A 57,671-nucleotide genomic window follows, 5' to 3' on the forward strand; every position below is an offset into this window, starting at 1 on the left:
ATACAAGGGAGTGCAATGAAAAGTCGGTAAGAACTACCGGAACATCTTTTGATACGGAGTCGAGATCCCAACGGTTCATAAACCGGTTTTCTGCAGCAAGCTCTTTAAGGTTTCCGTCGACAAATCCACATCCAAATACCCACTCTCCGGGACCTGCTTTTGAAGCCGCCTCAAAAACCTTGTCCTGAATATCCTTAAGCGATGTAAAGGCAGGACCATTAAAGTCAAGAAATGTAGGAGACAGCGTGAGACCTGTATGTGCAGCATGCATGTGGGAGTCGTTACAACCAGGAAGCACAAGCCTGCCGCCTGCATCGATGATCTTGGTACCAGGTCCTACGGAGCCTTCAATTTCAGCATTTGAGCCCACATCTATGATCCAACCGTCTCTGACAGCAACTGCTTCGACATAGCCGAAATTCTTATCTATGGTTGCTACTTTGCCATTTTTGATAACTACGTCTGCCTTAATCATTGAGTTGCACCTCCATATTATTTAAAGAACTTTAGTTCTTTGCACACATTTTTATCTCTTTTATAAAACCGTACAGCTTATCCCCAAATCTCTTCTTGGGTTGCAGGCTTTGCCCCCGGCTTGCGGTATGCAATTCGTGAGATATTTATCAGGTGCTTATAGGTAAGGTTCTCTGAAATAGAATTATTGCCCCATGAGCCGCACCCAAGACTTGTCGTTGCATTAAGGCCATTTATGAATACTGGATTTGTACCTGCCGCAGCGATACCGGGCTGATTAACAAGCAAACGTGATACCGGCAGGTGTGTACCCATGTACTCAACCTTTGCATCATCGTTTGTATGGATAACAGCTGAATGCCCTGCACCCTGATAGAGCAGGTTGGTCTTTGCAATCTCAACAGCCTCTTCAAATGTATGGTATGGCAGAATAACGAGCACCGGACACATCTTTTCCCCGCAAAGCGCATCCTCCGCACCTATTTTGCTTCCACGTACTGCTATTGCGCGAGTTCCATCGGGTATTGCCATGCCTGCCATTTCTGCAAGCTTGACTGCACTTTGTCCTACAGCTTTGCTATTGATATGCTTTCCATCCGGGAATAAGAATTCCCTGAATTTATCTGCCTCTACAGGATCGTCCATGTAATATGCATTGTTTTTCTTGAGTCCGGCAACTATCCTTTCTTCGTCCTCGGCAGGGAAAATGATTGACTGGTTGCCTGCACAAATCAGACCATTGTCAAAGCTGCGGCTTTCCACTATCTGTGCGCATGCCTCGTCATAATCAAATCCACGGTCGACAACGGTCTGAACGTTTCCGGCGCCTACACCAAAAGCAGGCTTTCCGCTTGAATAAGCAGACTTAACCATTGCCATGCCGCCCGTAGCAACTACAACATCTCCTGCTTTCATAAGCTCCTGTGTAAGCTCAACAGACGGCTCGGTAGCCATTTGAATGATATCCTCGGGAGCGCCCATTTTCTTGAATGTTTCACGAATCAAATCAATTGTATGCTTAGTAGTTTTCTTTGCTCTTGGGTGAGGTGATACGACTACTGTGTTGCGTCCCTTGATTGCAAACACTGCATTGCACAGTGCTGTGATATTAGGATTTGTTGTCGGTGCTACCGAAATAATGACACCTTTTGGACTTGCTACATAGATCAAACCGTTCTCTTCGTCCCGGTCGATAATACCTACAGACTTCTTGCCTTTAAGGTTCTGCCACATGGTATCTGCTGTTCCAAAATTTTTAATGCGCTTATCTTCAACATTTCCAAGTCCTGTTTCCTCCACGACCTCCGTGGAAAGCTCGTCTGCATGCTCACGGAATGTCAGACAGGCAGCATAGACAAGCTCATCTACTTGCTCCTGCGTATAGCTCTCAATTTGCTTGAGTGCTACCTTGGCTTTTTCTACCAATTCTTGAGCAATTGCTTGATTATCCATAACATTACCTCCTTTTGCTTTGTGCCACAAATGTATCACTATTTTCTCGCCCGCTATTGTACAAAACGGAACAAGAAATTTGTTCTTTAAAAGCTTTAACAGCTGGATTATTCATCCAGCTGTTAAAATCAATCTACCTGCTTAAATATTCACGTCTATAGCTTAATGGAGGCTCACCGGAATATCGGCGAAACTCGCGGTTAAGATGAGACTGATCAAAATATCCATTGTCAAATACTACGTCTGATAAACAGTCATCATTTTGTGCATTAAATAGCCCTCGCACCGCATTTTGAAAACGCATTATATTGGCATAGCTTTTGATTGATATACCCAGAGCTTCCTTAAATTTCTCACGGCAATAACGTCCCGTATAGCCTGTATATTCATTGAGCGTGTCCATTTTTACATTTCCTTTTTCATTGCATATGTATAGTTCAGACAACTCTACAAAGTCTGGCGTATATCCGGCATTAATCATAGCATCAAGCGCAAATGACTGAATTGCTTCAACACGATCCTCAAAAGTGTTTAGTGACGCAAGCGCTTCTATAATTCGTGTGTTACCAAATTGTTCACTAAATGAAATTTTGTTATCTAATATTTCATGCCATGCTATAGGTAACTGTTTCATACCCATTAAGCTGTATGGCTTAAATCCGAAATACACCGAATTTGGCTCAAGTTCCAAATCATATGGTATTGTCTGTATTCCGCTTATTATTGCGCTCGGATTATCCTCGTTGCAATGGAACAAAAAATCCAGACATGCATCAGGAATCAGTCGGATAGGCTTTCCGCTTTCACCCGTCTTAAATTGATAGCACAATGCAAGGTTCTTTTTGGAAAATGGATTCCACTTCAGCAGCCTTTCACTGTATTGAAGCTGACACCGCAGCGATGGCTGCAAAGGGGTGATATTCTGGTGTGCAGATCGGCCTGCAGAATTCATTATTTTCCCTCCTTACCCTTTGAACATAGGATATACATTCGTTGTTATCCTCCTTTTTTTACAATACATAATTATATTGATTGTTATTGTTAATATAAGTGCATAAAAATTGTGCTTAACTCAAAATGAAAACAGGGAGGTAATTCACTATGTTTAACGCAGAAGTCGAAAACGTCCGGGAGGTAATTCACCGCTATATAAATGGAACATACAAGGCAGACATTCCTGTGCTTGAAAGCGTGTTCCACAAAGATGCCCGTATGGCCGGCTATCTCGGCGATATGCTTTTAATTGGTACCCCCGCTCCTTTTATTGAGGATATGGCATCTGCTCCCTCAATGGAATCTATGGGTAACCCGTACAAAGCAGAGATACGTTCACTGTCCGTTACTGGTCTTATCGCAAACGTCATAGTCTACGAAACTGGGTTCCGTGGCAATGTTAGTTTGGAAGACCATTTTCACTTGATTTGTGATGGCGGAGAGTGGAAGATTATTTCTAAGACCTTTACTACAATCGGATAAACCAATTGGGCCTCTGCCCTTTTGAAAAGCCACCATCCGCCTGCATTAATATCCAAACAGGCGGAGGCATTTTTTGATATTTTTGTATAGCATGAAAGGTATTGCTCCCCTTTCATGTCCTATATTACAATATGGAATCACAAAAAAACACTATCAGATGTGATAGTATTTCACTATATAATCAATAAGGTCGGCACATTTATATCCAATCTTTATGCATAGATGCTATACTAATATATAGCTGTTAATGAAAAGAGGTGCAGTGGATGAACATACCTACATTTCGTGTTTTAAGCCGCAAGCGGGTTAACCGTGAGCTTAACAACATCTTTTCTTTTCCCCTCACCGTAATCCGAGCCCCGATGGGCTTTGGAAAAACAACCGCTTTGCATGAATTTGTGCGAATAAAAAAAATTAAACCAATATGGCTTTCACTCATGGGTTCAGGCGGATCACTTGCATATTTCTGGGGACGTCTCACTTCTAAAATTGCAAAAGTAAATCCTGCTTTAGGAATGAGATTCGAAAATTTAGGATTTCCGTCTGATATATCCCAAATGGTTCACATATTTAATATCATATATGAGATTGAATATGAAAGACCTGTTATGGTAGTTATTGATGACTATCACCTGATTGACTGTCCACAAATAGCGTCTTTAATAACTCTGATTTCAAACGAGCATATTCCTAATCTTCATATAGTACTTGTAGCACAATATATTTCCAGTCTTCAAATCACCGACTTGTCACAAAAGAGAGTATGCTTTCTTGTTGAACAGGATGTACTTCAATTTCAGCCGGACGAAATCTATGCCTATTTTAAACTTATGGAATGCCCTATGAATAATGAAACACTCACTAAGGTACATAGATGGACAGGGGGCTGGATATCAGGTATATATCTGATTCAGCAAAGCTTGCGACAAGGTCTTCCTATTGTGCGCGGAGAAAGCATTGATCGATTGCTTGAACGTAATCTGTATAATACTCATGATGAAGAGACAAAGCTTTTCTTGCAAAAGCTATCATTTCTAGACATATTTACACCGGAGCAGGCAACCTATGCCATGAATGACCTGACCGCGCCTCAGCGTATTCTTTTTCTTGCACAAGGAAACGCATTTATATCTTACAACAAAGCATATTCCGCATACCAGATGACCAGCCTTTTACAGGAATTCCTGCAGGAAAAAGCGCGTAATAATAATATTGATCCCAGAACCATATACCAGCGTATGGGACAATGGTTTTTAAGAGAGAAGAAACGTAGTCTTGCCTATGACTATCTGCTGCGCGCAGGAGATATCGTGACCATACTTCATGACCTTAACCGCGAGCAAGCACAAGACATACATTTTGCGCAATTTCCACAGATACATATGACCTTTGAAGGGCTGTCCGTGGAAGCCTCATTCCGCTACCCGATTGCATCGCTGCGCAATGTCAGAGTCAAGGCGTTGACTTGTAATCCATATGAAAACTGGAAGCTCGAACAACAGCTCGCAAAAATGGAGCACCACTTTATAATGCAAGAACTGTCCGAAAGTGAACGCAGCCGGATTCTTGGAGAAATACATAATACCTGGATCTTTGTAGCCTTCAATAGCGCCCAGGCTGTTGTAGGCCATGCAACAAAAGCAGTTGAATACTTTAGAGGACGCTATTCCTGCATTGTCAGCAACGCTACAGAATTTACCTTTGGTGCTCCGCATCTGCTCTATTGCTACTACACAAAAAAAGGCTCACTGAAACAGACAGCCTCCTTTATCTCTGCACATTTTCATATACTTGCAGAAGCAGTAGAGGGCTGCGGCTCTGGCAGTGAACCTTTGACGCTTGCTGAATATTCATTGGAAACAGGTGATTTTGATAATGTGGCTATAAATGCTAGAAAAGCAATCTATCAAGCACAAAGCTATAATCAAAATGCTATTATAATATGCGCTACCTTTACCCTGGCAAGACTTAAATTGTTTCAAGGCAAGTTTAATGAGTGTCAAGAATTGATTACAAGACTTACAGACATAATGGAAAGGCTGGACAGCAGTGTTCTTAATACCACTTGTGAATTTTGTATTGCATATCTCAACGGCTGTTTGGGATTAGGAGAGCGTATCCCGGAATGGATACAAAACAATGATATGGCACCTGCTAATTTTATGTTCCAAGGTATTGCATTCAACTACATTGTTTGTGCAAAATCCATACTGCTGTCCGGTGATTACATAAGACTTGAGGTGTTATGTGAAGAAGCGCAGGAAAAATTGAGCATATATAACAATCAGCTTGGCTATATTTCCAATTATATTTTTTCAGCTATAGCCAAAAACGCCCTATATGGTGAAAAAGCAGGCCAGGATGCCTTAAGGAAAGCACTGGAGATTGCTGCAGATGATCATATCGTTCTACCATTTGCAGAAAACGGTGTATACATTCAGTCTATGCTTGCTGCCTTGAGAGACACAGAAGAATTTCCTCAGGAATATATGGATTATGTCATTTACTGTTGCAAGCAGTATCAAGAATATGTAAGCACAATAGATCATGGAGATGTTATTCTTAGTGAAAGAGAACAGGAGGTTATTCATTTACTTGCCGATGGATATAAGCACAAGGAAATAGCAGAAAAACTTTTTATCTCCGTTGCCACTGTAAGATATCATGTAAGAAACGTGTACAAAAAGTTAAATGTGAATAATACAGTGAGCGCTTTGCGCAAAGCCTCTGATCTGAAGCTCGTATAAAATATTTTACTATCTAACCATGACCGCTGTATTTGGTATAGCTTTTCACTTTAATATTTCGTAAACTATAAGAAGAAATGCAATTATACAATAAAAGAGAAATATCTTAGGAAGGCATGATTTTTATGCAGATTGATCGGATGCTGCAGATAATTTATATCCTGCTGAATAGAAAAACCATTACGGCAAGCGAGCTTGCAGAACGGTTTGAAGTTTCCCAAAGAACGATTTACCGTGACATAGATGCTTTATGCCAGGCCGGGATACCTGTTTATACAAGCAAAGGTAAAAACGGAGGCATAAGTATTCTCGACAACTTTGTTCTGAATAAATCTATTTTTTCAAAAGGCGAGCAGAATGAAATGATCGCTGCTTTGCAAAGCTTAAGCGCAATAAATTACCCTGAAGCCGACCGTATTCTTTCAAAATTGAGCAATATTTTCGACAGCAAATCAAATGACTGGATCGAGATCGATTTCTCAGGCTGGGGAAATCTAAAACAGGAAATGCTGGCCTCGATTAAAAGTGCTGTAATAAATAAAAAAGTTATTTCTTTTGAGTACTATAATGCCTATAGAGAAAAAAACATCCGTACCGTTGAGCCTTTGCAGCTATTGTTTAAAGGAAAAGCCTGGTATTTGAAGGCATTTTGCAGGGTCAAACGATCCATGCGCCTTTTCAAGCTTAGCCGCATTAAAAATATACAAATCCTGGATGAGCATTTTGACAGACAATTGGAAAGCGAAGCTCTGGCTGCATTTGATATAGGGACTGACATAAACATAGTGGATATTATCATGAAAATCCACTCCTCACAAGCGTACCGCGTATATGACGAATTTGATGATGCACAGATATCGTTGAATGACGATGGGAGCTTTACGATTTGCGTATCCTATCCCGAGGATGAGTGGGTATACGGCTATATATTATCTTTCGGAATGTATGCAGAGGTCATTGAACCAGCCCGCATCAAAAAAATTATAAAAGAACAGCTTGAAAAAGCTTTGGACTTTTATAAATAATATGACATGCTGTTGTCAAATTATCGGGTGTATACTGCAAATATCAAAATAAAATGCGAGGAGAGATGTTCATGAACATACAAAATTTCTGTCAAAGCTGCGCAATGCCTATGACTGAAGAAAGTCATTTCGGCACAAATACTAATGGGACAAAGAATGTGGATTACTGTTGCTACTGCTATCAAAACGGAAGCTTTACCAAGGAAGAAACCATGGAAGAAATGATTGAAAATTGCATTCCCTTCACACTTGAAGCCGGGGTGTATCCCGATGAAAACGCGGCAAGAGCTGCTATGCTTGAATATTTTCCTAATTTAAAACGCTGGAAAAAGATTTAACTAATAGGACGGCCCTTTAAAACTGAATATTGCTTCTCAGTTTTAAAGGACCGTCCATACTGCCATAGATATATTGTATCATGATATTCCTTGTTCTTTTCCATCTGTGCTTTTGCATAAGGGCAAAGAGGGATTATCTTTTTGTTTTCCTTTCTTATCCAATCGACAAGTTCTTTTAGCAGCAGCTTTCCCACACCTTGACCGGCGAGTTCATCGGATACATATGTGTGATCAATTATAATAAGCTTATCACCCGATTATTTCTTCATTTCAACAATAAGAAAATGTGAAGATTCCAATGCTTTTATTTTTATATCTTCTTCTGTTATTTCCAATGCATCCCTCATATTCAGGGAGATGCCGTTTATATCGGAAGCTCCTTCTAAACGTTCAGATATTGGAAAACTCGGTGCTGCATTTATTGCCCGACAATGAGCTGATCATTGAAGATAATGTAATCATCGGTCCCGGCTGCATAATTCATGGCACTACTATCGGCTCGAACAGTGTAATAGAATCCGGTTCAATAGTTTGCGACTACAGCAGATTAGGCAAAAATACCTTGCTCAAATCCGGCAGCCTGGTCAAGCAAAGGAGCATCTTTAATGATAATCAAATCATAGAAGGCTTCCCTGCCAAGAATGTTGGAGAAAATACAGAAATACAGGGGAAGCCCGCTTGGGCATTGTAACATATGCCCTTTTTTCATTTTCCATATACATCCATCTTGAATATATATTTTTTTATAAAAAAAATAATCAGCAGCAACGCCGGCAAAATCAGTCCGAATGAAGCAATATACGGGAACCAGACTTCAGTATCCCATTTGCTTTCATATATGACATCCTTATAAACAAAGCCTGAAAATACGCTCATGATTAATCCCAGCGGCAAGACAATGCTTTTATAATCCTTTAGCTTTAAAAGCTGTGCTAATCCTAAAGCTCCTGCATGAAAATAAAACACAGTATTATTAAAAATAGTAAACAGCCAAACAATGACTATCAAAGCTTCCAATCTTGTAAATATAACGCCTACATTGATTTCTTTCGTGAGTAAAAAAACCGGGAACCGCGAGCTTGCTGTAATCGTACTTCCCATGACTAAATTGCACATCAGAACTGAAATGAATGAAATGGACATTCCTATCATATATCCCACGAATATTGACTTCTTTGCATTTCTTATGTCTTTTACATTCACCGGATATACCATATTCAAAATGATTGTGGGCAGAACCGTAAACGCAAGCATCGGTAGTGAACCCCTTAATACCGGCGTAATACCCCTTTCCAGGACAGGCAATATATTATTAATATCTATATTAGGGCTGACCAAGAGCATGGATAATATAAACATGATAACTATTCCATAAAAAAATATTTCAGAAGCGCGGGCTATTGTTTCTATCCCGTATAATAATGCAATAACAACTACGCTTGAAAATAATATATTTATAATATACAAAGATGTTTCCTGCATATATTGTGTCGTAAAAAAATCACCAACATACCATATAAATTGCGGCGCGCCAATAAAGCACATCATAATAAAACATGCGGCAATAAAACCGCCAATCCATTTTCCCAATAACAATTGAATGACCTCAACATATGTTTTGCCAGGATATAATCCTCCCAGATAGGTATTCATCCAAATTATGAGCAATCCAAATAGCATTGCGCCTATTGCAGATATCCACGCATCATGCCTGGCAATCGTCGTAACTCTTGAAGAAATAATAATAGTGGACACTCCGCACACAAAGGCTGTGGTTATGGCTATCAATTGGTGATCTGTTATTTTTATTTTATCCATATTTCATGCCTCATTTTAATAACATTTCTACAGTATCAGCAACAGGAGAATATATCCATGCTATAAAGTCCGAAGGGTTTGGTATATCTACCTCAAAACTTTTTAGTATCGCAAGTGCCGTACCTAATGCAAGCAAAATCGAAAATGTCCATAGCTCTTTATAAAGTTTGCCTTGCAGCATTTTCGGTATTTCTATATAACATGTTGCGATGTCAAACACTAATACTGCTAGAATAGATACTATAATCATCCTACTCTTTCTCCTTTATAAAGAAAGGTTTTGTTATTTGCCCCAACTTGTCTGTCTCAAATTTTACAGTGATATTTACTGGGAGCCTTACAAATTCATCGTCCCAATCATCCTTTATTTTTTCCCATAGCCTGGGGTACCTCCTGTGTATCGCCTCTCCGAAACCAAAAATATCAGTCTTTAATTCGTTCTGTGCCATATTGACCGCTTTCATGCACATCAGTTTGATTTCTTTCTCGGATATCTCATTTAATATTTTTTTGTTTTCTTCACTGGAAACATCAAAGTCTCCTTCCACTGCTCCAATATTTTGCTTTGCGTTGATCTGTACATCAATGGCCGGCTTACCGTTTACTAAATGAGCTTTAATAGTTGATTTAGCTTTTGTAACCTGAAATGTAAGCTTTACATCATCTCCATAATTGGCATACCCCACTGTACTCTTCACATTCCCAACAATATAATTATACCCCTTGGCTTCGTCTTCATTTAGCCAACCTACAAGCTTATCCTCCTTAAAGGCTCCCAGGCTTGTATATTTTAACCTTTCGATATCATTTGTTTTCTTTAAAGCATCCGTGGAATTCGAATTAACTATGCTTGGAACAATCTCGACTCCTGCAAGTACGGGGTTTTTCCCATCAGCAATAATGGCGTTTACCAGTTCTATAATTCTTATGGTATTTGTAGGGGCCCATGCAGCCATAGAGGCTCGCAGAGAATCGTACAATGCGATCCCGGGTATTGTTTCCAGAGGAGTCAAGAGGCTTAGGACTTTATTCGCAGTTGTATCTTTAGCTATTATAAAATAAAAATCAGTACGAAATTCATGATCACGCGCCAAAAAATCGATGATGCCTTGCAAGCCTTCTTTTGCAACAGCTTCTCCAAATACGACCATTCTCAAATGGGAAGCATATATTTTCCTGGGACATTGTACGGTTAATTTTCTGAATGCTTCAAATAAATCCTCTCCTGTATCAGAATATAATATGACAGGAGCTTCATTGGTTGCTTTTTTAGAAGCTATTGCCTTCGGATTAACAATTTGCTGAGTCAACAAATAACCGTTTTCAACTTTATCGATACCAATGCATACAGTGATCGCAAGCGTATTTAATTCGCGGCTGTCCACACACCCGTTCAAGCATATGATTGGCAGTATAATAAAAATGGCCGATATTCTTTTTAACTTCATATTATGTTAACCTCCATGTGCCCTATGAATAGTCTCATTATAAAGCCTCCCAAGCCATATCACCTTAATTCCGGCTTTGATTTTTGGCTTGAGCTTACAGGATTCTTTTCTTCTACCCTTGATGCATCAGTCCCGCTGATACCCATAGGTCTGCGTTTCATCTTCCACAACGGAAGTCTTAAAATAGTATCTCTGTTCATGCCCTTTATTCTTGGCGCAATCGGCGTTAAATATGGAACCGTGACGGATTTTATTTTGCACAAATGAAGCACCATAACCATTAAGCCCATGAATACGCCATATAGGCCGAGCACCCCCGCCAGAAACATTAAAGCAAATCTTATTAGCCTTACAGCATTTGACATTTCATAGTTAGGTATAGCAAAGCTTGATATGGCAGTGATTGAAACAATGATGACCATAGCTGCCGATATGATGCCGGCTTCCACCGCTGCCTGCCCGAGCACCAAAGCTCCTACTATGGAAATGGCAGGTCCGATGGCTCTGGGCATTCTTATGCCGGCCTCTCTCAATATTTCAAATGTGGCTTCCATAAGCAGCGCTTCAAAAAAGGCGGGAAAAGGAACGCCTTCACGCTGAGCTGCCAAGCTGACAAGCAATAAAGTAGGAATCATCTCCTGGTGAAATGTTGTCAATGCTATGTATGTTGCCGGTACTAAAAGCGTGAGAAAAAAAGCAGCAAACCTAAAAAAACGCATAACAGAAGATACGACATAGTGATGATAATAATCTTCACTGACTTGAAGAAAGTCAACCATAAGCGCAGGGACAGTCAATACATAAGATGTTCCATCAACTAAAATCGCTACCTTGCCTTCAAGCAAGGCAGCAACGACCGAATCAGGCTTTTCGGAGCTTAAAAAAGTAGGAAAAAATGAATACCTGTCATCTTTAATCAATTCTTCGATATACCCGCCTTCAAGAATGCCGTCAATTTCTATTCTATCAAGACGGTTTCTTATTTCCTGCACAATTTCCTCTTTTGCAATTTTGTCAATGTACATTAAACTTACTGTTGTTTTTGTTATGCTGCCTATAGTCATATTTTCCACTCTTAAAGCTATGTTTTTAATCCTTTTTCTGATAAGCAAAATATTGATATTGATATTCTCGGTAAATCCTTCTTTTGGCCCTCTTATTACAGTCTGGGAAGTAGGTTCTTCAATAGACCTGCTCTCATCGGTCTCCGAGGCCACTATTAAAAACTTGTCGCAGCCATCAAATAAAAAAACAGTATCGCCAGATAATAAAGCAGCATAAAGACTTTCAAAATCAAACCCTCCCTTTGAATCTCTCAAGCCGGGAAGGTAATTCATCAATATATCAAAGTTTATATCAGGTTCTGTGCTACAATCTTTGAAGTTTAATTCAGCCAGTTCCGATGATAAATTGTTTATAGTATTCCTATCCACCAGGCTTTTAATATATATGTTTGCCCATATTAAATCCTTATTATTATCAGATTTGATACAGTTAATAATAATATCGCTGCTATGCCCAAAATCATCTTTAAGCCTGGTTATATTTTCATTTATATCTTTGCTTATATAAGTGGCGGAATCTGTTTTACTGCTTTTCTTCATCGCTTTCAACAATCTCCCAATTGGTAAAATCCTTTGTTTATAAAGTATTATTACCAATTTAATCAAATAAATTACTGCGGTCAAATCAATTATTGCTGCCGGCTTCCGATTTTGTAAAAAAATAAGCCGGTCAAAAGACAGGCGTATTAATTGTAAGATATATTTAGTTATATTTACTTTATCTCGAAATCTTTAGCTTCAAGCTGCGCATAGGCATCCCTTCAACTTTATCTGTAGGATATTGCAAATTTCGCCTTGTCTTCAATTGCTTCAGCCGCATGCCGCATCCCCTCTCCCAATATGACATTTTCGAGATATGCCAACGAGAGCAGCGGCGTAAGGTCTCCATCGATGACGTTTGTAACCTCAATAAATCTAAGCTGTGCCAGCTTTTCAATCCCGTCAAGGGTGTCTATCGTTGTTTCATAGAGATTGAGCCTTTGCAGGTTGCTGAATATTTCAAACGCTGCGGGAGAGCGAACCGGCAGCTTGCCTGCGTCAATGTCATTGAGCATGGAACAATTTGCAAGCGGTGATAAATCAGTAACACGAGTGTCAAACAGGCAGGCGCGTTTCAAAAACTTCAATTTCCCCAAGGGCGAAATATCTGTAACAGGATTATTCTTTATATCCACAGCCTCAAGATTATTTAAAACAGCTAATGGAGAAATATCACTGATCTCCTGCATGGAAATGGAAATTTGTTTTAGATTGGGCATTTTTGCAAGGTCAGCAAGAGATCGGATAGGACCTTCCTTCATTTTGTTGCTTTTGATAAGACGATCAGCTGCGCTGTGCAGCTCCTCTCCGGTTTTTGCAATCAAAGCATCTCCGAAAATATACAACTCGGTGACCGAAAGCAGATCGCCTTCAGTGATGATTTCATCTGCCGCTTTGTCCAGCTGAAACCGAACAGCCTTTTCAATCATAGGCTCTTCAAAAGCGACCCTCACAGAAGGCTCTAAGACGGAAGACAAAAAATCGGTATAACGCCCGATGGAAAAACCTGCACAAAGAAACGCCATGCAGGACAGTATCGCAGCCATCCATCCCAGGGCAGATTTTTTACACCTGTCACCCGTATGAAGCAAAGCAGATTTTAGCTTTGCTGCCGAAGAAAATCTGTTCTCCGGTGAAAAAGCCGTGCATTTTTTATATACGCTTGCAAGCCGGTCGTGACCCAGTTTACGGATGACCTCTTTAGCGTTGGTCTCTCCGGTGAGCAGCCATCCCAACACCACGCCTATGGAATAAATATCGGTACGGCAATCAGTTTGCGAAAAGCCGTATTGCTCCGGAGGAGCATACTCCCTGGTGCCGAAGAACTGGGTATCGGTATCCGCTCCGCTTCTATAGATTCTGGCAATGTCAAAATCAATGAGAATGACCTGTCCATCATCCTTAACGATAATATTCTGAGGCTTGATGTCCCTGTGGATGACAGGCTTTTCCCGTCCGTGGATATAGGCGAGGATGTCGCAAAGCTGTACGCAAATTCCTATAACGTCCTTCCTTGTCAGATTGTTTTCCGTTGCAAATTGATTGAGAGGCTTACCTTCCATATATTCGCGTACAATGCATACTACCTTGTCATCTTGGAATTCATCTACAAAGGCAGGAAGGCTGATGTGATGCAGAGATTTCAATATATTGCTCTCATGCACAAAAGAGTAGAGATTTTTGTCATAGAATTTTGCAACATAAAACCGTTCACCGGTTTTTTGCTTAACCAAAAATGTCTCCGTACCATGGCTGCATGCCAGGCACTCCATTGGAACATATTTCTCCAGAAATCCTGCAGGATATTCCGGTTCATCAAAGGTATTTAAAATATCGACGACAGCTGCACTTATATCATTCATTTTACTCTGCTGCCTCCTCCAATCAAAGGTAATTCCAATTCGTTGAGAACACTTTGTGTTTCCACAATGGTAAAGCGGTTATGCAAGCAGTAGATGATCGCCGCATCACGTCTAACACGCGGATACAAGGCGCTCATTCCGGCGTGTTTTAAAAGATCCTGAGCCGTGTCCACATCGGCATCAAACCCAAAGGCCAATTGAAGAACTGTATCCCTTGAAGGCTTTCTTGTCCCTTTGAAAATCTGATGCCCAAAGGAGCGTTCAATGTTCGCCCGTTTGATAATACGCTCCGGCACTTGACCTTGATTTTTGCACAGTTCCGTTATGTATTTGCTGAAAGACTGTAACTGCATTTGGCCTGTGTTCTTTTTCATGAATTGCTCTAAATTTGATGTTTTGAACAGGCGTTTGAATAATGTGCTTGTTCTGATTTGATTTGTCTCCTCATCCATGTTACTCACTTCTTTCCTTGATACGGACCTCTCTCGGCCTGTTGGCTTCATTGCATATTGGGGTATCAGCTTTTGACTCAGTCTTCTGAATTAATGTCAATAAAACGGCTGCCTCTGCCCCAAACTGATGAGATGGGCAACACTTTTACAAATGCGGCCTGATCAATTTCCTTAATAAACTTCTGTATCATGATGGATTGATTTGGTGAGCAAACGGATTCTATTTGAATTTTTTCATCATTTGTATAGCCGCCTTTTATTTTAAAGACCGTTACTCCTCTTCCTAATTGAAACATGATGAATTTACTGATCTCTTCATATTTGCTGCTGATTATTTCCAGCTTGTACAATTTAGTGGCGAATCCAAACATTATATAGTCACAGACCTTTGTAACCACCAATTGACTGATAATAGAATACAACGCTATATTCCTTCCAAAGGCAAAAGCTGATATGAGTATCACAATTCCATCCAAAACCATCATAATGTAGCTTACATTTATTGCAGGGAAAACTTTTTTATTTAAAATTCTCGCGATGGTATCTGTTCCTCCAAATGAAAATCCTTTACGGAGTATCATTCCGACTCCGATTCCATAAAAAATAGAGAAATAAATTGAAGCAAGAAGAAGATCGTTTTCTATAAATTTAAATTTAATATCCTGCATGACCAATAAGATCGTCGGATATAAAACAGAAAGAAAAACAATTTTCATAATTTCTTTCTTCCCCATAAGTAAAAATGTGACGATAAGTATAACAAATGTTATAAAATAGTAAATATAAGAATAATTAATATTCACATATTTTTCTAAAATAATTGCCAGGCCTGTTATTCCGCTGGTAATAAGGCCGTTTGGCTTGAGAATATAGTTCACGGAAAAGGCGGTAATAAAACAGCCTAGGGTTAAGTAAACAATATTATTTAATAAATTTTTTATATTTATTTTATCCATATGTCACCTATATCAAATTTACTGTGAAACCGTAAATTTTCTGCGCTTATGATTGTTTTTTTACATAACCCATTATACATTATTAGCTGCCGCACAACAACTTAAAATAGGTGAAATTATTATTCCAATTCCCGCAGCCTATGCACAACGCTGTCTCTCGAAATATTTTTATACACCCGGATTGGCAGTACGCAGGCTAAAAGCAGCAGCACCGGGAAGCAGATCATTAAAGGCACAACGCTGAATTTATAGGTATATGCAGCGCTGCCCTGCGTTACAGTATTGACGGCAAAGTAGCTGACCGCATAGCCCACCGTTACAAAGACAAGCAGCGCCAGCGCCATATAGTATATGCTTTCCAATACAAGCATCTTTTTGCCTTGCTTGGCTGTCATGCCCACGCTCTGGAGCATGGCAAGCTCCTGCTTGCGGGAAAAAATGTTTGTCATGGTGGTGTTGACGAAATTCAGGATGCCGATCAGTAAGATCACAGCGCACAGCGTAAAGCCGATGAGCGCAAACTGCTGATTGTCGCTTTTCATCTCGGCAATGTAATCGGCGCGGGAGCGAAAGTCCACTTCGGGATTATTTGCAAGCAGTAACCCAATCTCTGTCTGGAGGCTGTCAACAGCGGCTTCATCCGCCATAACTGTAGCCGACATGATGTCCGGATTTTCCAGGCTTTCAAACTCCGAGGACGGCAAATAAACAGAAAACCCGGGCATCGAGATAAAATGCGCGCTTAAAGAATTGAGTGCGCTATGATTTACCCGCCCCATGACCTCATAGCTGCGCTTCTCTTCATCCTTACCGTTCAAAGAGAATGTAACGGTATCCCCGACCCGAACCATGCCCCCGCCGTCAAATCCAAGCAGCAGATAATCCCCGGATAAAAATTTCTCGCGGTCAAAGCTTCCTTCTACCAGGTTTTCCTCCAGCTTATCCAGCCAATAGTTGTCAAAGCCGTAAACCTGCGCGTTTATGAAATCGCCGTAAGCGCTGAAATCCGTCTTTTCAATTATTCCTTGAATTTCCTGCTCCGTGAGGGAAGGTTTCTCCGCTAAAATCCCTCTGCGGTGAAAATCGATTAAGCCGTCCTTAATATTTCCCTCTATGGGAGCAAAGCCATTTGCATAATAGACTTTGGCAATCTCCTGTACACCGTCAAGTTCCTTTACAGCATGCAATAAATCTTTGCTTAACGTATAGCTTGGCGTATAAGGTCTGGCAAAACTGAAATAATCCATGTCAGCAATCAGAAAATCACCGTTAATATGGCCTTGCAGGAATTTGTTCACATCAAAGCTGCCCACTAAGGTATAGACGATATTAAACAAAATCAACCCCACAGACAGGGACGCGATGACAAGCGACGCTTTTCTCCTGCTGCGAAATATGTTGGACCAAGCCATACGGGATATTTTCGCCCCGCTGCTGCCGCTCTTTACCTTTTTTGAGGGAGAGGAGGCAACGTTGGTAAAACGTACCGCTTCCACGGGAGTGACCCTTCCCGCCTTTTTCGCGGGGCCGTGACAGCTGATCAGTACCGTAGCCAGCGAGAGCACCGCTCCCAGCAGGAATATCCACGGATTCGGAGGCGCCGGCATATAGTCGATGCTCAGGAAACCGAGCAGCACAGGAATCAGCACGATGCCGAGCAGATAACCCAAAAGCAGCCCCACAGGTATGCCAGTCGCACAAAGCAAAAGTGCCTGAAAGTTGACAACACGGCCAAGCTGCTTTTGTGTCGTGCCGATGGTTTTCAGCAGGCCGTAAAACCTCACATCATGCATAACTGAAATATAAAAAATATTATAGATGAGAAGATAGCCGCTTACCAGTATAATGGCTATAATCAATACCATTGCCGCTATGATTCCGCCGTCTGAACTCGTTGTGTTGTAAGCACCGTTAAAGAGAATGCCCGCAGCCTCGGCGTCAATGACTGTATCCTGCAGGATGATATTGACATTATCTTCAAGTTCAGATAGCTTGCCGTCTATATTGGCAGTCAGCTTTGTTACACCGTAATAACCGCTGCCCAGGCGTGTTTCCGCCGGATTCACGCCTGCAAGCAGCTTGTTCGCCAACGCGTCGGAAATATACAAAATTCCGTAGGGGTTAAGGTTTAATTCCATATCCCAAAATCCGCAAACGGTAAAATCCAGACTGTAAGGTGTTCCGCCTACTTCAAAATCCAGATGCACGGACTGCCCCAATTCCCTCGGCAAATTCATCGCGTCCAGAATCCAGCTTGTCAGGGCAATTTCATTTTCTGCTTCTGGCAGCCGGCCTGTTGTCGGTGTACTGAAGGTAAACTCGGCAAAATTTTCGTCCGCCGTATGAATTTCTCCCTGTGCCTGACGGAAAACGCCCTCGGTCGTTGTAGTGATCAGCCTTGACAGGCCGTATTCCTTAACCAGCGGATGTTGGGCCACACGCCGGGCCTCGTCTTCGGTGAGGTATTGAAAATCCACCTCCGTGCTGCGCCCATAGCTGTGTATCAGTATCTGCCGCATACCGTCAGAGAGGCTGATGCCGATGGTGAACACCGCCGTAATCAAAACGGTGGTAAGCACAATGGCAGTCAGCCCAAATATGTTCCGGCTTTTATTCGCCATAAAGCTTCGTTTCGATAGATTTCTTACGATGGTTTTATTGTTATTCCTCATATCATCACCGACCTTCCGCGGCGACGATTTTGCCGTCTTCGATCCGGATCACACGGTCGGCAAGCTGGGCAATCTGTTCGTTATGGGTAATCATCACCATGGTCTGGTGGAACTTGGTAGAGGTCATTTTCAAAATCCCCAAAACATCCTGGCTTGTCTTACTGTCCAGATTTCCAGTCGGCTCGTCCGCAAGAAGAATGGACGGCTTCGTTGCGAGAGCACGGGCGATGGCGACACGCTGCTGCTGTCCGCCGGAAAGATTGTTAGGGAGATTATTTTTCTTTTCTGATAAGCCCAAAGTTTCAATAATGCTGTCTACAAAACTTTCATCCACGGTATTCCCATCCAGTTCGATGGGCAGAACGATATTTTCATAAACATTCAAAATAGGCACAAGGTTATAATTCTGGAAGACAAAGCCTACATTTCTGCGCCGGAAGATGGTAAGCTGTTCATCCGTCATTCCCGAAATATCCTTGCCTCCGACAATTACCTTACCGCCCGTCGGCGTGTCCAAGCCGCCCAGCATATGCAGGAGAGTGCTTTTCCCCGATCCAGACGTACCGACAACGGCCACAAATTCTCCTTCCTGTATTTCCAAATCAACGCCGTCCAATGCCTTGACGGTGTTGGGGACTTTCCCATAATACTTTTTTAGGGCTTCTGTTTTCAAAACCAACATGCTATATGCCTCCTTTCTCCATTGATTTCATCATAAACGACGATTCTTACAAGCTCCTAACAGGATCGGATTTATTTCTTACAGTTTTGTAAGAACACGGAGAAAATCGTATACTGTCCCGGTTTGGAATCTACAAGGATATAAGCGCCTTGTTTTTGAAATATCAAATTTGCCAAATAAAGTCCTAATCCGGCTCCGTCTATACCCTTGGCGTTCCGTCCCCGGTAAAACCTCTTGAAAATATAGTTCCACTCATCGGGGGCAATGCCCATGCCATAATCAGTAATGCTGACTTTTGTGTAAATGGGCAGGGTTTCCACAGATATATCAATTACCCCGTCTGATGGAGAATACTTAATCGCGTTTTCCAGAATATTTGTGATCGCCTCGCTTGTCCATTTGCGGTCATGCAGCAAGGCAATATCCTCAAAATAAGCCGTCCGAACGGAAATATTTCTCTTGGCCGCCGCCCCGAAAACGGTGCTGATGCTGTCGAAAATGGTTTGCTTTATACCTGCGGGAACAGGGTGCAATTCGACGGCTCCGACCTCCAGCCTTGACATTTTTACAAGGCTGTTCATCATCCATTGCAGCTTTTCCGTTCCTATCTTGATGCGCAATAAAAATTCCTGCCGCTCGGCTTCGCTAATGCTTCCCTCAAGCAGCAGGTCGGTATACATGGCAACTCCGGATAAGGGCGTTTTCATCTGATGAGACATATCCGATATAAAGCTTTGTATGATTTCTTTTTCCTGCTTGATTTGAGAAATATCCATTGTGTTCATCTGAATGATTTTAGCGGCTTTATGCGTCAGCTTGGAAAGCCGGCTATCCGCTGCCGCTTCAAATGGAAGCTTTGCATTTCTAGTTAGTACACTGTCCAAAACCTGATCGATAGAATCAAAGGTTTTCCTTGCATAGCGATAGCTGAAAAGGACGGTCAGGCTGCACAAAATGACAGCAATGACAACAGTAACTGCAAATGCCATCCCTACACCCCTCCGTTCCAAATGTAGCCGATGCCGTGAATGGTCTTAATGATCTGGGGATTTTTCGGGTCCTCCTCCAGCTTTGCCCGCAAGCGACTGATATTAACGGGCAGGGTATTTTCATCCACAAAATTCCCCTCGTTGTCCCATAGGGTGGATAATATCTGTTCCTTTGAAAGCACTTGCCCGGCGTTTGTCATCAAAAAATAGAGCAGTCTGTATTCCGTTGCGCTGATGGGTATTTCTTCATCCTCCCTAAAAAGTTTGCAAAGGTTTGTGTCCAGCCTGTATTTGCCGGAATGGATGATATAGCGGTTTTCAGCCTCTGTACGGCGAAGCAGCGCTTCCACTCTTGCCCGTAGAATGGACAGGGAAAAGGGCTTGGTAATATAATCGTCCGCACCGGCTAAAAGGCCGAATACCTCATCTGTTTCCAAATCGCAGGCGGTCAGCATAATTATAGGGATTTTTGAATATGTGCGGATTTCTTTGCATAAGTCCATTCCGTTTCCGTCCGGCAATCCCAAATCCAGTATGATAAGGTCAATCTTATGCTGCTCCAGCAGTCGCTTCCCCTCCTTAATACTGCCTGATGAAACAGCGTCATAGCCATCCTTTTCAAAGGTAAAGGCAATGCCGCGGCTTAAATTTTCATCATCTTCCAATATCAAAATCTTTTTTTTCATCATGCACCTCCGTTGCTCCCTCTGAGCGGGTAAATGTAATACATATTTTGTAATATCCACTGTCTTATTCTCATATATACATCAATTTATAGACGCTCCTTGCGTAGAAACATACTTCACCCCGATAAGGACTCTGATAATACTTTATCCCATGGAATTACACGTCCCATCCTGGTTGAACACCCAAGCAAACTACTGGATTATTTTTATTTTTTCTGCCCGGCAGCAGGCTTTTACATCATTTATAGTTTGTTTAAACAATTCTATAAATCTATCATCTGCAGTTATTACAATCTCTTCTATTTCTGTCTTCATCGACAGAGCATTTTCAGACTTGTACTTTCTTGTTTCAGCAATAATGCCCTTTAGCTTTTCTCCAAAAAGTATGATTTCATCATCAACAGTTTTTTCAGGCTCCCAGCACAACTTGTGCAAGGAGATGCCACCCTCATTCTGTCTGAAAAACTCTTGATAAATATATTCGGTTATATGCGGAACGTAAATAGCGTATAGCTTCAATATATTGAGCATGCAATAATATAGGGCATATTGTGCTGATCGACGCTCTTTATAGCCATGTTTCTCAGGCTGGTATAAACGTTCCTTAACAATCTCAAGATAATTGTCACAAAAATCCTTCCAGAAAAAATCATCGATTTCATGCCTGGCCGGTCCTATTTCATACTGGTCAAGAAGCTTTCTTGCATCGATAGCAGTTTGTTTGCATCGCTCGATTATCCATCTGTCTACAGGCATCAAATTCACTTCAGCATCTAGTTTAATGTCCTGTAAGTGAGATATTGAAAATTTGGATGCATTCCATAGCTTTGTAATAAATCTTTTGGCTATCCCTAATTCTTCAATTGAGAAGAATGTATCTGTGCCAAGCTTTGAATTGGCAGCCCAATATCTTATAGCGTCAGCAGAGTGGTTTTCAATAAGCAATTTTGGTGATAACTCAGAGTTGCTCTTTGATTTGCTGATTTTCTCCCCTTTTTTAGCGAGAACAAAACCGCAAACCATTATATCCTTCCAGGGGATTTGTCCCGTATGGTAAAGGCTTTTAACTATGGTATAAAACGCCCATGTGCGTATAATTTCATGGGCCTGTGTTCTCAGGCTCATTGGTAAAAGCCTATTCGAAATATCATCCTTCTCGTCCCATTTTGCATTTATTTGAGGGGTGACTGACGAAGTAGCCCATGTGTCAAAAACAGAGCTTTCAGGCACAAACTCGTCACATCCGCAATAACAAGGCTTATCAGGCTTTGCTTCAAGAGGATTTACAGGCAGCATCTTTTCACTTGCAACTATAACCTCACCACAGTTTTTGCAATACCATATAGGGAAAGGAACACCAAAGTAACGCTGACGGGATATGCACCAGTCCCACTTAAGATTCTCAACCCATGATACGTATCTGTTTTTCATATAATCGGGATACCAGTTGATTTCATCAGCAGCTTTTAAAAACATCTCTTTATTGGTAAGAATATCTATATACCACTGTTTTGAAGGCAAAATCTCAATTTCCCTTCCGCAACGCTCGTGTACTGCAACACTATGTGTGATATTTTGGGAGTCTAAAAGAAATCCATTTTCCGAAAGCAGGCCTATAATCTGTCTTCGAGCCGCCAAGATTTTTAATCCTCCGACCAGGGGTACGCTTTCATCAATTTTCCCATCGGGTAAAATAACTTTCCTATAAGGCAGTTTATACTTTTCACACCACTCTGCATCAGCACTGTCGCCAAAGGTTGCGCACATAACTGCACCGGTTCCTTTATCCATATCAACCTTGTCATCTGCCAATATAGGAATTTCATAATCATATAAAGGAACTACAGCATTTTTCCCAATATATCTTTTATATCTATCATCCTTTGGATTTACAAAAAGGCAAACACAACCATACAGCAGCTCAGGTCTTGTTGTGGCAACTATTAATTCCTCTTCGGCTGCCTTAAATTTCACATAATTAAAGGTAGTGTCCTTCTCAATGGTCTCCAACTCTGCCTGTGCTATCGAGGTCTGACATTCGCTGCACCATAGAACCGGCGACTCCTTCATATATGCCTTTCCATCTTTCAAAAACTTGATGAAGGATTTTTGTGATATCCGCTGAACCATAGGGTTAATGGTCTCATATTGAAGCGACCAGTCAACCGAGAAGCCCAAAGATTGCCACAAGTCTTTAAATTCTTTTTCGTATTTTGCAGAGGTTGCAGCGCACTTTTTGATAAATTCGCTTCTCGGAAGGTCTTTTGCAATGATACCTTCATCCTTTTCAACAAGTCTTTCTGTTGGTAAACCGTTGTCATCAAAGCCAAAAGGATAAAAAACATTATAGCCCTGCATGCGTTTGAAGCGTGCTATCATTTCCGCTTGTGCATAGGAAAATATGTGCCCGATGTGCAAGCTGCCGCTAACGGTAGGCGGCGGCGTATCAATAGAATAGATCTCGCTTTGATTCTCAATATCAAAGCTGTAGATAGAATTTTCTTTCCAAAAGTTTTGCATCTCTTTTTCTGCTTGTTTAAAGTCATAGTTTTTCTGCATGGCAATACCTCCTTAAATTTTACGAACACAAAACAAAAATCCGCCCGAAGCTTTTTATATTTGCTTAGGGCGGAACGTATGCGTCCGCGGTACCACCTAAATTCAGATATGACTATCTGCACTCTGACAGTGCGGGATAAATAAATACATTATCCGATACTGCTTTCCTTTTAACGGCGGAAATTTCCGTTGAAGCCTACTAAGATTATATCCTTTCGGTTCACAGCTCAAAGGCTACTTCCATACTTCCTTCACGAAGATTTTCACCAGCCATCTTCTCTCTCTGCTTCCGGTGAGTATGTACTCCTCCTCGTCAACGCCATTTTGTTCGTGTCCGTTTATATCATAATATTCAACTATACTCAAAAAGTCAATATATACATATAAGCGGTGGGCCGATCATGCTCATTTTCTATTTTTAGAAATATATGCTCCTATGCCGCTTCCAATCAAAGCAATTGCTCCATATACTACAATGTAAATCCAAGCGCTTGAATTATAGAAAATGAATATAGACGGAATAAATAAGATTGCCACAGTTACAGAATAAAACAAACTGAATGGCTTTTTAAAACCATATATCATAGAGCAAACAAAACATATCACAGGGATAATTATTAAAAGGGTTAGCATGGCTGATCCTGTATCTTTAATGAATAATGGCAACAGATAAAAACTAAACAAAGTAACCAATAAAAACGGCAGCATATCTTTCAGCTTTTTCATGGTTATTCTCCTTTGCAAATAAAATATTGAAAGTATCATTGTTTATTTATCAGACGAAAAACTTCGTTAAATGTTTCTAATATAATTAATATTTATACGCCTCAATTTAAATCAATAAATTGTATTTTTTTATTATAATATTTGATTTAAATTGTATTTCGCTTCATGCCGTCCCTTTTGCTCAATAAATTATTCCCGGGGCTTTTTATCACTACGGTCCCGGGAATAATTTATTATATTGCACTATGAATGTGTAAGGAATCAAGAATTAAGCTATTTCAGGCTCATAAATATCTCTAAGATTTTGTCCTTGTCCTTATGCGTATCATAGCCTACAATTACCAAACCATTGTTCATTTTTGCCGGTACTTCCGTATCCCCTGCCTGCAATGGCAGTATCATCTTATCTGATTCCTGAATACTTTTAATATTTTTAACAGCTATCGGCAATTTGCTATTTAAGTCAAACTTATATATTTCTATACCTATTCCGTTTACATTATATTTATATCCATCCACCGATCCCGTCATATCAGACATCTTGCCTACCTTGCTAAGTCTGAAACCGTTTTCCTTCAAGGCTTTTACAAATCCGTCAATGCTAAGCTCTCCGCCTAGAATCACTCCATCTTTGCTTTCTTCCGTCGCTTTTTCTGCTGCGGCTTTCTCGGCTGCTGCTTCATTTGTCACAGTTTCATTTGGCGCCGTATTATTTGCTGACGCTTTATTTGCACAGCCTATCATTGAAAGACATATTGTGATAATAATAAACCCACTTAATATTTTTTCATGTAAATCCCTCCAAAATATTTTTTATTTTCTAAACTAATTCAATCCGCTTCCATCAGAATTCAGCAGCTTCATCACTTCTTTTTTGGATACCCCTGTATAAGCCTTGATCAGGTCAACTGCTGTTTTTTCGTCAGAAGCCAGCCAAGACGAATCTGTTGCTCTATCTTCATAAGTCCATAAAACATATTTTATAATCGTATCCAAGTAGATTTTTTTGCATATGCATGCAAAAAAACTGACGCTGCCTGTCCTTCCGGACAAGCGTTAAGCTAATATATTCAAGCTTAAATCATCCAAATAGGTACAATGTAATTCTGCCGATCCACTGCGGATAGCTCTTCGCGCAAGCATAGAATGGCCCCTGTGCCACGCGGAACAGAAGATGCGTCCAGTACCTTGAACGTGCTTGTCAATTCGCTGCCAGGCCGGGTGGATTTCTTAATTTCCAGCGGATGTAGTTCACCATCCGCTTCGATTACCACATCGACTTCCTTACTGTCCCGGTCGCGATAATAGTGCATCAGACAATCCATACCAGCGTTAGTATAGCTTTTCCGTATTTCGGCGACAGCATAATTCTCCAATATCGCTCCATTGATGGCGCCATTTACCAGGATTTCAGGGCTGCTATACTTTGTCAGATAGGCCACCAGCCCTGTATCGAAGAAATACAGCTTAGGAGTCTTGATAGTTCTTTTCAGCAGATTGTTGGAATATGGCCGAAGATAAAAAATCACATCGGACTTTTCCAGAATGCCCAGCCACCTCTTCGCAGTATCCGCGCTGCAGCCTACGTCAGACGCAATATCATGGATGTTCAACAGCTGTCCGCACCGGCAGGCGGCAGCCCGGATAAAATCCAGAAAACCCAGCTTATCAATGCGCTCCACCATGTCGCTGACATCACGTTCGATGTAACTCTGGAGATAGCTGCTGTAAAAGGTTTCCCGATTCGTATATTTTCCGCTGATCATACCAGGCATGGCACCATTCCAGATACGCTGATAGATTCCGGTCACATCTGTTTGCATACCTCTTTGTGCTCGCTCCTGCAGCTTGGACAGTTCCAGTATAAACGGTGTATTTTTGCCGCTTCCGTATATTTCATGCTGGGATAAGGCTGTCAAATGGAAAATGGCGATCCGTCCCGCAAGGGACTCCTGTGCCAGTTCCATAAGGCGGAAGGATTGCGACCCGGTAAGCCAAAAATCGCCTGGCGCCGCGCCATTGTCTATCGCTATTTTAATATAGGAGAATAGCTCGGGGGCGTACTGCACTTCATCAATCAGGACCGGCACGGGATGCAAAGATAAAAACAGGGCCGGATCCTCCTTTGCCATTTTCCGCTCATCCATATCATCCAATGTGACATAGCGGCGGCTGTCATCCATCAGCTGCCGCAGCATGGTAGTCTTTCCGACCTGCCGGGGACCGGTAATCATGATTCCTGCATATTCCTTTGAGGTATCAAGAACCAATGCCTCAATATCTCTTTTTATATAAGCCATAATATCTCCTCCTTTCGGCCAATCAATGATATAATCTTATATTAGCCGTATATCGACGATTTGTCAAGCTATTCTGAAATCTGGTTACCGCTTTTTCCTCCTTCGGCTACCATTCGTGCTATTTGTTCCTCCTGTTCTAAGTCGTATCTTTTTGCTGACATAATAACAACCCCTTTCTAAGTAGTATAGTTGCCATTTTGGGCTCTACTTTTTCAGGGGTAGTCCAATACTTCTTGCCATCGGAAGCTTCCATTCTTTTTTCAATTTTCACTTCAGCATTCCATAGATTGCCATGGTGTCAGGTACACATAGGATTCTGATTACTAATAGATATATCCCTCTGCAGTTTTAATGTCTTCATCGGTTGTCACTATTACACCTATTGCGGTTTCAATGGCCTTTATAAGAACTTCAATGGGCATTGAAGGTATTCCCGTCCTATTTGTAACCTGTTCTTGAACAAATGGTATATGAATAAAGCCCGCTTTGATATTCAGCTTATTTTTATAAATATGATTCAAAACTCCATACATAAGATGATTGCAGACGAAAGTACCGGCTGTATATGAAACCCGGACAGGTATTCTTTCTTCTCTTATAGCCTGTACAATAGCTTTTACAGGGATAGTCGCAAAAAAGGCAGGTAGACCTTCCGGATCTATAGGCGTGTCTATCGGTTGCTGACCGTCATTATCCGATATCCTTGCGTCGTCTATGTTTATACCAACTCTTTCAACAGATAAATCAGCCGATCCGCCTGCTTGCCCAACACTCAGCACATAATCAGGTTCTAACTCACAAATTGTATTTGTTACTACTTCAATTGACTTCCTGAAAACAACAGGCACTGTGAGTTTAATGACCTCTGCACCGGAAATTTCATGTCTGAGCCGTTTCACTACTTCGAGAGCCGGATTTATTTTCTCCCCGCCAAAGGGTTCAAAGCCTGTGACTAAAATTTTCACAACAATTGACCTCCATTCTCAAAATAACTTTGTGTCTTAACAGCAAATTATTCCTAAGGCTTTATCAATATAGCCTCAGGAATAATTTATAGTGCTGTTCTATGAATTGTCAGGAGTAAACAAGCTATCCTATTCCAAACTGTCAAATATTTTCAGTATTTTTTCTTTGTCCTTTTGCTTCTCAATGCCATTGACCGCTATGTTTCCTTTGATGATTACCGGCATTATGTGATCCCCTTCCTTCAGGGGTATTCTAACCGTACCTGACTCTTTTGCACTTTTAATATTTTCAACGGTCAACGGATCTTTGCTGTTCAGGTCAAACTGATATATTTCTATATCTCTGCTATTTACAGTGTATTTATATCCGTCTGCAGCACCTAACATCCCGGATAAGGTCTGACCTACCTTACTAACCCTAAAGCCATTTGCCTCTAAAGCTTTTACAAATCCTTCAATGCTTAGCTCTCCGCCCGGAATTACTTTATTCCTGATTTCCGCCTGCTTTTCTGCTTCGATCAAGGCTTCCTCTATAAGCTTGGAGAATTCATCCGTTGAACGGGTTCCAACTATCAATTCTCCTAATATCTCACTGTTATTATCTACTATCAAAGTAGTCGGCGTATACATTATCTTATCCAAAAACCCGTCTGCCAGGCTGTCTGTTGCAAGGATATTGGTATATTTGCCGCCTTTTTGGTCCAATATTTTCTTGGCGCTTTCAATTTTATTGTCTTTCAATATCCCTAAAACCTTGACGCATTTGTCGGAATATTTGTCATTTATCTCCTGCAACGCAGGAATCTCTGTTATACAGGGGCCTCAGGTAGTAGTCCAGACATTTACCAGGGTGATCTTGCTGTCGGCAAAGAATTCATTTGTTACTTCATTTCCGCTTAAATCCCCGGAGGTGAAATCAGGTATCATAATATCCGGGTCTGACGTCTCCACCTCCTGCTTAGCTGTTTCCTGAGCCTGCTGCTTAGGCTCTTCTGCAGGTGCTTTGCTTTCACAAGCCGAGGTACTAATGGCAACTATGAGTGCCGCTGCCAGTATCCAATACTTTCTCATCCTCCATCCTCCTCTTCCCTGTTTTGAATCCTGAACCGATGGCTTTTGTCGGGCACTTCCCCATACAAATTCCACATCTTATACACTCAGGACTATTAGCATTTTCATAAATCTTAATATCTACAGGACAGTTTTTATTGCATATATCACATTTTATACATTTGCTGCTGTCTACATTCATTTGATAAAAACTTACCCTATTAAAAAGAGAATATATTGCTCCTAACGGGCATACCACCCTGCAAAAGGGCCTTGAGAATAATACGGCCAGAATCACAGTTACCCCAAGAAGCAGCAGCTTCCAGTAATACATGATGCCTATGGCCCTTCTTAAAGCAGCGTTTCTTATTATAAGCGGCAGGCTTGCCTCCAGGGTGCCTGCAGGACATATATATTTGCAAAAATAGGGAAGCCCTATTCCTACTTCGTTGGTAAACAGTGCAGGCAGCAGCAATACAAATACAGTGAGAAAGAAGTATTTGAGCTTGCTTAAGAATTTGGGCATTTTATACTTCTTAGAAGGTATCTTGTATAAAAGCTCTTGAAACAGCCCGAAGGGGCACAGCCATCCGCATACAAACCTTCCACCAATAGTACCGATAAGCATAAGCAAGCCTATGACATATAGAGATACCTGATGCTTAAGCCCTACAGCAACAGACTGAAGTGAGCCTATGGGGCAGGAGGTATAAGCTCCAGGACAGGAATAGCAATTGAGTCCCGGAAAACAAAAGGACTTCAGCTTTCCTCTGTATATGGTTCCCTTTGCGAAGCCTTTAAAGTATCCATTACCTATAAGTGTTGAAGCAAATTGAACCATTCTTCTCTTAAAGCTACCCAATTCCTATACACTCCAAACAAATGTCGATAGCTTTTTCCAGCACTTCCCCTGCTTCCCCCCTGTAAATACCTGCAATGATCAAGATAAAAGATAGCATCAAAAACATATATTTTACCTTATCCCTCATACTATTCAACCTCCAAACTAAATAGGCTTATAGTGGAAACAATACCCGAAGAAGCAAAAGCTTCATAATTACACAGCAAATTATTCCTGAGGCTTTATAAATATAGCCTCAGGAATAATTTATAACACTGCGCTATGAATAGTCAAGAATCAAGAGGCCAATCTATTCCAAGCTGTTAAATATCTCCAAAATTTTGTCTTTGTCCTTATGATTCTCATAGCCTGCAATTACTAAATCATTGTTTATTTTTGCCTGTATTTCCGTATCCCCTGTCTGCAATGGCAGTATCATCTTACCTGACTCTTGGATACTTTTAATGTTTTTAACAGAGATCGGCAATTTGCTGTTTAAATCAAACTTATATATTTCTATACCTATTCCATTTACATTATATTTATATCCATCCACCGATCCCATCATATCAGACATCTTGCCTACCTTACTAAGCCTAAAACCATTTGCCTTTAAGGCCTTTACAAACCCGTCAATGCTACGCTCTCCACCTAGCTTTAGCCCATCATTGCTTTCAGTTGCTGTTTTCTCGGCAGCCGCTTTTTCTGCCTCTGCCTTTTCTGCTGCTGCTTTCTCGGCTGCCGCTTTTTCTGCCGCTACTTTTTCCGCTTCAGCTTTCTCTGCCGCCGCCTTTTCCGCAGCCTCTTCGGCTGCCTTCGCCTCAGCTTCCGCTTCGGCCGCCGCGGTTTCGGCGGCTGCTATTTCCACCGTTTCTGTTTCGGTCTTTGCCGTTTCAGTAGTTGCTGTTTCGGTTATTGTCGTTTCGGCCGTTGGCGTCTCAGTCGCTGGCGTTTCACTTGTTGCCGCATTATTTCCGCATCCGAATAATGAAATACACATTGTTATAATAATAAACACACTTAGTATTTTTTTCATATAAATCCCTCCAAAATATTTTTTATTTTCTAAACTAATTCAATCCGCTTCCATCAGGAGTCAGCAGCTTCATCAATTCTTTTTTGCATACCCCTGTATAAGCTTTTATGAGGTCAACCGCCTTTTTTTCCAGGTCAGCAGCATTCTGTTGCTGAGCCTCCGTTGGATTAGGTATGGTCTCTGCCTGGTAAGCCTGTTTAACTGCATTCACGGCCGTCTTTAATTCGCTGTCCGCATAATTAAAAACAGCGCTTCCATTGGAGTCTTTTACACCGGCACTCAGTACCAGATTATTTTGTGAATCCAGTTCAAAGCCCGGGTCTTCTTCATCCGTACTAGTGATTGTTAATTTTGTCAGCTTGTCAAGCTTATAGCTGCCGTTTGTCTCCTTTAATCCATATACCTCTGCCGTAACTGTATCCGTTGCATTCATTCCCGAGTATATAAAAACATACTCGTCATTTGATAATTCAACCTCTAATTCATTAGGAACACTACTTTGGAGGGCTCCTATAATATTTGTATTCCTCCAGTCATTCTCATGCGGATACAGCCAATACCATACGCCGCTCTCCAATGACACTGTGGTATTAATAATTATCGTCGTGGAGCTTTCATAGTATGGCTCCTTCCCCGGAGTCCGGTCTGTTATAAAAGGAGGAGTGAACCTCTTCATCAAAGACATTGTAATCGGTTTGCTGGTGTCAAGAGGCTTGTAATAGCTTATTCTTACCCTTGTATCACCTATTGCCTCAATTTGTGTAATATAATTATCTGTAGTTTTTGTATCCGTACCGCTAAAGGCATACTCCTCGCCTACTATATTGGCTTTATTACCCGCATAATCCATAGGGTCGGATTTTACCCTTAAAGTATATTCATACTCAGAGGTAAGAAAACCGCTGCTCAATGTCAACAACACCGTATCATCCTGTTCCGCGCCTACAACTGCTTCAGGCTTGATTACGGCTTTCTTGCCCTTATTGTTCACATACTCTATCTCATATGCTCCAGGCCTTTCCAAGCCTTCATTGAAGGCAACTTTCACAGTATTTCTGTCAACAGCTTCCACATTTTCAATGTACGGCGCTTCCGAATCGTCCAGATCAGCCGTTATTTCAGTCTCAGATTTTTCATCCGTATTTTGAATTTTGATCCCATGCATATTTGTAAAGGATTTCCCCAAATCAGCCTTAAATACCTTGCCGCTCTTGAGGATTCCAGTTGATTTCAAGTAGCCGATGGTGCTGTCATCCACTTTAACGCCGGGGGTCAAGCCGTCAAAGTTCACTGAGGTTGCCTTAACCTTTTCGCTAAAGTATAATTCGAACTTTTTTGCATCCTTCTGATAAATCGATTGTACTTCCGGCTTCTCCGGCTCCTCGCCGGTGCCCTGGAATACCGCTCTATTCCTAAAGTCTGTAGGCAATTCATACCTTCTCCCCAGGATATTCTTTGCGCTAAGCCCTACTATCATATATTCCGCATCTTCCAGCTTTTTCTTGGGATAGTCAGAGAATTCCACACGCCTGTCATCATCGTAGACGACCTTTGAGGTCAATATAATGCTGTCTCCAACGGGACCCCCATTACTGTCCACTTTTTTCAGCTCTAGCTTTGCATCCCCTATATTTCCTATGGGCCTGTCAAAAGCTACACTTACCACATATTTATTTACTGCCGATACATCGTCAATCTCCGGAGGATTCTTATCATCCTCGGCAACTGTTGCATAGAATGGTACTTTTTCTATTTTCAACATATTCCCCGCATTGTCCATTATTCCATCTATGCTTACCGTGTATTTTTTACTGGATATTAGAGGCGTTGGAAGATCCAAAAGAAGCTTCTTATCCACTACAGTAAAAACTGAGCTTACCGGATGTCCTATACCTCCGTCTATCCATATTTTTGATATATCCATTGCATCCAGAAAGTCTAATTGCTTGTCAAATTCCAGTTCAATCTGAGTAACATACTGGTCACCGGATCCGACTAAAGATTTTACTGCCTTAATGCCCGCTGCCGCCACTGCATTTGCATCGGCATGTTTACTAAGTTTGGTTTCCCTGATTTCATTTCCGTATTCATCCTTAATGCCTTCAAAGTTCAGGGTATATCTTTGATTTAAAGCAAGGGGAGATACCTTGAGCTGTATTTTTCTGAAATCCGCCGGATCCTCATTTTTTGGGGGCGTAGTTGCGGAATAAATCGTAACATCCCCGTCGATAGTATAGTTCCGGACATTTTTGGCGGATTCCATATCCAGCCTGGCTTTGCTGCTAAAGCTGACCTCTATGAGATTTCGCTCTAAAATCTGGATACCGGTAATCCTGGGCTGTGACTTTGTAGGCATTTTCCCCCGGAAGAACTTTTTGTACGGCTTTGACATTACATTACCCCTGGTATCGGCTACATTTTTTACTGTCAGCTCATATTCAACCGACTGCTGTGGTTCGGTTATCAATTCGACCTTGATTGAAGATGCTTCCCTTATCTCTTTTACGGCCAAAGAACCTGACGCAGATTTTATTTCATAGTTTGCTGGATCGGCAGCGGATTTTCTATCATAAGTTTTAGCAAAAGTAACCATTACTCTTGTGTTCCCGCCTGCATCAATATCAGTTACTCTTTGAGCATTTGTACTACTGCTAGCCAATCTGAAGCTATATTGGGCGGATTTCAGGACACTCCCGTCAAGGGCCGTAATATTGGAAACCTTCGCCTTGATGGTCTTTCCGCCCTTTAGTCCCTTTACCCTGAAATAGACTTCTACATCCGTAGGCATTCTTACTGCTTCAATAGTCCCGCCTTCAAAGGAATAGTTGTTTATATCTGTTGCCGAAACTGCATCGACCGCCCTATCAAACTTGACTATTATTTCTCCTTTTGATGATTCTTCTGTATCCTCCCTGACGCTCTTAAGCGACAGTCTGCCACCGGTTTCCGGCAAGCCCGCAAATTTGAAGCTTCCGTTGCCATACTTTATACTATATACCTGACCGCAGGTTTGAGGCGATGTCTCCAGTATGACCACGTTTCTTCCATTGGGCATTTTTTTTGCAGACTTAACCTCAAGCCCTACTGCTTCAGACCATTCTGTCTCAAGTCCTTCTATTTTATATATGGATTTATCCTCCGCAACTATTTTGTCTACAGGCCTATTAAACTCCAATTTTACCAAGGTATTGCCGGCAGATGCGGCTGATTTTACTTCAGCCTCATAGATTCCCGCATACCCGGCCTGCTCCTTTGTAAATATGCCTGCCTCTATCAATTTATTGATATAAACTCTTTCGTCTGCTGTATTTGCTTTTAAAGCTTTTATTACAGCTGAAGCCAAATTGTCAATAGTAGCCTTTTCTACCTTTGCCGGAGTGAGGCCAACTTTTTGGGCGAAATCAAGAGTATCCTCCCAGATAAAATCTCCTGATGAGTCTTCTTTAATCTCTTTATATCCCAAGGCTTCAAGCAGCACTCTATAGTAATACTGCTCTGTAACAGTCTGGGTCGGATTGAAGTTATCCTCCTCATCCCCCGCAAATCCGTACTGGGGATTTTTCTTCAGGTAAGCCAGTATATTTTTCTCTTCAGTCGAGCTTACTTTATCGGCGTCCCGGAAGCTTTCACTTCCATTGTAAGCCTTTGCTTCCTCATAGAGTCCCCTTAGCCTTAATAGCATTGTTGCCGCAGTAAGCTTTGTCACTTCCTGCTTCATATATTCAACTGTTGCCTCATCTTCTGAAATTATCCCCAAGGTCAGGCAGGCTTCGGCTTCAGCGCTTATTACCTCTTCTTCTGCTTCCTCAGTATCGGATGACTGCACCGCCGGACTCGCAGCAGCGGCATCTGTTGTACCTGTATCTGCAAATGCTGCCAGGGTACCTTGAAATACAAGAACAAGAATCAATATAAATGACAATACTTTTTTCATTTAATAACACTCCCTTCAGGTATTTATTTGGTTGCCACATCTAAATTTTTTATCTCCTTACATAAACCTCTAGCTGCATTCCTTCAATTGCAAATCTACAAACTGCCGATAGATGGCGTTAATCTTATATAACTCCTCATGCTTTCCAATACCGTTTACGGCCCCATCGCTTAAAACGATTATTTGATCGGAATCCAGAATCGTCCTCATATTATGGGCAATCACAATGGTAGTCCGTCCCTTCATCAGGTTTTTCAGTCCCTTTTGAACTTCCTGCTCAGCCCGTGCGTCAAGGCTGCAGGTCGCTTCATCCAACAGCAGGTAATCCGGATCCTTTATGATGGTCCTGGCAATGGCAATCCTCTGGCGTTCTCCTCCCGAAAGCTTACCGCCAACTTCTCCGACCTCGGCATCGAATTTGCCGGGAAGCTCCCGGATAAAATCATAAGCATTTGCCAACTTGGCCGCGCGCATGATTTCCGCCTCGCTCACTTCACGGCCGACACCATAGCATATATTTTCACGTATGGTTCCGGAAAGCAGCGGACTGTTTTGCGGAACATATCCGATGGCTTTTCTCCACTCATCCAAATGTATATCTTCAATGGGAATATCACCAAAGGTTATAATCCCATTTCCGGGCTTATAAAAGCGCTCCAAAAGATTGAATATGGTGGTCTTCCCGCTGCCACTGGGGCCTACAATAGCTGTAACCTTGCCTTTAGGTATAGTAAAAGTCAAATCATTTAGAACATTTTTCTCGGTATAAGCAAAACTGATATTTTTAAAGTTTATATCCGAATCAGGTATGCTGAAGGATTTCTCTCTTTTAAAAACCTCGCTGTCGCTTTCAAGAATTTCTCCAATTTTAGCTGCTGAGCCTTGAACTCCTTTGATATACTGATATGCCTGCAAAAGGGCAAAAATACTCGGCAAAAGCATTTCTGCATACATATAGAAGGCAATCAGATCAGCTACCTCCAATCTCCCCGCGCCTACTTCCTGTGCCCCAAGGACAAAAACCAAAAGTAGGATGGCAATATCTATAGTCTTTGCTATAGGCTGCTGAATGAAAGAAAATATCTTAGCCCTATATAACTCAGCTTTAAAGAAATTTTCTACAGTTTCATAACCACTCTTCTGTTCCTTGCCTTCAGCACCAAAAGACTTTATCAGGCGCATGCTTCCCAATCTCTCTGCCATAAATCCTGTCATTGCAGAAAATTTGTTCTGTACAAGTCCACCTATTTTGAATTCAAATCTTCCGATAAACCATATAACAAACATAGTCCAGGGTATCAGCGGAATCATCAGCATTGAAAGGGACCTACTCATGCCGTACATAATGATTATAGAGCCTACCAAGCCTTGAACTCCTCCTATAATGCTGTTAACTACTGAAAGGGCGTTTGGAACCTTCTGAGCATCGCTTGTTACACGGCTTACAAGTCCAGAGGGCTTTTCATAGTTAAAGTATTTCATGGGCATTCTCATAAGCTTTGACCATAAATTGGTTTTAAGATTCAGTTCAAACTTTGAGTCACCAAACTCAAACAATGTAGTAGATAAAGCTCTAATAATTGATGCCGCTACGGTCAAGCCCACAAAACCCCATACAACCCCCGGCTCAAATATTTTACCTTGCATCATGTCCCTGGTAAGCAAAGGCAGCTTTAAATTTATGGAGGTCATAGCTATTGTACATAAATATGACAGAATATATAAATGCCACGGCACCTTATTTTTTAAAAAGAATTTGATAAAAGGCATCCATCTTTGCTTGGTTGCAATTCTATTTTCCATGCTTACTCCTCTCCCCGCAGCAGCGGCTTAGCTTTGACAGGCAAATTGCCTCTGGCTCTGAATATCAAAAAATCCCTTATATATTTCGTTCGTTTTCAGAAGCCCTTCATGGGTTCCTATACCCGCGATTTTACCGGAATCAACAACAATGATCTGATCCGCATTTACAACTGTAGCGATTTTATGGGCAATGACGATAGTCGTTCTATTTTTCATCAATCCATCCAGATTCTTCTGCACAATATGCTCAGAATAGGCATCCAGGCTGGAAGTGGCCTCGTCAAGCAAGAGATACTCAGGATCCCGCAAAATAGCACGGGAAATTGCTATTCTCTGCCTCTGCCCCCCCGAAAGCTTTGAGCCGAATTCTCCCACCTCGGTGTCGAAGCCCTCCGGAAACTCTCTGACAAAATCCATCACATCAGCCGCTGCTACGGCTCTTTGAAATTCCTCCTCACTTACCTCCCTGTCTATTCCATATAGGATATTGTCACGGATGGTACCGGACATCAGAGCCATTTCCTGCGCAACATAACCGAATTTTCTCCTCCAGCCTGCAAGGCTTATATCCTCTACAGGAACATCTCCCAGCTTGATAACCCCTGCCTCCGGCTTGTAGAACCGCTCTACGAGGCTCAGTATCGTGGTCTTGCCGCTTCCGCTGGGCCCCACGATAGCAGTGACTTTTCCGGCGGGCACCCTGAAGCTTACATCCAATAAGACATTATTATCGCCATATCCGAAGGATATATTTTCAAAAATAATTTCTTTCTTTGCTTCATCCTTCTTTGCCTCACACTCAATCAAATATTTGCGGTACTCTTCGCTGGGCTCTTCCAGCAGCCTTGAAATTCTCTCGGTTGCGCCCTGGGATGCCTTAAAAGCAGAAAAGAGTGATACTATTGAATTGACGCGAAGCATAAGGTCTTTTGCATATAGGTAATAAGCCACCCAGACATCAATTCCAAAAGCCCCTCTTGGAACATAATATATGCCTAATCCGACAATCACCAGAGTCTGAAGTGATTCCACAATAGATATTACAGGTCTGAATATCGCAGTGACCGTTACTGCTTTTACCTGAGATTTGTAGAGCTTGCTTATCACTTCTTTTCCCCTTATATCCTCTTTTTCTTCATTTGCGAACACCTTTATAAGAGGAATATTGGTAAGACGCTCTGCTAAGAATTGAGTCAATTTTGAATTGCTTTTTGTTACCTCTGACACTGCTTTAAAATTCAATCTTCCTTGTATGAAAGCGACCAAAGCTACAAGAGGTATAAGGACAAAAAATGACACGGCTAATCTCCTGTCGTATTCATTCACTATCATAAGTGTCATTATTATACTGTAAAGCGAAGTTATCTGCGGCAACAATGATGTCATAAGAAAAGAACTGACATTCACCGTATCAGAAGTAGTTCTGCTTACCATCTCTCTGGCTTTTGTTTTATCAAAAAAAGAAAGCGGCATATTCATCAGCGATTTCCATATCAGCCTGCGAAGCTTCATATCAATTTTTGCTTTGGCAGCATTATCAATAAATTGTCCGGGAATAGCGATAAAAGTCCTCGCCAATGCAATGAATATCGTTCCAAATATGACTTCATTGCTCAGCTCCCCGGATGCGCAAGTCTCCTCCTATTTCCTCTATATCAGACAAAATCTCAAATATATTGCCCGAAACTGTTATCTGATCTACGGGGTGCACCAGCTTGCCATCATCAATCAGATGACCTATTGCATACAACGAAAAATTCCCTGAAACAAAATTAATCCCGGCATTTGCGCCCTGCAATTCCACTATAAGGATCCCCTTCTGGGTTTTCTCTATCATAGCCTCCAGCGGCAGGCTTCCCGGTTTCAGATAAATATTGTGGGGACCTACATTTACAGTGCCGCGGTATCCGCCCTTTCTGGCATTGCCTGTAGATAATGTACCTGCCTTTCTCGCTGTTTTGCTGTTATGCATAAAGGTCATAAGCCTTCCTTCTTTAACAAGCTCAAAACGCCGCGTAGGATATCCTTCTCCGTCAAAGGCTGCACTTCCCGGTACATTTTTCATCAAAGGGTCTTCTATAATCGTTACATTGATTCCTGCGATTTGTTCCCCAAGCCTTCCTTCAAGCTTTGAAAATCCCTTTTCCACCGCTTCGCCGGATAGACTGGAAACGAAGGCTCCCAACAATTGGGTTGCTGTGTCGTATCTAAAAATAACAGGATAATTCCCCGATTCAATGGAAGACGCGCCCAGCTTTGAAACGGCTTCCCGGGCGGCTTTTTCCCCAATCTCCTTAAAGTTCAGCTTTGAGACATCCTGCAGGGTAAAATCCGATTCAAAACCTGTTGCAGTTTGCTTCCCATCGCCGGCCATCACATAAATACCCCCTGCTGCATCGGCATATTTAGAGCGGCAATTCAAGCCTCTGGTATTTATGATGGCAGTTTCACCGCAAGTATTTGATACGACGCATTCGATAACCCTCTTGATCCGAGAGTCAGACTCTAAAGCAGCATTCTCCATTTCAAAGGCCCAACGGATCATAGCCTCAGTTGAAAGCTCCGCTAAAGCCTCAGAATAATTATCAAGCTTTTCATAATGATCGGCACCTCCAAAAAGCTCCTCAACTCCATTTATTTCCAGGGATTTAGCATTTTTTATCGCTTCATCAAGCAGAAAATCCGCGGATTTGTCATCAAGCTTTTCCGTATATGAATATCCCATTTTGTTATTATAAAGTCCTCTAAAAGAGACTCCGCTTTGTTCCCTGATCTCATAGCCTCTAATTTCTTTGTTCCAAACCTTTACCGCAGTGGATCTGCCAGAGGAATAATATATCTCCATATCACCGAATCCAATCTGCTTTCCCTTATCAAAAAGCCTTTCCTGTAATTTTGATATGTCCATAGTTATACCTCCTTCCTTCCACCCACAGTAAGTTCTGATACCCTCAAAGTAGGCTGTCCCACGGTTACCGGGACCGTACCGCTTTTAGCCCCGCACATCCCTATCCCATGCTCCAGATTGCTGCCTACCATGTCTATCTTTTTCAGGGTATCAAGACTATTGCCTATCAAAGCAGCACCCTTTACAGGCTCTTCTATTTTTCCGTTTCTTATTATATATCCCTCGCTGATGCTGAAATTGTAATCGCCGGTTGCTGTATTGACAGAACCGCCGTTCAATTCTTTGGCATATATTCCGTACTCGGTATTTGAGATGATTTCCTCCGGTGTGGAATTTCCGGCAGCTATAAAGGTATTGTTCATTCTGGCGGTAGGAGGATAACAATAGGATTCCCGGCGGCCTGAGCCGGTAGAGTCCATTCCCATCCTTCGGCTCCCCAGCTTGTCGACCAGATAGCCCTTTAATATTCCATTTTCGATCAATAAGTTTCTTTGGGTTGGTGTTCCTTCATCGTCAATATTCAGAGAGCCCCATATATTCATAAGTGTTCCATCGTCATATGCAGTCACAAGAGATGATGCAATGGGCTGTCCCAGTTTATCCGCAAATACCGATGAGTTGTAGGCGACACTCGCAGACTCCAGGCCATGGCCGCATGCCTCGTGAAAGAGAACTCCTCCGAATCCGTTTTCAATGACGACAGGAAATTTCCCAGATGGTGCAAAACCCGCCTTCAGCATGGTCTTTGCGCTGGCGGCGGCTTCTTTGGCATATGCTTCTATGTCAAGCTGCCGCATATATTCCAGTCCTCCAAAATAGCCCGGTCCTGTCCTTCCCGTCTCTTTGTCCGTGCCGCATACAGCCATTGCTTCGATTCCAAGGCGATTCCTGCACCTCACATCCTCAGCAAATACCCCTTCCGTATTGGCAATCAAAACGTTTTGAACATAATCAAAATATGATATGAAGGCCTGTTCAATAACCGGGTCATATCCCTTTGCAGCCTCATGAGCCCTGCGAAGCCAGCTTATCTTTTCCCTTCTCGTCACACTGTCAGGCATGATCTTTATATCATGCCTGTTTTTTATTGTGCTCCTCCGCAAATCAATAATAAGATCTTCCTTTTGAGCCCTTATTCCCTGTGCCGCAATCCGGGCTACTTTTATCAAATTTTCTTCCCCGGGATCATTAGTGTAGGCATAAACATAAAAATCGCCCTTCATAATGCGGATACCAATTCCAAAATCCCGTCCGGAAAGAGCTTTTTCCAGCACTCCGCCGATCATATTCAAAGCTTCGCCCGTCTTGTCCTCAACAAATATTTCAGCAAAGTCCCCTCCTGTTTCAATAGCAGCATTCAGTACTTTTTCTATAGTTCCTTGTGGCAGCATTAGACGATCTCCTCCAAACAATATTCATTTACAGCAATCTCTTCCTAATAAAGATACTCTTTTATCACTTCTTTTAGCTGCTCCAGTTCCATAAACCCAGTATTTCTCTTTAGTTCCTTGCCATCCTTCATAAAAAGTATGGTCGGCACGCCGCGAACCCGATTGCGGACAGCTATGTCCTTATTCTGTGTGGTATTCACCTTTACAATATTTACAAAAGGCAGCTCAAATTCTAACTCTTCTATGACTTTCATAAATCTTTTGCAGGGATTGCAGTTTTCTCCATACAAATCAACAACTGCAAAGCCTTCTTTTATAACTTCTTCAAAATTTTGTGCATTTGCTTCTATTACCGGCATTTTAACTCCTCCTAGTTCGTCAATAAACCTTATTTTCAAATATTTTGTTAAAATATAACCTTAAAAAGCTTGAAGCTTGCTTCCATAATATTCAGAAATTTTCTTTCTTAAAAATCCTGTGTATCGAAAGGCAATGTATCGAAAAAAAGGCTCCATTGCCTTGGCAATCTCAATATCCACTGATTCGTTCTTCGAAATTTCTTCAATATGTCCTTCGTAAGATCTCTCATCAAATATGATATCTTCTTTTTTAGCCATGTCCATTCCAACAAGAGCCATCTTCAATTCTTTCTCATGGCTTTTTCTGATATGTTCCTTAAATGCTTCAATACTGCCAAATCCCACTCTTGCACCCAGCTCTTTTTCAGACATTTCTTCGAAAACCAGCCCCTCCATTTTTGATAGAATTCTGCATCTGTCAAGCTCTTCTTCACAAAGCATTCTTACATCTTCGTCTGCAATGCAATACTCAGATCGATCGGCAACTTCCTTTAAAATTTCATAACTTATTTGTATAAGTCTTTCTTCCTTAAGTTTGGAAGCTCTCATTTTAAATAAATGGTCTTTAAGTTCTGGTACTGAATTAACCCCTTCTATATTTTCTTTTATGATCAATTCATCTGTAATGGCCGGAATTATTTTTCTCTTAATGCTCAGAATCTTAGTCTTAACAGCATGTCCGTCCACATCTATTATTTTTTCTTCATTCTTTTTAATATTTATAAGCTTCTCTTCAAAATTTTTATCGAACAAGCCTGCTCCTACAGCTATGGGAACATTAGACCTATTATATTTCTCCATGCTGCTCTCCATTTCTACCATAACAAAATCTCCGGCCTTTATCCCACCATCCGGCTCCACTGTTACGGCATGTTTCTTAGCTATCCCTTCCAGTGTTTTCAATATTTCTTTTTCATCTACTTCAATCCTCAGCAGGTTTTCAGGCACCTCTGCATCCTTGAAATCAAATATTTTGATCACCTTAGATTTGAACAAATCATTTTCTCCCCTTTTTTGCATGCGGCCGTATTTTCCCTTCGTCTTCTAATATTATATAATCGCCTCAACATCAAACCATTTATTTAACCTCCTTTTAACATATTTTTAATAAGAATTTTACAAATCCACAATTTAAATTTAATATTCCATAAAGGCTTTTACAATATTGTTTGCTTATTCCGGTAGTTATGAGGTCAGTTTCGTACGTTTTGATGTCAAGTTTTTATTAAAAGCTGCTGCAAGCTGTATAGACAATAAGGATAAAAAAACTGTACATAAAAAGGTCTTACATCCCAGTTCATGCACAGCATCAATGCGTACAAACCAATGTATATTTGTTTTATGGCTTCAATTATAAGCGGCAACTAAGTGACTTTTTGAAAGCGCTTTCTTATTTTTAAGGAGGAGTCTTGAAAAAAGGCTGGAAATAATGGTTGCCGCTTATAGATGTTTTCTTAAATTTAATGCAGCACTTCTATTTTTACAATATTGTTTGTCTATTTGGGTAATTATAATGTCTATTTCGTATATAGCCATGTTTTTTTCCGTAGTATAATTTTCACGGCAAAAAAATACCCGCCTAAAAAAGCGGGTCAAACCTCATCAATAAAATTTTATTCCTCTTTGGAGCAATAGCTCCTTTAGCTCATTGTATTTATCCCTGCTCAAGGGCAATTCTTCCTTCTTATCCTTCAGTTGCATCAAATAGGACCTCTTGAAATCATCAATCCTTATACTTTTTATTTTTTCAATGGGCACCAGAAAGGATTGATGTGAGCGAAAAAAGGAATGTTCACTGAAAATATGCTCCAATTTTTGCAGGGAATCTCTGCAATTGAATATCTCACCGTTCTCACAGATAATGCAGATTTTTCTTCCCCTCTTTTCAATATAAGAGATATCCTTTACATTAATTATTTCGAAGCCGCCTTCCACATTAATACCGATCTTTACTTCTTTTGCCGGCTTGTTGTGGCCCTTCAACTCCTTTACCCTAGATAAGGCCTGCTCCAGTCTGAGCAGGTTCACCGGCTTTGTAAGAAAGTCAACGGGCCGGTATTCATAGCCCTTAAGGGCAAAACCGGCATATCCAGTTAAAAATATGATCATGATGTCAGGATAATGATACTGTATGTGCTTTGCAAGTTCAAAACCGTTTATATCTTTCATATCAATATCCAGGAAAATCAAATCAACTTCATGATTTTGCAGGAATTTAACAGCATCGGTGCCATTATCGGCTTCGCCTGCGATGCTGATATAATTAAAAGTGCTCAAGGAAGCCTTTATAGCATCAAGGCATATTTGTTCGTCATCTACTAGCAAGACCTTTAACTGTAAGCTTATCATAATCATCTCCAATCATTCCATATACTGCTGCAGCATGTATAAGCTCAAAATTCAAATTCATAATATAATACTACTTTGATATATTGCCATTGACTGTCATCCTGAGCGCAGGGAAGAATCCCAGACCTTATAGGAGTTCATGCATTTGCCCGGGTCTTGTCTTTTGGGCCTGAGACTCTTCCTTTGTCAGAGTGACATAAAAAGCACAGCTTTTTACAAGTTAACAAAGTAGTAATAACTCAATATTTTATAGGAATCTGAACAATAAAATGAATGATGTCATCCTCAAATTCAGTATAAATGATACCTTCATATTTGGATACGATTTTCTGCACTGTATTCAATCCGATTCCTTCATGGGAAGCTTTTGTCGAGTAACCTGAGTCAAATATATTCTTAAAGCTATTTTTGCCCTTTTCTATTTTGTTGGATACCTTAAAAACACAATTTCCGCTGCGTTTCAGGATCATAATTTTCACCCATGGAGAGCCCTCCTGATGCTGTTCCACCTCATCTATTGCATTCTGAAGCAGATTCCCTAATATTTTGTTTATTTCATAAACAGTACATGGAATATTCTCTAAATTATAATGTATTAAAATTTGAAGATCAATTCCCTTATTTGCCGCAAGCTTTCTAAAGTTGCCGAGCAGCGCACCGACAGCCGGATGGTATAAATTCAGGATATCATTGGCCTCATGTGTATCCTTTACCATAGTCTTAACATAATCTCTGCATTCCGAATTATTTCCGTTTTCCAGCATTCCTAAAATGGCCTGCAAATGGAAATTAAAATCATGACGCTGAGAACGTATAATCTCAATAAACCCCAGCATCTCCTTCTGATATTGCTTATCAATGAAGATCTCTACTCTTTCCATCCCGTAGAAAACCAATATTCTCATAAGATAAAGAAATAGTGTGAAAAAAATTATCGTGAAAATAAGCAAGGGGACTTGTTGGTTAAAAGAGTATGAAAGACCCTCCATGATATAAAAAATCCAAGCTACCATCAAGACCAGTACAAAAATAATCAATTGCACATATCTATTAAAGCTCTTTCTCTGGCTTTTCTCTAAATCAGGATACAGTGTCCAATTCCGGGAAAAAAGGCTTATCTTATTCAAATATATGGCAGTCCACAGCAAAGAGTAAGTGAGAACAGCCGCGAAGCCTATATATAACCTTGCTTCATCAATATTCCCATCCATAAAAAAATAGGCTGCAGCCTGTTTGCTTAATATTTGCATAATAAGCTCTAAAATCAGTCCCAGCAAAACGGCTATGATCGTATAGGAATATTTATGCTTGAATGCTTTTTTCATAACAGGTATCAATGAAAGATAAATCAATAAAATTGCGTAATCGCTTGTCAAGATATCATAAAAGAAGTAATAGGCAATGCTCATGATTATTATTAAAAAAATCAGCTTTTTTATAATTTTTTGAAGCTCTTCTCCTATTAGAGAAAGTCCCAACAGGAGTGTAATCCCTATTGAAAGGGCATGTATTATTGCTGCAATAATTTTGTAAACATTATACCACATTGATTCTCCACCTACTTTTCATCACATTATGAAAGATACAATAATCGATATTTTGCAGCAAATTCAAAATTATGCATACATAAATTCTCATTATAGAAATTATATCATATCAAAATTCCGGTGTGAATCAACTCCTTTTAAGCACTTAACCTCACTCCTTGCATATTCATGCGCAGCGAAAAGGCCTTTTTACCCTATATAGCAATTTAAAGGCAGAATTAAAAAACACAGGCTGACCACCTGTGCTTTATTCTTTATAACTAATAATAGGTATCCCTTCTTCTATGTTATCGAAAATTGTTTTTGCCAAATATAGCGGAGCATTTATGCATCCATGGGTTCCGTTTCTTTTATATATTTCTCCTCCAAAAGAATGCCTCCAGCTGGCATCATGTATTCCCATATTCCCGAAGAAAGGCATCCAATAGGTTACTTCAGATGCATAATTTGCTCCCCTTAAGGTCGCACCCTTTTGCTTATAGTTAAGCATATAAGTCCCCGTCACAGTGGAATGCCCCCTATTGGGATTTCCTGTTACTACAGGGCCCTGGGTGATAAGCTTTCCATTTTTATAAAACCATAAATACTGCCTCGTTATATTGACTTCTACATAAGTGCCGCCTATTTCATCTGCGCCCCTGAATAATGCCTTTTGAACATATATAGGCTCTTTTTCAACAGTTTCACCGAGATCTATATTTTTCAATAACGCTTTTGTTTCAGCAACAAGATCAATCTTCCATCCATAAAGCCCGCCTTCGACCTCTATTACTTTTCCTGTAGATGTTTTAAAACTCCTTTTTATCCCAACCGTATCATATTTTTTGCTCAATTCCTTTATATATCCCATCACTCCTGTTTTGTCTATTAGCACATCCAAATTTTCATCTACAATGAGCCATTTATTTATTTTATCTCCATCCACTATCTCACTCTCACTGCCAAATTTATAATTTATATTTGCGGATACATACTTATTTAATAGCCTTAATGTTTCCGGTGTCTTATCAGAGTTTAAGGTATACTTCGGATTTTCATAGCAAAGCTTTTCATCTATATCCAGCTTCAAGTTTCCGTTTAATATGCTTAGCTTTATAGCTTCATACAGTTTATCCTTCAATATTTTATTCCCCTGAACTTCTTCAATCAATTCATAGGAACCATTTGAGTACTTAAAATCCACATTCCGGGGCTCAATTATATCCTTCTTCAAGCAATTTAGATTATTTATTTCATTATCCAGATCATTTTCATCATAAACAAACAGATCATTTACATAATATTTTTGTTCTTTAAACAATGAACCTATCCATGTAAACGGATTTTTCCTGCGCAATATCTCAGGGATGCTGTTTCCTTTATTGTATTGCATCTGTATAGCCTGCCCTGTTATTTCTTGCGTTTTGCCGCCTCTTTCTATCAACTGCAGCTTATAGCCTTTAATATAATTTTTTACCATATGGCCCGTCTCATTATGCGCTTTAAGTGAGAGGTCTATCCCATTTATAACTGTGTTGAAAAAGAAATGATTGATAAAGTATAATGAAATAATTAAATAGATCAGTATAATGGAAAGTGTTGGAATAAGGATATTTCCTGTAAACCTATTCATAAAAAACTTTTTTATATTAATATTCTTCATACCGGCTTATACCTACTATTGAATTAATCTGTTGTGCTGGCTGATAACAAGTATAAAGCTTCAAGGCTAAGACTTTGCAAGCTTGTATAGGGCTGCGTCAAAACTTTTCCTATACATCGCTAACAAACTCTAAGCCTCTTTACATTGAACGAGACTTCATTCAGTGAGGTCTCCAACTCCACTGAATGCTAGTCGAGTCCATACAAGGTTAATTGCCCCCCCGCAGGGGCAAGAGAAGGTGCCCTGGGGCACTGGACTTAGCCGCCCTTAGCACCAGCCTCCTATAGAGGCGGGGGTCTTAGGGCGGGTTAGTTCAGTGATATACTCTTTTATCAGTTAGCACAACAAGTTCAATTAAAAAAGTTATATTAAGATAATTATATGTTTGTGTTAATGTTATATTCATTTTCCCTATATTTAGTTTGCCATAAATAAAAAAGCAAAAAACCAGCCAAACACAAGAACGAGCCAGCAAGCATGGCAAATGTTATGTCAATATCTGCTAATTTGCCATATATCAAATTGGCTCCTATACCGGTACAGTCTATAATTACTGCATTGATGCTAAGCTCGGTGGCCCGATTTTGTGAAATCACCTGCCTGTTTTGCAATTCCATTTGCAATGGTTGAAACAAGCTGAAGCTTATCCGCAGCATCACGATGGATACAACAGAAAGCCAGGCATCAGCTGTTGCTGCAAGAATAATACATGCCATTGCAGCCGCTCCGTACAAAATCGATGCAAACCGCATAATGCCAAGCTTCCGAGTCAGCCTTTCAGAAAAAACACCCAGGACACCAACTATTGTAACGCCTATATAGATATATCCTATTGCAGAATCGGATAATCCGCATTTTACATATTGAATCTGGTTTAAAAACACCGTAATAGTTTGGTGAGTTTCATTCAATAAAGCAACACCTATCAAAAACAAAATAAGGTATTTGTTTTTCAATGTCCGCTTTAGCAGCTCGACGAATTCTTTAACCTCTGCTTTTGCCTTTTCATTGTCATTGTTTTTAACCTCTACCAACCAGAAAGCAATTATGGCAGCAATCCCATAACTGCAAACAGTCAGAAATCCTGAGAGTCTATAATTATCTTTAATAAATAGGGAGTATATTGCAGCAGCAAAAAGCAAACCTATTGTTTGTAAATTATTGTAGATTCCAAATATTTTTTGTGCTCTACTCTTATCACAGGATAAATACAGGATGCTGCTGTCCACACCTGATAGTCCCGAAATTACTATACTCAGCATGATTCTTTCGGCCAAGAATGCTCCAAAACCCGCCGCTTTCCAAAATACAATCTTAGAAAGGAAATATAGTACACAGCAAAAAAGCATAGTTTTTTTGTAACCTATTCTATCGGCAACAATACCCCAGGGAAGCTCAAAAAGTAGGCAAAGGGTAAGAGATATAGCCTCTATAATAGTGATCTGAAAAATAGTTATACCGGCTGATTGACGGTATAAAGCAGCAATTGGCCCATAGAATACCATGCCTTGTAAAAGGGCAATAGCATACATGAGCCAAACATTTCTCTCTGGCTTCATAAAAGTAAGGTCCTTTCTATCTTAAATTTAAGCATAAAAAACAGTACTGCCGCAAGCAGCACAAATTATTGCTTTATTTACGCTTAAATCGGACAATACATTATGAATCCCTCTCCATATCTATTTGATTTCATTATATCATTTTCGTATACAAAAACAAGTGTTATCAAAATATCTCATTCCTCCGGCTGCATGGGGGATTGTCCAATCTCATTGATACTCTTATAAAATTCCTGCAAATAGGTAAAATCAGAAGCAAATAGGTTTTCAATAATATTCGTATCGACCATCTTGAAGTCACCTAGTCTGGTAATAACCCTCGACAAAATTATTATGTTCAAATAGCCCAGATTTTGCTGCACACGTATATCTCGCATGGGCAATATCTCATCTGCCGCCGTCGCCAAGCGCATAAGACCTTTCTTATGTATATTCCCCTCCTTATCCACATAGCCCTTGGGCAGTTCAAATTCAAACTCAGTCTTGAATGCCATGCTCTTTCCTCTCTTTCCTTATTATCGTTGTTCTCTCGTCTTCTGTGCAATTCTAAAAATAACAAATTCTTTCAGTTTCTTTACGGAACCTGAATCGTCACTTGCCCCGCATCAATGATCTGAATCACACCACCCCACACACACATCAATTTAGACGTATTATTCAGGGCTGGCATACCATCAATGAGCACCGTGGGTGAACCAGGCGTCCACGGTGCAGTTGTGACAGGGATGCAAGGCATCGGCGTCAATACGCCTAATGCTGCCGCCGTAGCAGCTGCTACCGTCGGATTTGCCAGGGACTGGCACATGCCGAAAGGCAGAACATTAACCATCGGCTTATTGTCCATGATATTGGCAACAGGCCCTCTGAAAGTGATCACCCTGCTTTGGGGCATCACCATAAGAGAAGATGGCGCCAAACCAAAAGAGCACGACAGTATGGCACCATTGCACACACACATTCCCAACGTATTTTCCTCCTTTTTTCTGCGTTTTCAGCAGATCAAGCTAATTTGTTTCATCCAATGCCTGCTGGCTTTCTGCGCCTGGATTGATAAAAATTCGTTCTCAATTGATTTTGATCATTGAGCCTTTCAGATCCAGGATGCCACAAGATTGAATATTTAAGGAGGCATTGGCTTTCAGTGAAATGATATCTGCTTTTAACGCGGCTTTCCCACCACGACCGTCCAGTTCCAGAGAAGCTCTATCTCCGCCTGCTTTAAAGGAGATGTTGTCTTCTGCGGCTATCACAATTTTTCCGTTTTCCCCATCGATCTGCAGCATATTTTTCCCATCTTTATCTTGAATCACGATCATTTGTTTCTCATCTTCCAGGGTGATTTTCAGATTTTTCGGAGTATGTATCTCCAGACGTTCCTTATCTTTTTTGCTCCAAAGTGAACCGATGACATAATACCGGCTCACTTCACCCCCATGAAAGGCCAGAAGCACTTCGTCACCCACTTCCGGCAGCCAATAAGTACCATAGCCATTGCAGGCGTAAGGCTGGGCAACCTGCATCCAATCGGTCATGGTCTTGCCTTCTTCCTCTAAGAAGACCTCCACCTTGACCATGCCCGGATGTTCTCCGTCCGCATCCCAGTTTTCTGTAACAGTCCCCGTTGTTATCCCATGGATATTCCGAACTTTTTCTTTTTCCATTTTTCTTCCACTCCCTTGTCCTAATTTTATCATTTTTTCGCTAAGAGTGGATCGAAATTTTGGGAAGAATATCGGTTGTTGTATATTTTGTGTTGTAGATAAACCCTTATGAGCTATTGCAGGAAAAGCCTGCCCAAACAGGGGCATACTTTCAGCATCAAAACTCGTCTTCATATTTTTTGAAGAATTCATAATATGTGCGCACATTTTCCAGTTCTGTCCACCGTTTCACATCGACAGGATTTTCATCCAGATCATATATCTTTGCTCCGTGCATGGCAAGCAAAAATGGCGAATGTGTCGATATAATAAACTGACAGCCCAAGAACCTTGCAGAATCCTCAATAAATTTCATCAATTCCATCTGGCGTTTTGGGGAAAGACTATTTTCCGGCTCATCCAATATATAGAGTCGGTTTTCGGCGATTTTTTCGGTAAAATATAGGAAAGCACTTTCTCCATTCGAATATTCCCGTACATTATCCATCAATTCATGCCTCACAAAACGAGACTGGGTTTTACTTCTGGCTGAATTTACTTTTTTAAGCTGCTCGTAATCCGCTATAGATTTCATCATAAAATTAGAATATTTCGCATCCAAATATTCATCAAAAAGTTTTTCCCGTTTTTGGTCAATTCCTTTATTGAGATTACGGATGTTCAGCATATAATCAAATACATCATCGCTGGTGATAATCCTGCTGCCTTCAGGAATACCGCCTTCAAGCCGCATCTCACACATATTGACATAGTCGGGATAAAAATTAGATTTGTTATAGATAGAATCACGATTGATCCCGGTTTTTTCTGCTATTACATTTAAAGCTGTCGATTTTCCTGAGCCGTTTCCGCCATATAAGATAGTAACCGGCTCAAAATCAATTCTTTCAAGACCATGCCTTGATAATATCTTAAACGGATAAAACGAGTCGTAGCATGTTCTTTTTATACCAATAAAAAAGTTAAATTCCATATCTCCATTTGGAAATGTAAAAGTATTTAAATAGATCATTATCGTCTTCCTTTTCCGATTTCATCTATTTTCCTGCAGTTCTGCCGATAACTTCCGCTCAATCTATCCAAGTCTCATCCTGATAAAAAGATTTTGTTTCCGGCACTATATATATAATATCATAATCCTTAAATATATTTTTAGACACATTAGGATTCGTCCGGGAGCCATTCATATATACGGCACGGATACCTTCGTAACTAGACCATGCAAAGGTGCAAAAGCTGCTAAGATAGAATAAGCAGCAAATTCTGCATATTCGGACAAATATTGATATGCTATAATCCTTTTGATATTATAAGATTAGTTTGCTAGAGAGGTTATTTACATGAACACTCTAGAGACAAAATCAACAGTTAACATTGTGCGCAGTACCATTAAAGGAGGTAAATATGAAAAAACTTAAGTTGTTTCTTGTTATCGTTATTACTTTTGCAATGATTACAGTTATTACTAGTGCAGAAAAGAAGCCGGAGTACATATTTGACTATATTGGTAAATATTCAGAAGGCAGAGCTGTAATAGGCATTTGGGGAGGTCAATGGACATACGGTTATATTGACAATGCAGCTAAAATAGTGATTGAATCAAAATACAGAGATGCCAGGGGCTTTTCAAGCGGAGCAGCTTCTGTCGGAGTTAGCGATTCTGGTAAGCCAATTAAATACGGATTTATTAACAAGGACGGTTCTTACTTAATCGAGCCTAAATTTGATGAAACAGGAGATTTCCACAAGATACCCGGAACAAATACAGAGGTTGCAATGATAGGAACAGGCGAAACCAAGGCCGGAAGAAAGTACGGCTTTGTGCTCAAGGATGGCTCGTACCTCGTAAGCCCCCAGTTTGACGGTGTCACTAATTATTGGTCAGCCGGAAGCTGCGGATATAATATTGTATATAATGAAAAAAACGGTAAGAAGCTTTACGGATTACTTGATTCAAGTGGAAAGCTGATTATTGATACAAAATATTCTTTTATTTCTGTCGGTAAGTATGATGTTGGCAAAGGTTATATTGACGTAAGGGCAGACGATTTATATGGCTTCTATGATATAAAAAGGGGTAAATTGATAGAGCCAGAATATACCGCTGTTATGCTGGCAACAGATTATGGTGTCAGAACTACAAAAAAGACAAATGGAAAGGAAAAGGTCGGGTTCTATTTTAATAATGGGAAAATAATACAGCCGAAATTTGACTGGCTCTGGCACTGGGATTCGGGAGACACGCTCTATATGACCGAACTGAACGGTAAATATGGGCTTCTGGGAAAAAACGGTGATGAAATAGTAGAGCCTATATATGATGATATGCGAAACTACGGCAGTTGGATTTATGCAGTACTGAATGGACAAACTGTATTGGTAAATGCGGATGGTAAACTAATTGACGATAAAAAATTTGACTCAGCGGGTAGATTGAGCGGTTTTGATTTACTTCTTGTTGAGGTTAAAGGAAAGAAAGGCATATTAGACATAGCGAGCAATTCATATTTGATAGATCCAAAGTATGATGAGATATACTCCTTCTTTGTAGATGGCTATGCAAAAGTAAAGCTGAATGGAAAAGAGGGAATAATAGATAGAAATGGAAAGACTCTGCTAGAGCCTGTCTATGATTATATATACACAAACTTTTATACAAGTCAAATAAAAACAGAAATAATAAATCCAGACGGAACCAAGTCTTATTCGTACGAAGACGATAAAAGCAATCCCCCGGTTGTTAAGGTGAAAAAGGACGGGAAAGAATTCTTCCTAAACAGTGACTTCACTCCCCTGAATCAGGAGGAGAGCAGTGCTGTTGGTGATTATGATTCGATAGGCATGTTTGAAGACGGGGTAGCAAGAGTTACAAAAGGTGATAAAATCGGATACGTAAGAAAGGATTATTCTTATGTCGTGAAGCCGGTTTGGGATAGCGCTTTCAGAGCAGTAAACGCATCCGATACTAATGATGGATACTATGGCTATTTTCATATCAAAAAAGGTGAAAAATGGGGTATCGTATTCATGGATGGAACTGTAATTGAGCCTGTTTCAGAAAGTATGCTCTCGGTTGGAGAGTATGAAATTGCAGTTGTAACAATTAACGGAAAACAGAAATATATAAAAAAGGACGGCAAGTTTCTGGACAATATAGAATACCAGTACGCATACCCCTTCAGCGAAGGTAAAGGACTTGTACATACTAGCTATACAGAATGTTATTTCATAGATGAAAACGGTAAAAAAGTAAGCGGTATATATCCAACTGCAACCCCGTACCGGGAAGGCCTTGCTTTTGTATTTACAAGTTCAGGAGGGAGATACATAGATCATAATGGCAATATTGTACTCGGTGAAAAGGTAAATTTCGTTCATGGTTTTCCTTTTAACAAAGGTATTGCCTTGGCTTTACAATACTCTGGAGAAAAGGGCATAAACCTGTATGGCTTACTAAAAAAGGATGATACCTGGCTAGTGGCTCCATTGTTTGACAGGGTAGAAATTCTTGGAGATTTTAACTACAAGTTTTACTTGAACGGCAATGAAGCTGAAGTAATGCCAGACGGCAAGATTAACTGGAAATAAGGAGAGAGATATGAGAAAAATAATTATTAATATCATTTGTATACTGCTGCTATCTTCTATAATAGTATCTGCGGACATAGATAATTCAAGCAGTATAGATCTGAAACCCAAGCTTGACACAAATGCCGGAAAATACGGCTATATTGACAAAAGCGGAAACTGGATAATCACTCCCAGCTTTCAAGAAGCGTCAGAATTTTCCGATGGCCTGGCCCTTGTAAGGTGCTTTGATGAAAATGACAGTCAAGTCACTTATACCGGATACATAGATAGTAAAGGTGAGCTTGCCTTTGATAAGAAGTTTGTCAGTGGTTATTCCTTCAAAAATGGTTACGCTGTAGTAACCGACAAGGATGAAAAGGTGAGTTTAATTGATAAAAGGGGCAATGTTGTTCTTGAAACGGATTATTATTATTACGGCAGTAATTCTACGGTAGCCGGAATACATACAGAAATAAGTGATATGCCTACAGGCCGAAGCGGTATCAGCCCCAAAGTAGGGTATATCACCGATGATTTAAAGCTTATAAAGCCAATGTTTAGCGGCGGCCCATCCTACTATATACTAGACGACAGCGAAGAGTCCTTTCCACAAGTACCATATTCAGAATATGATTCGAGTGGAAAAGAGCTTAAGTTTGTCCGCTACTTGATAAATACAAAAATGGAGCCTGTAGAAATGCCTTCAGGCTTTGTCAGCAGCATAAAGGATGGCATGATTCTGATTGATGGGGACAATGGTTTCGCCTTTATGAACATGGATGGAGAAATATTCGATGAAATTTATTCTTCTCAAACGGGGCAAAAGCATAAATTTGTGAGGGCCGAGAGCTTTAGTGAAGGACATGCTGTTGTCGGAGTTGAAGATGTGCTGTCCGATCCTTACGGAGACCCTGTTACAGCTTATGGATACATAAATAAGGACGGATCAACCTTTAAGGAGCCTGAGTACTTATCTGCAAACTCATTTAGTGAGGGGCTTGCGGCGGTTCAGCCTTATCCGAGCCATGCTCTCAGCATGAGTATTTTAAAGACAAACGGTGAGTATCTGCTGCCTCCTCAAACACGGCAGGAAATTGCTTATTCCGAAAATGAGGAAGATTATTTTGCAACAGGCCTATATACTCAAGAGGAGTATGATTTTGTCAAATCAGAAGTCAAAAGGATAGTAAGCGAAGTAACCGGCAAGAATATGAGTGACTTGGAAAAACTGGCCGCCATTCATAAATATGTGATTGACCATGGCAACTATAGCCTTATACAGGCTAAAGACCCGACTCCTCTCGGGCTAAGGTATATGTTTGAAGCTATAGGAATTTTAAAAGGCAGAACTGTAGTATGTGATGGCTATACCAAACTCTTAGGATTGCTTTTAAACGAAGCGGGAATTGAGAATATGTATGTTTCCGGGGAAGCAGCACCAGGAGGGGGTGAACGTTATATACCACACTCCTGGAATTTGGTTAAAATCGGAGAGAAGTATTATCATATTGATGCAACATGGGATGATGATGAAGGCCCTAATAAGTATTATCTTGTATCAGACAAATATATGAAAGAAAGCAGGAGATGGGAATACTCAGATTATCCCGCAGTTTCTAAAGGGTATTATGATGATACATGGCAGTCAAAAAAATAGATTTCTGAAAATATCACAATAAAGTCACAATCCAAATATCAGAAAACTAACAAAGGCTTCTTGGCTAAGTACAAGTCAACGGTGTCATATATAGTGATTTTACCGCCGAATTTCTCTATCCCCTCTTCTATTTCACCCTCTAATCCTTTTTTTATACTGTACGGTAACGCCCTATGGTCTGAATATGTGTTCAATAAGGATATGTAATTTTGTGAGGTTAGGGTTCGCACATTCTTGTATAGCTTGGTAGTAACATCTATAAAATCGTATGCTAATAAATTATCTTCATATCGCTTACAAGTGCTTCCATCAAATTCAATCGGATTTTCGTCAGAAGGCATATATTTATTATATGCTTTCCTTATTTCTTCATGTATAGGATCATTTTTGCGATTAACAAATGGATGATTCCAGAATAATGCTATGGTTCCGCCTGGCTTTAACAGGCCATGCGCCTTAGTAAGCCCTAAATCCTGCGGAATCCAGTGAAAAGCAGTTGCTGAATATATGATATCGTATTGATTTTGTCCAGATATGAAGCTTTCAAAGTCAACATTCTTCACTTCAAAGTTACTGAATGTCATAAACTTCTGCTTTACATACTCAGCCAGATTATTACCGAGTTCAACAGCTGTTACTTTGCAACCTGTTTGCAGAATGGATAAGGTTGCCTGACCTGTTCCAATACCGATTTCAAGGGCTTTTTTCGTACTATTTATTTTAGAATAATTGATTATATCATCGAATATTTTCGTTCCATATGTTGGACGCCATCGATCATAATTTAATACATCTTCATTGAATTTCAAACGCAAATCCATGTTTTCACCACCATATCTTAATGAAGTTATAATTCTTGCTCAATAAATTTGAATCCAATCAACCTTTAACATTATGGTTGATGCCGGCAGTCCCTCGGCGGCGGAGCATTTCATTTATGAGTTTTGTTTCCAAATCACTATATCATCTCTGCCGCATATCGTAATAATACCGTTCATAATGAGATAAGCTGCAACAATTATCGACCCTCCCAAGTCCACATACCGCGCCATAGGCGCAGCAGGAGCAGCAGCAAGGAATGTCAAAGAGATCGTCACACAAGCATCCACGACCGACTTTGCACAGTAAAGCTTGCCTTGTACGGCAAGTATCGCATCCGGTTTTTCAATATTGAGTTTGCGGTAGCGCAACCAGAACCATGAGTTCGTCGTTACGCCCAGCACTGCAATTACGAGGCCCGGAATGACGTTCCCTTTTTCTGTATTGGACGAGAACAATGCGATGAACAGCATAGCTGCGCCGGACAGACACATTGCCGCTCCAACGCATAAATTTGCAGTGCGTTCCAGCTTATCCTTACGCACTGGATCCGGCTCACCGCTTTTATGCAGAATGCGGAACACTGCCCATGATACGACTATCGAGACCAGTTCTGCCGTGCGGCGAATGAAATCCGCGAGCTGCGTAGATGAGCGGCCAAAAAAAAGTGCCGCTCCCACGACTATTGGACCGGGCGAACTCATTACTACCGAAGCGAGAAGTGTACGCTCGCCTGATTTTTCTTTCATGATATCACACCCCCCATAGACGGACCAAGGGTATCAGAATTGCCGCCGCCGCAAACGGACAGGTCAATGTATCCATACCGCCCTTCGTATAAAGCTCCACAACTGCACATACCGCTGCAGTGGCGGCGGCAATCGGGACATAACCATACCACTCCACTGAGCCGTTTACAAGCAGGACGCCCATAACCGAAACAAAAGACACCACAAACATCGCAAGAGTTCCCTCAAGGCTCTTGCGGCCTTCAACCAGTTTCCCCTCTATATAGTGCTTTCCGAAGCGTTTGCCTACCAAGGCCGCCGCTGCGTCGCCCAAACCCCAGGCAAACACAGATGCGATTACTAAATACTTCTCTCCTATCCAGCCCCAGCAAACGCAAATCAGCACTGCGAACATACTGAACACTATGACAAGACTGCTCTTAATCTCTCCGCTTTTGCGCTCGATAAGCAGTTCGGAATAGCCGGGTATACGCTCAGCGAACACGAGAATAGGGAACACCATTGCTATGAATATCATTGCTGCCATTGCCGATACCCACCATGTCTCAAACGCATATGTCCAGACGAATATTGAACCTAAGAGTATGATGTGCAAGATTTTACGGAAAACCTCCGCAGGTACTGCAACCAGGCGTCGCAAGACAAGTGCACCCGATGCGCAGACTGCAAAATAGCCAAGCAGTATCCCATAACCTTTTATAAATTCAAGCGGCATTATTTGTCCCTCCCGGATTGAAGATTTGCCGCAACACGTGAAAGCAGCGATTCGATATGGATAAACTCCTCGTCGGCTATACCCTTTCTCACGCGCATATATAGCTTATCGTAAATATTCTTAATATCCTCACCTACCGAAAAAGCCTTATCAGTGAGGAAGACACTGTACGCTCGTCTATCCTCATGCTGCCGTACACGCATGACATACCCTTTGGATTCGAGCGAATCCACCACCCGTGAAACGGCAGCCTTTCCTATGTCAAGTTGCTCTGCAAGTTGTTCCTGCTGAAGTTTATTGCTGCCTGTCAGAAGGTGAAAGAGTATGTCGCCTTCGGCACCTGATAGGTTCAGTGGTTCAAGCTCCGCATTGATGATCTGCCGGGCCAAGCGCAAAACTCCTTTCATGTCCAACCACATATTGCGAATTAATAGCATAGATAGACACCTCTTTCTTAAATATGATTATATTCAAAAATAGTTGATATATCAACTATTTTTTTGTCGTGAACACTGCTATCAACAAAAACACATCTTAAACACAGCGCCTCCCTTGTCCAAAAAATAAAAGAAGAATTTGGTGAATATATTGGAAAATAATAAAAATACTATTAAAAAGTAGTTACCTGAGGAGATATGGTTATGTCCAGAAAAATTAATTTAAAACATCCCAGAAAGTATAAGAATACAGAAATAGAAATAATAAACGAAAATATATTAAACTCCGATTCGCTTGTGCGTGATTTAACCCAAAATATAAATATATTGAAAGGCATATTCAAAAGCTGTGATGATGTTATATTCAGGGAGTTTATAATTCCAACTATCAATATACAAGCATGTGCTGTTTA

At 40.7% G+C, this 57,671-nt stretch carries 54 protein-coding genes, 1 pseudogene and 1 other annotated feature (1 of these 56 running past the window's edge); of the genes and pseudogenes, 8 read left to right on the forward strand and 47 right to left on the reverse strand.

Annotated features, from left to right (window positions below; genetic code table 11):
• From LJD61_RS12860 to LJD61_RS12870, 3 genes are all read right to left on the reverse strand, one after another.
• Positions 1–475, reverse strand: a 475-nt coding sequence (locus LJD61_RS12860; protein ID WP_255227962.1) for an amidohydrolase family protein, incomplete at its 3' end; no start/stop codon positions are given.
• Positions 476–552: 77 nt separating this feature from the next.
• Positions 553–1,926, reverse strand: coding sequence for an aldehyde dehydrogenase family protein (locus tag LJD61_RS12865; RefSeq protein ID WP_255227963.1), 1,374 nt, complete (start codon positions 1,924–1,926; stop codon positions 553–555).
• Positions 1,927–2,059: 133 nt separating this feature from the next.
• Positions 2,060–2,878, reverse strand: coding sequence for an AraC family transcriptional regulator (locus LJD61_RS12870; protein WP_255227964.1), 819 nt, complete (start codon positions 2,876–2,878; stop codon positions 2,060–2,062).
• A gap of 149 nt (positions 2,879–3,027) precedes the next feature.
• Between LJD61_RS12870 and LJD61_RS12875 the strand changes: the two genes are divergently transcribed.
• The 4 genes from LJD61_RS12875 to LJD61_RS12895 all read left to right on the forward strand — a co-directional run bounded on the left by LJD61_RS12875 (position 3,028) and on the right by LJD61_RS12895 (position 7,512).
• Positions 3,028–3,402 (forward strand): nuclear transport factor 2 family protein, encoded by a 375-nt coding sequence (locus LJD61_RS12875; RefSeq protein ID WP_255227965.1) that lies wholly within the window; start codon positions 3,028–3,030, stop codon positions 3,400–3,402.
• Positions 3,403–3,668: 266 nt separating this feature from the next.
• Positions 3,669–6,149 carry a helix-turn-helix transcriptional regulator gene (locus tag LJD61_RS20780; protein WP_303740759.1) on the forward strand — a complete coding sequence of 827 codons (2,481 nt, stop codon included), beginning with the start codon at positions 3,669–3,671 and terminating at the stop codon, positions 6,147–6,149.
• Between the two features lie 125 nt (positions 6,150–6,274).
• The gene (locus tag LJD61_RS12890) at positions 6,275–7,174 is read left to right on the forward strand and encodes a helix-turn-helix transcriptional regulator (protein WP_255227966.1); all 900 of its coding nucleotides are present in this window, start codon (positions 6,275–6,277) and stop codon (positions 7,172–7,174) included.
• A gap of 65 nt (positions 7,175–7,239) precedes the next feature.
• Positions 7,240–7,512, forward strand: a complete 273-nt coding sequence (locus LJD61_RS12895; RefSeq protein WP_408615418.1) for a zinc ribbon domain-containing protein — start codon at positions 7,240–7,242, stop codon at positions 7,510–7,512.
• Here LJD61_RS12895 and LJD61_RS20785 read toward each other — a convergent pair.
• Positions 7,509–7,754: a GNAT family N-acetyltransferase gene (locus tag LJD61_RS20785; protein WP_408615460.1), complete on the reverse strand. Its 246-nt coding sequence runs from the start codon at positions 7,752–7,754 to the stop codon at positions 7,509–7,511. The two genes, LJD61_RS12895 and LJD61_RS20785, sit on opposite strands and share 4 nt — an antisense overlap.
• Before the next feature lie 15 nt (positions 7,755–7,769).
• Complete coding sequence (locus LJD61_RS20790) at positions 7,770–7,859, reverse strand: hypothetical protein (protein WP_408615420.1); 90 nt, start codon at positions 7,857–7,859, stop codon at positions 7,770–7,772.
• Between the two features lie 62 nt (positions 7,860–7,921).
• On the opposite strand from LJD61_RS20790, the gene LJD61_RS12910 reads away from it, so the two are divergent.
• Positions 7,922–8,203: a gamma carbonic anhydrase family protein gene (locus tag LJD61_RS12910; RefSeq protein ID WP_255227968.1), complete on the forward strand. Its 282-nt coding sequence runs from the start codon at positions 7,922–7,924 to the stop codon at positions 8,201–8,203.
• Between the two features lie 14 nt (positions 8,204–8,217).
• Here LJD61_RS12910 and LJD61_RS12915 read toward each other — a convergent pair whose 3' ends face one another.
• From LJD61_RS12915 to LJD61_RS20560, 38 genes and pseudogenes are all read right to left on the reverse strand, one after another.
• On the reverse strand, positions 8,218–9,330 hold the full coding sequence (locus LJD61_RS12915; protein ID WP_255227969.1) for a GerAB/ArcD/ProY family transporter: 1,113 nt from the start codon (positions 9,328–9,330) through the stop codon (positions 8,218–8,220).
• A 10-nt stretch (positions 9,331–9,340) separates the two neighbouring features.
• On the reverse strand, positions 9,341–9,580 hold the full coding sequence (locus LJD61_RS12920) for a hypothetical protein (protein WP_255227970.1): 240 nt from the start codon (positions 9,578–9,580) through the stop codon (positions 9,341–9,343).
• A gap of 1 nt (position 9,581) precedes the next feature.
• Positions 9,582–10,778 carry a Ger(x)C family spore germination protein gene (locus LJD61_RS12925; protein ID WP_255227971.1) on the reverse strand — a complete coding sequence of 399 codons (1,197 nt, stop codon included), beginning with the start codon at positions 10,776–10,778 and terminating at the stop codon, positions 9,582–9,584.
• Between the two features lie 59 nt (positions 10,779–10,837).
• The gene (locus tag LJD61_RS12930) at positions 10,838–12,382 is read right to left on the reverse strand and encodes a spore germination protein (RefSeq protein WP_255227972.1); all 1,545 of its coding nucleotides are present in this window, start codon (positions 12,380–12,382) and stop codon (positions 10,838–10,840) included.
• Positions 12,383–12,609: 227 nt separating this feature from the next.
• The gene (locus tag LJD61_RS12935) at positions 12,610–14,244 is read right to left on the reverse strand and encodes a protein kinase domain-containing protein (RefSeq protein WP_255227973.1); all 1,635 of its coding nucleotides are present in this window, start codon (positions 14,242–14,244) and stop codon (positions 12,610–12,612) included.
• Entirely contained in the window at positions 14,241–14,696 is a 456-nt protein-coding gene (locus tag LJD61_RS12940; protein ID WP_255227974.1) for a hypothetical protein, read from the reverse strand. Before LJD61_RS12940 ends, LJD61_RS12935 begins: the two co-directional genes overlap by 4 nt.
• A 77-nt stretch (positions 14,697–14,773) precedes the next feature.
• Positions 14,774–15,652, reverse strand: a complete 879-nt coding sequence (locus tag LJD61_RS12945) for a YitT family protein (RefSeq protein WP_255227975.1) — start codon at positions 15,650–15,652, stop codon at positions 14,774–14,776.
• A gap of 119 nt (positions 15,653–15,771) precedes the next feature.
• Complete coding sequence (locus LJD61_RS12950) at positions 15,772–18,090, reverse strand: ABC transporter permease (RefSeq protein WP_255227976.1); 2,319 nt, start codon at positions 18,088–18,090, stop codon at positions 15,772–15,774.
• Between the two features lie 238 nt (positions 18,091–18,328).
• Positions 18,329–19,006: an ABC transporter ATP-binding protein gene (locus LJD61_RS12955; protein WP_255227977.1), complete on the reverse strand. Its 678-nt coding sequence runs from the start codon at positions 19,004–19,006 to the stop codon at positions 18,329–18,331.
• A gap of 71 nt (positions 19,007–19,077) precedes the next feature.
• Complete coding sequence (locus LJD61_RS12960) at positions 19,078–19,995, reverse strand: sensor histidine kinase (protein ID WP_255227978.1); 918 nt, start codon at positions 19,993–19,995, stop codon at positions 19,078–19,080.
• 2 nt (positions 19,996–19,997) lie between these two features.
• Positions 19,998–20,684, reverse strand: coding sequence for a response regulator transcription factor (locus tag LJD61_RS12965; RefSeq protein WP_255227979.1), 687 nt, complete (start codon positions 20,682–20,684; stop codon positions 19,998–20,000).
• Between the two features lie 189 nt (positions 20,685–20,873).
• On the reverse strand, positions 20,874–23,240 hold the full coding sequence (locus tag LJD61_RS12970) for a valine--tRNA ligase (RefSeq protein WP_255227980.1): 2,367 nt from the start codon (positions 23,238–23,240) through the stop codon (positions 20,874–20,876).
• A gap of 62 nt (positions 23,241–23,302) precedes the next feature.
• Positions 23,303–23,566: a binding site (T-box leader), on the reverse strand.
• A gap of 79 nt (positions 23,567–23,645) precedes the next feature.
• Positions 23,646–23,966: a hypothetical protein gene (locus LJD61_RS12975; protein ID WP_255227981.1), complete on the reverse strand. Its 321-nt coding sequence runs from the start codon at positions 23,964–23,966 to the stop codon at positions 23,646–23,648.
• A 273-nt stretch (positions 23,967–24,239) separates the two neighbouring features.
• Positions 24,240–24,710, reverse strand: coding sequence for a hypothetical protein (locus LJD61_RS12980; RefSeq protein WP_255227982.1), 471 nt, complete (start codon positions 24,708–24,710; stop codon positions 24,240–24,242).
• A gap of 81 nt (positions 24,711–24,791) precedes the next feature.
• The gene (locus LJD61_RS12985; RefSeq protein WP_255227983.1) at positions 24,792–24,962 is read right to left on the reverse strand and encodes a hypothetical protein; all 171 of its coding nucleotides are present in this window, start codon (positions 24,960–24,962) and stop codon (positions 24,792–24,794) included.
• Between the two features lie 80 nt (positions 24,963–25,042).
• The gene (locus tag LJD61_RS12990; RefSeq protein WP_255227984.1) at positions 25,043–26,266 is read right to left on the reverse strand and encodes an ATP-binding protein; all 1,224 of its coding nucleotides are present in this window, start codon (positions 26,264–26,266) and stop codon (positions 25,043–25,045) included.
• Between the two features lie 323 nt (positions 26,267–26,589).
• Complete coding sequence (pcp, locus tag LJD61_RS12995; RefSeq protein WP_255227985.1) at positions 26,590–27,231, reverse strand: pyroglutamyl-peptidase I; 642 nt, start codon at positions 27,229–27,231, stop codon at positions 26,590–26,592.
• A gap of 129 nt (positions 27,232–27,360) precedes the next feature.
• On the reverse strand, positions 27,361–28,026 hold the full coding sequence (locus tag LJD61_RS13000) for a TlpA family protein disulfide reductase (protein WP_255227986.1): 666 nt from the start codon (positions 28,024–28,026) through the stop codon (positions 27,361–27,363).
• Between the two features lie 27 nt (positions 28,027–28,053).
• Positions 28,054–28,302, reverse strand: a complete 249-nt coding sequence (locus tag LJD61_RS13005) for a hypothetical protein (RefSeq protein ID WP_255227987.1) — start codon at positions 28,300–28,302, stop codon at positions 28,054–28,056.
• Entirely contained in the window at positions 28,256–29,143 is an 888-nt protein-coding gene (locus LJD61_RS13010) for a 4Fe-4S binding protein (RefSeq protein ID WP_255227988.1), read from the reverse strand. The genes LJD61_RS13005 and LJD61_RS13010 overlap by 47 nt, the downstream gene beginning before the upstream one ends.
• Positions 29,136–29,249: a CD1871A family CXXC motif-containing protein gene (locus LJD61_RS13015; RefSeq protein WP_408615462.1), complete on the reverse strand. Its 114-nt coding sequence runs from the start codon at positions 29,247–29,249 to the stop codon at positions 29,136–29,138. Before LJD61_RS13015 ends, LJD61_RS13010 begins: the two co-directional genes overlap by 8 nt.
• 183 nt (positions 29,250–29,432) lie before the next feature.
• Entirely contained in the window at positions 29,433–30,158 is a 726-nt protein-coding gene (locus tag LJD61_RS13020) for a hypothetical protein (RefSeq protein WP_255227990.1), read from the reverse strand.
• Positions 30,159–30,192: 34 nt separating this feature from the next.
• Positions 30,193–34,092: an Ig-like domain-containing protein gene (locus LJD61_RS13025; protein ID WP_255227991.1), complete on the reverse strand. Its 3,900-nt coding sequence runs from the start codon at positions 34,090–34,092 to the stop codon at positions 30,193–30,195.
• A 69-nt stretch (positions 34,093–34,161) separates the two neighbouring features.
• Positions 34,162–35,895, reverse strand: a complete 1,734-nt coding sequence (locus LJD61_RS13030; RefSeq protein WP_255227992.1) for an ABC transporter ATP-binding protein — start codon at positions 35,893–35,895, stop codon at positions 34,162–34,164.
• 27 nt (positions 35,896–35,922) lie between these two features.
• Positions 35,923–37,512 (reverse strand): ABC transporter ATP-binding protein, encoded by a 1,590-nt coding sequence (locus LJD61_RS13035; protein WP_303740765.1) that lies wholly within the window; start codon positions 37,510–37,512, stop codon positions 35,923–35,925.
• Positions 37,502–38,803 (reverse strand): TldD/PmbA family protein, encoded by a 1,302-nt coding sequence (locus LJD61_RS13040; protein ID WP_255227993.1) that lies wholly within the window; start codon positions 38,801–38,803, stop codon positions 37,502–37,504. The genes LJD61_RS13035 and LJD61_RS13040 overlap by 11 nt, the downstream gene beginning before the upstream one ends.
• Before the next feature lie 2 nt (positions 38,804–38,805).
• A complete protein-coding gene (locus LJD61_RS13045) occupies positions 38,806–40,194 on the reverse strand; it encodes a TldD/PmbA family protein (RefSeq protein WP_255227994.1) in 1,389 nt (462 codons plus the stop codon).
• 44 nt (positions 40,195–40,238) lie between these two features.
• A complete protein-coding gene (locus tag LJD61_RS13050; protein WP_255227995.1) occupies positions 40,239–40,553 on the reverse strand; it encodes a thioredoxin family protein in 315 nt (104 codons plus the stop codon).
• Positions 40,554–40,613: 60 nt separating this feature from the next.
• Entirely contained in the window at positions 40,614–41,549 is a 936-nt protein-coding gene (locus tag LJD61_RS13055) for a trigger factor (protein WP_255227996.1), read from the reverse strand.
• Positions 41,550–42,155: 606 nt separating this feature from the next.
• A complete protein-coding gene (locus LJD61_RS13060; protein WP_255227997.1) occupies positions 42,156–42,902 on the reverse strand; it encodes a LytR/AlgR family response regulator transcription factor in 747 nt (248 codons plus the stop codon).
• Between the two features lie 239 nt (positions 42,903–43,141).
• On the reverse strand, positions 43,142–44,449 hold the full coding sequence (locus LJD61_RS13065) for a GHKL domain-containing protein (protein WP_255227998.1): 1,308 nt from the start codon (positions 44,447–44,449) through the stop codon (positions 43,142–43,144).
• Positions 44,450–44,696: 247 nt separating this feature from the next.
• Positions 44,697–45,908, reverse strand: coding sequence for a L,D-transpeptidase family protein (locus LJD61_RS13070; RefSeq protein WP_255227999.1), 1,212 nt, complete (start codon positions 45,906–45,908; stop codon positions 44,697–44,699).
• A 560-nt stretch (positions 45,909–46,468) separates the two neighbouring features.
• Positions 46,469–47,650, reverse strand: a complete 1,182-nt coding sequence (locus tag LJD61_RS13075) for an MFS transporter (protein WP_255228000.1) — start codon at positions 47,648–47,650, stop codon at positions 46,469–46,471.
• A gap of 176 nt (positions 47,651–47,826) precedes the next feature.
• On the reverse strand, positions 47,827–48,144 hold the full coding sequence (locus tag LJD61_RS13080; RefSeq protein ID WP_255228001.1) for a phage tail assembly protein: 318 nt from the start codon (positions 48,142–48,144) through the stop codon (positions 47,827–47,829).
• A gap of 80 nt (positions 48,145–48,224) precedes the next feature.
• Positions 48,225–48,614, reverse strand: coding sequence for a DUF4280 domain-containing protein (locus LJD61_RS20795; RefSeq protein ID WP_408615433.1), 390 nt, complete (start codon positions 48,612–48,614; stop codon positions 48,225–48,227).
• A 100-nt stretch (positions 48,615–48,714) separates the two neighbouring features.
• Entirely contained in the window at positions 48,715–49,311 is a 597-nt protein-coding gene (locus LJD61_RS13090) for a phage baseplate assembly protein V (RefSeq protein ID WP_255228002.1), read from the reverse strand.
• A gap of 157 nt (positions 49,312–49,468) precedes the next feature.
• Positions 49,469–50,323 carry an AAA family ATPase gene (locus tag LJD61_RS13095; protein ID WP_255228003.1) on the reverse strand — a complete coding sequence of 285 codons (855 nt, stop codon included), beginning with the start codon at positions 50,321–50,323 and terminating at the stop codon, positions 49,469–49,471.
• Positions 50,324–50,384: 61 nt separating this feature from the next.
• A pseudogene (locus tag LJD61_RS20560) lies at positions 50,385–50,573 on the reverse strand (aminoglycoside 6-adenylyltransferase); the annotation flags it as partial.
• 142 nt (positions 50,574–50,715) lie between these two features.
• On the opposite strand from LJD61_RS20560, the gene LJD61_RS13105 reads away from it, so the two are divergent.
• Together LJD61_RS13105 and LJD61_RS13110 are read left to right on the forward strand one after the other, a co-directional pair.
• Positions 50,716–52,899, forward strand: a complete 2,184-nt coding sequence (locus LJD61_RS13105) for a WG repeat-containing protein (RefSeq protein ID WP_255228004.1) — start codon at positions 50,716–50,718, stop codon at positions 52,897–52,899.
• A gap of 10 nt (positions 52,900–52,909) precedes the next feature.
• Positions 52,910–54,538, forward strand: coding sequence for a WG repeat-containing protein (locus LJD61_RS13110; RefSeq protein WP_255228005.1), 1,629 nt, complete (start codon positions 52,910–52,912; stop codon positions 54,536–54,538).
• Between the two features lie 38 nt (positions 54,539–54,576).
• Here the strand turns inward: LJD61_RS13110 and LJD61_RS13115 are convergent, their stop codons facing one another.
• The 4 genes from LJD61_RS13115 to LJD61_RS13130 form a co-directional block, all read right to left on the reverse strand.
• Positions 54,577–55,359: a class I SAM-dependent methyltransferase gene (locus LJD61_RS13115; RefSeq protein WP_255228006.1), complete on the reverse strand. Its 783-nt coding sequence runs from the start codon at positions 55,357–55,359 to the stop codon at positions 54,577–54,579.
• Between the two features lie 114 nt (positions 55,360–55,473).
• Complete coding sequence (locus LJD61_RS13120; protein WP_255228007.1) at positions 55,474–56,106, reverse strand: cation transporter; 633 nt, start codon at positions 56,104–56,106, stop codon at positions 55,474–55,476.
• 4 nt (positions 56,107–56,110) lie between these two features.
• The gene (locus tag LJD61_RS13125; RefSeq protein WP_255228008.1) at positions 56,111–56,821 is read right to left on the reverse strand and encodes a diacylglycerol/polyprenol kinase family protein; all 711 of its coding nucleotides are present in this window, start codon (positions 56,819–56,821) and stop codon (positions 56,111–56,113) included.
• Entirely contained in the window at positions 56,821–57,228 is a 408-nt protein-coding gene (locus LJD61_RS13130) for a MarR family winged helix-turn-helix transcriptional regulator (protein ID WP_255228009.1), read from the reverse strand. Before LJD61_RS13130 ends, LJD61_RS13125 begins: the two co-directional genes overlap by 1 nt.
• A gap of 234 nt (positions 57,229–57,462) precedes the next feature.
• Here LJD61_RS13130 and LJD61_RS13135 point away from each other — a divergent pair, with 234 nt between their 5' ends.
• Positions 57,463–57,671, forward strand: partial view of a spore germination protein gene (locus tag LJD61_RS13135; RefSeq protein ID WP_255228010.1) — the start only. 1,342 nt of this gene lie beyond the right edge of the window; the window shows 209 of its 1,551 coding nt (coding positions 1–209); the start codon lies at positions 57,463–57,465; its stop codon lies off the right edge, out of view.

It is taken from the genome of Lutispora saccharofermentans, from assembly GCF_024363565.1.
GTDB lineage: Bacteria > Bacillota > Clostridia > Lutisporales > Lutisporaceae > Lutispora > Lutispora saccharofermentans.

Coding starts and splice junctions, on each gene's coding strand:
- LJD61_RS12865 (WP_255227963.1), bottom strand. CDS start 1,926: ATGGATAATCAAGCAATTGCTCAAGAATTGGTAGAAAAAGCCAAGGTA.
- LJD61_RS12870 (WP_255227964.1), bottom strand. CDS start 2,878: ATGAATTCTGCAGGCCGATCTGCACACCAGAATATCACCCCTTTGCAG.
- LJD61_RS12875 (WP_255227965.1), top strand. CDS start 3,028: ATGTTTAACGCAGAAGTCGAAAACGTCCGGGAGGTAATTCACCGCTAT.
- LJD61_RS20780 (WP_303740759.1), top strand. CDS start 3,669: ATGAACATACCTACATTTCGTGTTTTAAGCCGCAAGCGGGTTAACCGT.
- LJD61_RS12890 (WP_255227966.1), top strand. CDS start 6,275: ATGCAGATTGATCGGATGCTGCAGATAATTTATATCCTGCTGAATAGA.
- LJD61_RS12895 (WP_408615418.1), top strand. CDS start 7,240: ATGTTCATGAACATACAAAATTTCTGTCAAAGCTGCGCAATGCCTATG.
- LJD61_RS20790 (WP_408615420.1), bottom strand. CDS start 7,859: ATGAGGGATGCATTGGAAATAACAGAAGAAGATATAAAAATAAAAGCA.
- LJD61_RS12915 (WP_255227969.1), bottom strand. CDS start 9,330: ATGGATAAAATAAAAATAACAGATCACCAATTGATAGCCATAACCACA.
- LJD61_RS12920 (WP_255227970.1), bottom strand. CDS start 9,580: ATGATTATAGTATCTATTCTAGCAGTATTAGTGTTTGACATCGCAACA.
- LJD61_RS12925 (WP_255227971.1), bottom strand. CDS start 10,778: ATGAAGTTAAAAAGAATATCGGCCATTTTTATTATACTGCCAATCATA.
- LJD61_RS12930 (WP_255227972.1), bottom strand. CDS start 12,382: ATGAAGAAAAGCAGTAAAACAGATTCCGCCACTTATATAAGCAAAGAT.
- LJD61_RS12935 (WP_255227973.1), bottom strand. CDS start 14,244: ATGAATGATATAAGTGCAGCTGTCGTCGATATTTTAAATACCTTTGAT.
- LJD61_RS12940 (WP_255227974.1), bottom strand. CDS start 14,696: ATGGATGAGGAGACAAATCAAATCAGAACAAGCACATTATTCAAACGC.
- LJD61_RS12945 (WP_255227975.1), bottom strand. CDS start 15,652: ATGGATAAAATAAATATAAAAAATTTATTAAATAATATTGTTTACTTA.
- LJD61_RS12955 (WP_255227977.1), bottom strand. CDS start 19,006: ATGTTGGTTTTGAAAACAGAAGCCCTAAAAAAGTATTATGGGAAAGTC.
- LJD61_RS12960 (WP_255227978.1), bottom strand. CDS start 19,995: ATGGCATTTGCAGTTACTGTTGTCATTGCTGTCATTTTGTGCAGCCTG.
- LJD61_RS12965 (WP_255227979.1), bottom strand. CDS start 20,684: ATGATGAAAAAAAAGATTTTGATATTGGAAGATGATGAAAATTTAAGC.
- LJD61_RS12970 (WP_255227980.1), bottom strand. CDS start 23,240: ATGCAGAAAAACTATGACTTTAAACAAGCAGAAAAAGAGATGCAAAAC.
- LJD61_RS12975 (WP_255227981.1), bottom strand. CDS start 23,966: ATGAAAAAGCTGAAAGATATGCTGCCGTTTTTATTGGTTACTTTGTTT.
- LJD61_RS12980 (WP_255227982.1), bottom strand. CDS start 24,710: ATGATAGGCTGTGCAAATAAAGCGTCAGCAAATAATACGGCGCCAAAT.
- LJD61_RS12990 (WP_255227984.1), bottom strand. CDS start 26,266: ATGGCTTATATAAAAAGAGATATTGAGGCATTGGTTCTTGATACCTCA.
- LJD61_RS13005 (WP_255227987.1), bottom strand. CDS start 28,302: ATGAGAAAGTATTGGATACTGGCAGCGGCACTCATAGTTGCCATTAGT.
- LJD61_RS13015 (WP_408615462.1), bottom strand. CDS start 29,249: ATGTTTTTGATGCTATCTTTTATCTTGATCATTGCAGGTATTTACAGG.
- LJD61_RS13020 (WP_255227990.1), bottom strand. CDS start 30,158: ATGAAAAAAATACTAAGTGTGTTTATTATTATAACAATGTGTATTTCA.
- LJD61_RS13025 (WP_255227991.1), bottom strand. CDS start 34,092: ATGAAAAAAGTATTGTCATTTATATTGATTCTTGTTCTTGTATTTCAA.
- LJD61_RS13030 (WP_255227992.1), bottom strand. CDS start 35,895: ATGGAAAATAGAATTGCAACCAAGCAAAGATGGATGCCTTTTATCAAA.
- LJD61_RS13040 (WP_255227993.1), bottom strand. CDS start 38,803: ATGGACATATCAAAATTACAGGAAAGGCTTTTTGATAAGGGAAAGCAG.
- LJD61_RS13045 (WP_255227994.1), bottom strand. CDS start 40,194: ATGCTGCCACAAGGAACTATAGAAAAAGTACTGAATGCTGCTATTGAA.
- LJD61_RS13050 (WP_255227995.1), bottom strand. CDS start 40,553: ATGCCGGTAATAGAAGCAAATGCACAAAATTTTGAAGAAGTTATAAAA.
- LJD61_RS13060 (WP_255227997.1), bottom strand. CDS start 42,902: ATGATAAGCTTACAGTTAAAGGTCTTGCTAGTAGATGACGAACAAATA.
- LJD61_RS13065 (WP_255227998.1), bottom strand. CDS start 44,449: ATGTGGTATAATGTTTACAAAATTATTGCAGCAATAATACATGCCCTT.
- LJD61_RS13070 (WP_255227999.1), bottom strand. CDS start 45,908: ATGGTAAAAAATTATATTAAAGGCTATAAGCTGCAGTTGATAGAAAGA.
- LJD61_RS13075 (WP_255228000.1), bottom strand. CDS start 47,650: ATGAAGCCAGAGAGAAATGTTTGGCTCATGTATGCTATTGCCCTTTTA.
- LJD61_RS13080 (WP_255228001.1), bottom strand. CDS start 48,144: ATGGCATTCAAGACTGAGTTTGAATTTGAACTGCCCAAGGGCTATGTG.
- LJD61_RS13090 (WP_255228002.1), bottom strand. CDS start 49,311: ATGGAAAAAGAAAAAGTTCGGAATATCCATGGGATAACAACGGGGACT.
- LJD61_RS13095 (WP_255228003.1), bottom strand. CDS start 50,323: ATGATCTATTTAAATACTTTTACATTTCCAAATGGAGATATGGAATTT.
- LJD61_RS13105 (WP_255228004.1), top strand. CDS start 50,716: ATGAAAAAACTTAAGTTGTTTCTTGTTATCGTTATTACTTTTGCAATG.
- LJD61_RS13110 (WP_255228005.1), top strand. CDS start 52,910: ATGAGAAAAATAATTATTAATATCATTTGTATACTGCTGCTATCTTCT.
- LJD61_RS13115 (WP_255228006.1), bottom strand. CDS start 55,359: ATGGATTTGCGTTTGAAATTCAATGAAGATGTATTAAATTATGATCGA.
- LJD61_RS13120 (WP_255228007.1), bottom strand. CDS start 56,106: ATGAAAGAAAAATCAGGCGAGCGTACACTTCTCGCTTCGGTAGTAATG.
- LJD61_RS13125 (WP_255228008.1), bottom strand. CDS start 56,821: ATGCCGCTTGAATTTATAAAAGGTTATGGGATACTGCTTGGCTATTTT.
- LJD61_RS13130 (WP_255228009.1), bottom strand. CDS start 57,228: ATGAAAGGAGTTTTGCGCTTGGCCCGGCAGATCATCAATGCGGAGCTT.